This is a genomic window from Pseudomonas sp. PS01301 (genome assembly GCF_029960215.1).
Classification (GTDB): Bacteria; Pseudomonadota; Gammaproteobacteria; order Pseudomonadales; family Pseudomonadaceae; genus Aquipseudomonas; species Aquipseudomonas coleopterorum.
The window spans coordinates 1-57,671 of the sequence record NZ_JASCPM010000030.1 but is presented as its reverse complement, the minus strand read 5'-3'; the positions used below and the strand labels follow the sequence as shown (position 1 = coordinate 57,671).

General features: G+C 61.4%; 48 protein-coding genes and 2 tRNA genes (1 of these 50 running past the window's edge). 18 read left to right on the top strand and 32 right to left on the bottom strand.

Annotated features, from left to right (window positions below):
* The 3 genes in view from ilvC to QMX89_RS15870 are tightly spaced (at most 47 nt apart) and all read right to left on the bottom strand, a layout consistent with a single transcriptional unit that may run on beyond the window.
* Window positions 1-771 carry the 5' portion of a ketol-acid reductoisomerase gene (gene ilvC / locus QMX89_RS15880; RefSeq protein ID WP_049858694.1) on the bottom strand. The gene continues 246 nt to the left of window position 1, outside the view, so only the first 771 of its 1,017 coding nucleotides appear in the window; it begins with the start codon at window positions 769-771; its stop codon lies off the left edge, out of view.
* Window positions 772-818: 47 nt separating this feature from the next.
* The gene (gene ilvN / locus QMX89_RS15875) at window positions 819-1,310 is read right to left on the bottom strand and encodes an acetolactate synthase small subunit (protein ID WP_049858693.1); all 492 of its coding nucleotides are present in this window, start codon (window positions 1,308-1,310) and stop codon (window positions 819-821) included.
* 2 nt (window positions 1,311-1,312) lie between these two features.
* A complete protein-coding gene (locus QMX89_RS15870; RefSeq protein WP_049858707.1) occupies window positions 1,313-3,037 on the bottom strand; it encodes an acetolactate synthase 3 large subunit in 1,725 nt (574 codons plus the stop codon).
* A gap of 395 nt (window positions 3,038-3,432) precedes the next feature.
* On the opposite strand from QMX89_RS15870, the gene QMX89_RS15865 reads away from it, so the two are divergent.
* Complete coding sequence (locus QMX89_RS15865) at window positions 3,433-3,867, top strand: DUF4124 domain-containing protein (RefSeq protein ID WP_049858692.1); 435 nt, start codon at window positions 3,433-3,435, stop codon at window positions 3,865-3,867.
* A gap of 4 nt (window positions 3,868-3,871) precedes the next feature.
* Here the strand turns inward: QMX89_RS15865 and QMX89_RS15860 are convergent, their stop codons facing one another.
* The 3 genes from QMX89_RS15860 to mrcB are packed head-to-tail and all read right to left on the bottom strand — an operon-like array spanning window position 3,872 to window position 7,320.
* Entirely contained in the window at window positions 3,872-4,201 is a 330-nt protein-coding gene (locus QMX89_RS15860) for a YqcC family protein (RefSeq protein ID WP_049858691.1), read from the bottom strand.
* Window positions 4,201-4,980, bottom strand: a complete 780-nt coding sequence (locus QMX89_RS15855; protein ID WP_049858690.1) for a tetratricopeptide repeat protein — start codon at window positions 4,978-4,980, stop codon at window positions 4,201-4,203. The genes QMX89_RS15860 and QMX89_RS15855 overlap by 1 nt, the downstream gene beginning before the upstream one ends.
* A 15-nt stretch (window positions 4,981-4,995) precedes the next feature.
* Entirely contained in the window at window positions 4,996-7,320 is a 2,325-nt protein-coding gene (gene mrcB / locus QMX89_RS15850) for a penicillin-binding protein 1B (protein WP_049858689.1), read from the bottom strand.
* Window positions 7,321-7,439: 119 nt separating this feature from the next.
* Here mrcB and QMX89_RS15845 point away from each other — a divergent pair, with 119 nt between their 5' ends.
* Window positions 7,440-8,984 (top strand): bifunctional aminoglycoside phosphotransferase/ATP-binding protein, encoded by a 1,545-nt coding sequence (locus tag QMX89_RS15845; protein ID WP_282348911.1) that lies wholly within the window; start codon window positions 7,440-7,442, stop codon window positions 8,982-8,984.
* 125 nt (window positions 8,985-9,109) lie between these two features.
* Entirely contained in the window at window positions 9,110-9,382 is a 273-nt protein-coding gene (locus QMX89_RS15840; RefSeq protein WP_049858687.1) for a TfoX/Sxy family protein, read from the top strand.
* 220 nt (window positions 9,383-9,602) lie between these two features.
* Here QMX89_RS15840 and sfsA read toward each other — a convergent pair whose 3' ends face one another.
* Together sfsA and QMX89_RS15830 are read right to left on the bottom strand one after the other, a co-directional pair.
* Complete coding sequence (gene sfsA, locus QMX89_RS15835) at window positions 9,603-10,310, bottom strand: DNA/RNA nuclease SfsA (RefSeq protein WP_282348909.1); 708 nt, start codon at window positions 10,308-10,310, stop codon at window positions 9,603-9,605.
* Complete coding sequence (locus tag QMX89_RS15830; RefSeq protein ID WP_282348908.1) at window positions 10,307-11,482, bottom strand: pyridoxal phosphate-dependent aminotransferase; 1,176 nt, start codon at window positions 11,480-11,482, stop codon at window positions 10,307-10,309. The genes sfsA and QMX89_RS15830 overlap by 4 nt, the downstream gene beginning before the upstream one ends.
* A 244-nt stretch (window positions 11,483-11,726) precedes the next feature.
* On the opposite strand from QMX89_RS15830, the gene dksA reads away from it, so the two are divergent.
* The 13 genes from dksA to QMX89_RS15765 all read left to right on the top strand — a co-directional run bounded on the left by dksA (window position 11,727) and on the right by QMX89_RS15765 (window position 28,622).
* Window positions 11,727-12,170: an RNA polymerase-binding protein DksA gene (gene dksA / locus QMX89_RS15825; RefSeq protein WP_049858684.1), complete on the top strand. Its 444-nt coding sequence runs from the start codon at window positions 11,727-11,729 to the stop codon at window positions 12,168-12,170.
* 64 nt (window positions 12,171-12,234) lie between these two features.
* The gene (gene gluQRS, locus QMX89_RS15820) at window positions 12,235-13,125 is read left to right on the top strand and encodes a tRNA glutamyl-Q(34) synthetase GluQRS (protein ID WP_282348906.1); all 891 of its coding nucleotides are present in this window, start codon (window positions 12,235-12,237) and stop codon (window positions 13,123-13,125) included.
* Window positions 13,126-13,220: 95 nt separating this feature from the next.
* A complete protein-coding gene (locus QMX89_RS15815) occupies window positions 13,221-13,397 on the top strand; it encodes a hypothetical protein (protein ID WP_003250005.1) in 177 nt (58 codons plus the stop codon).
* Window positions 13,381-16,335 carry a sensor histidine kinase gene (locus QMX89_RS15810; RefSeq protein ID WP_162240103.1) on the top strand — a complete coding sequence of 985 codons (2,955 nt, stop codon included), beginning with the start codon at window positions 13,381-13,383 and terminating at the stop codon, window positions 16,333-16,335. The genes QMX89_RS15815 and QMX89_RS15810 overlap by 17 nt, the downstream gene beginning before the upstream one ends.
* A gap of 22 nt (window positions 16,336-16,357) precedes the next feature.
* Entirely contained in the window at window positions 16,358-17,791 is a 1,434-nt protein-coding gene (locus QMX89_RS15805; RefSeq protein WP_134723054.1) for a sigma-54 dependent transcriptional regulator, read from the top strand.
* Window positions 17,792-18,497: 706 nt separating this feature from the next.
* On the top strand, window positions 18,498-19,880 hold the full coding sequence (locus tag QMX89_RS15800; protein ID WP_049858681.1) for a polynucleotide adenylyltransferase PcnB: 1,383 nt from the start codon (window positions 18,498-18,500) through the stop codon (window positions 19,878-19,880).
* A 2-nt stretch (window positions 19,881-19,882) separates the two neighbouring features.
* Complete coding sequence (folK, locus tag QMX89_RS15795) at window positions 19,883-20,359, top strand: 2-amino-4-hydroxy-6-hydroxymethyldihydropteridine diphosphokinase (RefSeq protein WP_282348904.1); 477 nt, start codon at window positions 19,883-19,885, stop codon at window positions 20,357-20,359.
* Between the two features lie 272 nt (window positions 20,360-20,631).
* Window positions 20,632-21,432, top strand: coding sequence for a 3-methyl-2-oxobutanoate hydroxymethyltransferase (gene panB, locus QMX89_RS15790; protein WP_282348903.1), 801 nt, complete (start codon window positions 20,632-20,634; stop codon window positions 21,430-21,432).
* Complete coding sequence (gene panC / locus QMX89_RS15785; protein ID WP_282348902.1) at window positions 21,429-22,298, top strand: pantoate--beta-alanine ligase; 870 nt, start codon at window positions 21,429-21,431, stop codon at window positions 22,296-22,298. Before panB ends, panC begins: the two co-directional genes overlap by 4 nt.
* Before the next feature lie 219 nt (window positions 22,299-22,517).
* Window positions 22,518-24,182 carry a glucose-6-phosphate isomerase gene (gene pgi, locus QMX89_RS15780; RefSeq protein ID WP_049858677.1) on the top strand — a complete coding sequence of 555 codons (1,665 nt, stop codon included), beginning with the start codon at window positions 22,518-22,520 and terminating at the stop codon, window positions 24,180-24,182.
* Between the two features lie 110 nt (window positions 24,183-24,292).
* Window positions 24,293-25,309, top strand: a complete 1,017-nt coding sequence (locus QMX89_RS15775; RefSeq protein WP_282348901.1) for a class I SAM-dependent methyltransferase — start codon at window positions 24,293-24,295, stop codon at window positions 25,307-25,309.
* Window positions 25,310-25,422: 113 nt separating this feature from the next.
* The gene (locus QMX89_RS15770) at window positions 25,423-28,320 is read left to right on the top strand and encodes a DUF748 domain-containing protein (protein WP_282348900.1); all 2,898 of its coding nucleotides are present in this window, start codon (window positions 25,423-25,425) and stop codon (window positions 28,318-28,320) included.
* On the top strand, window positions 28,317-28,622 hold the full coding sequence (locus tag QMX89_RS15765) for a DUF2845 domain-containing protein (protein ID WP_244156799.1): 306 nt from the start codon (window positions 28,317-28,319) through the stop codon (window positions 28,620-28,622). The genes QMX89_RS15770 and QMX89_RS15765 overlap by 4 nt, the downstream gene beginning before the upstream one ends.
* Before the next feature lie 99 nt (window positions 28,623-28,721).
* On the opposite strand, the gene QMX89_RS15760 is transcribed toward QMX89_RS15765, so the two are convergent.
* The 16 genes from QMX89_RS15760 to rlmE form a co-directional block, all read right to left on the bottom strand.
* Window positions 28,722-29,072 (bottom strand): BON domain-containing protein, encoded by a 351-nt coding sequence (locus QMX89_RS15760; protein WP_043190755.1) that lies wholly within the window; start codon window positions 29,070-29,072, stop codon window positions 28,722-28,724.
* A 321-nt stretch (window positions 29,073-29,393) separates the two neighbouring features.
* The gene (pnp, locus tag QMX89_RS15755) at window positions 29,394-31,499 is read right to left on the bottom strand and encodes a polyribonucleotide nucleotidyltransferase (RefSeq protein ID WP_049858673.1); all 2,106 of its coding nucleotides are present in this window, start codon (window positions 31,497-31,499) and stop codon (window positions 29,394-29,396) included.
* A gap of 251 nt (window positions 31,500-31,750) precedes the next feature.
* Window positions 31,751-32,020 (bottom strand): 30S ribosomal protein S15, encoded by a 270-nt coding sequence (gene rpsO, locus QMX89_RS15750; protein ID WP_043190760.1) that lies wholly within the window; start codon window positions 32,018-32,020, stop codon window positions 31,751-31,753.
* A 143-nt stretch (window positions 32,021-32,163) separates the two neighbouring features.
* Window positions 32,164-33,081 (bottom strand): tRNA pseudouridine(55) synthase TruB, encoded by a 918-nt coding sequence (truB, locus tag QMX89_RS15745; RefSeq protein WP_049858672.1) that lies wholly within the window; start codon window positions 33,079-33,081, stop codon window positions 32,164-32,166.
* A gap of 5 nt (window positions 33,082-33,086) precedes the next feature.
* Window positions 33,087-33,488: a 30S ribosome-binding factor RbfA gene (rbfA, locus tag QMX89_RS15740; protein WP_049858671.1), complete on the bottom strand. Its 402-nt coding sequence runs from the start codon at window positions 33,486-33,488 to the stop codon at window positions 33,087-33,089.
* 111 nt (window positions 33,489-33,599) lie between these two features.
* Window positions 33,600-36,113, bottom strand: coding sequence for a translation initiation factor IF-2 (gene infB, locus QMX89_RS15735; protein WP_056845242.1), 2,514 nt, complete (start codon window positions 36,111-36,113; stop codon window positions 33,600-33,602).
* A 26-nt stretch (window positions 36,114-36,139) separates the two neighbouring features.
* Window positions 36,140-37,621, bottom strand: a complete 1,482-nt coding sequence (nusA, locus tag QMX89_RS15730) for a transcription termination factor NusA (protein ID WP_282348897.1) — start codon at window positions 37,619-37,621, stop codon at window positions 36,140-36,142.
* 59 nt (window positions 37,622-37,680) lie between these two features.
* The gene (gene rimP / locus QMX89_RS15725) at window positions 37,681-38,139 is read right to left on the bottom strand and encodes a ribosome maturation factor RimP (RefSeq protein ID WP_049858705.1); all 459 of its coding nucleotides are present in this window, start codon (window positions 38,137-38,139) and stop codon (window positions 37,681-37,683) included.
* Window positions 38,140-38,270: 131 nt separating this feature from the next.
* Window positions 38,271-38,347, bottom strand: a tRNA-Met gene (locus QMX89_RS15720).
* Between the two features lie 100 nt (window positions 38,348-38,447).
* Window positions 38,448-38,533: transfer RNA gene (locus QMX89_RS15715), tRNA-Leu, on the bottom strand.
* A 54-nt stretch (window positions 38,534-38,587) separates the two neighbouring features.
* Complete coding sequence (gene secG / locus QMX89_RS15710; RefSeq protein WP_082223522.1) at window positions 38,588-38,974, bottom strand: preprotein translocase subunit SecG; 387 nt, start codon at window positions 38,972-38,974, stop codon at window positions 38,588-38,590.
* A gap of 4 nt (window positions 38,975-38,978) precedes the next feature.
* On the bottom strand, window positions 38,979-39,734 hold the full coding sequence (gene tpiA / locus QMX89_RS15705) for a triose-phosphate isomerase (RefSeq protein WP_122743199.1): 756 nt from the start codon (window positions 39,732-39,734) through the stop codon (window positions 38,979-38,981).
* Between the two features lie 66 nt (window positions 39,735-39,800).
* Window positions 39,801-41,141, bottom strand: a complete 1,341-nt coding sequence (glmM, locus tag QMX89_RS15700) for a phosphoglucosamine mutase (RefSeq protein ID WP_049858668.1) — start codon at window positions 41,139-41,141, stop codon at window positions 39,801-39,803.
* Between the two features lie 16 nt (window positions 41,142-41,157).
* Window positions 41,158-42,009, bottom strand: a complete 852-nt coding sequence (gene folP / locus QMX89_RS15695; protein WP_282348895.1) for a dihydropteroate synthase — start codon at window positions 42,007-42,009, stop codon at window positions 41,158-41,160.
* 35 nt (window positions 42,010-42,044) lie between these two features.
* The gene (gene ftsH, locus QMX89_RS15690) at window positions 42,045-43,955 is read right to left on the bottom strand and encodes an ATP-dependent zinc metalloprotease FtsH (RefSeq protein WP_049858666.1); all 1,911 of its coding nucleotides are present in this window, start codon (window positions 43,953-43,955) and stop codon (window positions 42,045-42,047) included.
* A 197-nt stretch (window positions 43,956-44,152) separates the two neighbouring features.
* Window positions 44,153-44,797: a 23S rRNA (uridine(2552)-2'-O)-methyltransferase RlmE gene (gene rlmE / locus QMX89_RS15685; protein WP_049858665.1), complete on the bottom strand. Its 645-nt coding sequence runs from the start codon at window positions 44,795-44,797 to the stop codon at window positions 44,153-44,155.
* Between the two features lie 100 nt (window positions 44,798-44,897).
* Here rlmE and QMX89_RS15680 point away from each other — a divergent pair, with 100 nt between their 5' ends.
* The gene (locus QMX89_RS15680) at window positions 44,898-45,206 is read left to right on the top strand and encodes a YhbY family RNA-binding protein (RefSeq protein ID WP_049858703.1); all 309 of its coding nucleotides are present in this window, start codon (window positions 44,898-44,900) and stop codon (window positions 45,204-45,206) included.
* A 15-nt stretch (window positions 45,207-45,221) separates the two neighbouring features.
* Here QMX89_RS15680 and QMX89_RS15675 read toward each other — a convergent pair whose 3' ends face one another.
* The 8 genes from QMX89_RS15675 to grpE all read right to left on the bottom strand — a co-directional run bounded on the left by QMX89_RS15675 (window position 45,222) and on the right by grpE (window position 55,689).
* Window positions 45,222-45,572, bottom strand: a complete 351-nt coding sequence (locus QMX89_RS15675) for an MFS transporter (RefSeq protein WP_282348916.1) — start codon at window positions 45,570-45,572, stop codon at window positions 45,222-45,224.
* A 73-nt stretch (window positions 45,573-45,645) separates the two neighbouring features.
* Entirely contained in the window at window positions 45,646-46,122 is a 477-nt protein-coding gene (gene greA, locus QMX89_RS15670) for a transcription elongation factor GreA (protein ID WP_043190787.1), read from the bottom strand.
* Entirely contained in the window at window positions 46,119-49,340 is a 3,222-nt protein-coding gene (gene carB / locus QMX89_RS15665; protein WP_049858663.1) for a carbamoyl-phosphate synthase large subunit, read from the bottom strand. Before carB ends, greA begins: the two co-directional genes overlap by 4 nt.
* Window positions 49,341-49,466: 126 nt before the next feature.
* The gene (carA, locus tag QMX89_RS15660; protein ID WP_122743197.1) at window positions 49,467-50,603 is read right to left on the bottom strand and encodes a glutamine-hydrolyzing carbamoyl-phosphate synthase small subunit; all 1,137 of its coding nucleotides are present in this window, start codon (window positions 50,601-50,603) and stop codon (window positions 49,467-49,469) included.
* A gap of 348 nt (window positions 50,604-50,951) precedes the next feature.
* Window positions 50,952-51,755, bottom strand: a complete 804-nt coding sequence (gene dapB, locus QMX89_RS15655; protein ID WP_056845240.1) for a 4-hydroxy-tetrahydrodipicolinate reductase — start codon at window positions 51,753-51,755, stop codon at window positions 50,952-50,954.
* Window positions 51,756-51,772: 17 nt separating this feature from the next.
* Window positions 51,773-52,900: a molecular chaperone DnaJ gene (gene dnaJ, locus QMX89_RS15650; RefSeq protein WP_049858660.1), complete on the bottom strand. Its 1,128-nt coding sequence runs from the start codon at window positions 52,898-52,900 to the stop codon at window positions 51,773-51,775.
* A gap of 186 nt (window positions 52,901-53,086) precedes the next feature.
* A complete protein-coding gene (gene dnaK, locus QMX89_RS15645; RefSeq protein ID WP_269082545.1) occupies window positions 53,087-55,060 on the bottom strand; it encodes a molecular chaperone DnaK in 1,974 nt (657 codons plus the stop codon).
* A 62-nt stretch (window positions 55,061-55,122) separates the two neighbouring features.
* Window positions 55,123-55,689 carry a nucleotide exchange factor GrpE gene (grpE, locus tag QMX89_RS15640; RefSeq protein WP_056845239.1) on the bottom strand — a complete coding sequence of 189 codons (567 nt, stop codon included), beginning with the start codon at window positions 55,687-55,689 and terminating at the stop codon, window positions 55,123-55,125.
* A gap of 228 nt (window positions 55,690-55,917) precedes the next feature.
* Here grpE and recN point away from each other — a divergent pair, with 228 nt between their 5' ends.
* Window positions 55,918-57,591 carry a DNA repair protein RecN gene (gene recN, locus QMX89_RS15635; RefSeq protein ID WP_056845238.1) on the top strand — a complete coding sequence of 558 codons (1,674 nt, stop codon included), beginning with the start codon at window positions 55,918-55,920 and terminating at the stop codon, window positions 57,589-57,591.
* The last annotated feature ends 80 nt before the right edge of the window (window positions 57,592-57,671 follow it).

Sequence of the window (57,671 nt, the reverse complement as noted above, 5' to 3'; positions counted from 1 at the left end):
GCCGTATTCGGCGTTGTTGGAGATCGAGTAGTTCATGTTGGCGATACCGCCTTCGTACATGAGGTCGACGATCAACTTGAGTTCGTGCAGGCACTCGAAGTAGGCCATTTCCGGTGCATAGCCGGCTTCAACCAGGGTTTCGAAGCCGGCCTTGACCAGTTCCACGGTACCGCCGCACAGAACGGCCTGCTCACCGAACAGGTCGGTTTCGGTCTCGTCCTTGAAGGTGGTTTCGATGATGCCGGTACGGCCACCACCCACGCCCGAAGCGTAGGACAGCGCGACGTTCTTGGCGTTGCCCGACGCATCCTGGTAGATGGCGATCAGGTCAGGGATACCGCCGCCCTTGACGAACTCGGTACGAACGGTGTGACCCGGCGCCTTGGGTGCAATCATGATCACGTCCAGGTCGGCGCGTGGCACGACCTGGTTGTAGTGAATGGCGAAACCGTGGGAGAACGCCAGGGTAGCGCCCTGCTTGATGTTGGGCTCGACTTCGGTCTTGTAAAGCTGGGACTGGAACTCGTCCGGGGTCAGGATCATGACCAGGTCGGCACCGGCAACGGCGGTAGCGACATCGGCGACTTTCAAGCCGTGGGCCTCAGCCTTGGCGACAGTAGCCGAGCCCTTGCGCAGGCCCACAGTGACGTCGACGCCCGAGTCCTTCAGGTTGCATGCCTGGGCGTGGCCCTGGGAGCCGTAACCGATGATGGCTACTTTCTTGCCCTGGATGATCGAGAGGTCGCAATCTTTGTCGTAGTAAACTTTCATTGAATATCACCTGTTATCTAGGCCGTTTCGGCCAGTCGCCAATTGAGTTAGATGCTCAGCACTTTGTCGCCACGAGCGATACCGGTCACGCCACTGCGCACGGTTTCGAGGATCGAGGCGGTGCCGATAGACTGCAGGAAGCTATCCAGCTTGTCGCTGGTGCCCGTCAGCTGAACGGTGTAGACGCTACTGCTGACATCAACGATCTGCCCACGGAAGATGTCCGTGGTGCGTTTGATCTCGGCGCGTTGGGCGCCAGTGGCCTTGACCTTGACCAGCATCAGTTCGCGTTCGATGTGAGCGCTTTCCGACAGGTCTACCAGCTTGACCACCTCGATCAACTTGTTGAGGTTCTTCGTAATCTGTTCGATCACTTCATCATGCCCTACCGTGGTCAACGTCAGACGCGACAGGGTCGGGTCTTCGGTGGGCGCCACGGTCAGGCTTTCGATGTTGTAGTTGCGCTGCGAGAACAGCCCTACCACGCGCGACAGGGCGCCGGGTTCGTTCTCGAGCAAAAGTGAAATGATGTGCCGCATAATCAGGTCCGCTCCGTCTTGCTGAGCCACATGTCGCGCATCGAGCCGTCCTTGATCTGCATCGGATAGACGTGCTCGCCGACGTCGACCTGGATGTCGAGGAAGACCAGGCGGTCGGTCATGGCGAAGGCTTCTTCCATTTTCGGCTTGAGGTCCTTGAGATCGGTGATGCGCATGCCGACGTGACCGTACGCCTCGACGAGCTTGACGAAGTCGGGCAGCGATTCGACGTAGGAATGCGAGTGACGACCGCCGTAGCTCATGTCCTGCCACTGGCGCACCATGCCAAGTACCCCATTGTTGAGCAGGATGATCTTGACCGGCAGGCCGTACTGCAGACAGGTGGACAGCTCCTGAATGTTCATCTGGATACTGCCCTCCCCGGTCACGCAGGCAACGTGGGCCTCGGGAAAGCTCATCTTGACGCCCATGGCCGCCGGGAAGCCGAAGCCCATGGTGCCCAGGCCACCGGAGTTGATCCAGCGATTGGGCTTGTTGAACAGGTAGTACTGCGCGGCGAACATCTGGTGCTGGCCCACATCCGAGGTGACGTACGCGTCGCCCTGGGTGACTTCGCACAGCGTCTCGATGACCTTCTGCGGCTTGATCTTGGAGCCATCGCCCTTGTCGTAGGGGAACAGGCCGTTATCGCCACGCCATTCTTCGACCTGCTTCCACCAACTGGCAACGGTGTCCTTGTTCGGGGTTTCGCCGATGTCCTTCAAGGTTGCGAGCATTTCGGTCAGGACGCTGTCCACAGGACCCACGATCGGCACGTCTGCCTTGATGGTCTTGGAGATCGAGGCCGGGTCGATATCGATGTGGATGATCTTGGCGTTCGGGCAGAACTTGGCCGCGCCGTTGATCACACGGTCGTCGAAGCGGGCGCCCACGGCCAGGATCACATCGGCATGGTGCATGGCCAGGTTGGCGGTGTAGCTGCCGTGCATGCCGAGCATGCCGACGAACTGACGATCCATGCCCGGATAGGCGCCCAGGCCCATCAGGGTGTTGGTCACCGGCAGGTCGAGGATCTGCGCCAACTCGGTCAGGGCGGCGGAAGCGCCACCGAGAATGACACCACCTCCGGCGTACATGACCGGACGCTTGGCGGCCAGGAGCATTTCCACGGCCTTGCGAATCTGACCGGAGTGACCGCGAACCGCCGGGCTGTAGGAGCGCAGCTTGGCTTTCTTGGGATAGACGTATTCGAATTTTTCGGCCGGGTTGGTCATGTCCTTGGGGATGTCGACCACCACAGGGCCGGGACGACCGGACTGCGCCAGGTAGAAGGCCTTCTTCAGGACTTCGGGGATCTCCGAGGCGTGCTTGATCATGAAGCTGTGCTTCACGATGGGACGGGAGATACCGATCATGTCGGTTTCCTGGAACGCGTCGGTGCCGACCAGGGTGCTGGCCACCTGACCCGAGAGGATCACCATCGGAATGGAGTCCATGTAGGCCGTGGCGATACCGGTAATGGCGTTGGTGGCACCCGGGCCGGACGTCACCAGTACCACGCCGGCCTTGCCGGTCGCGCGGGCATAGCCATCGGCCATGTGAGTTGCGGCCTGCTCGTGCCGGACCAGCACGTGCTCGACTGCGGGTTCCTTGAACAGGGCGTCATAGACATGCAGGAGGGCACCACCGGGGTACCCGTAGATGTGCTTAACGCCTTCGTCGCGCAGGAAGCGGACGACCATTTCAGCGCCAGATAAAAGCTCCACGTTGTTCACCTCTAAAACGCCAGAATACCGCTCCATGGGAACGGGTCTTAATAGGTTTACTGCCAGCAGAGCATGAGCGACGGTGGTCGCCGACGTACGTCAGCACTGACTGAGCAAGTATTGGGAGCACCCAAGTGTCACGGGCTTTCCCACCCAGCGCGAGGTAACGCGTTGCGGGTATTACGGGTCGGCGCTGGTGTGCGCCTGTGCTCTGCTGTGTGGGTCTGCTTCTGGCAGTCCCTGTACAGCGGACTTTGGATTGTTGTGATTCGTCTGCTGCAAGTCAAGTGATGCGTGCATTTTATTGCGCACCTGCACCCAAACGGCGCAATAAACCCTGCCTGGCTGATGAGCTATGGTAGTTTCATGCGTAACCAACCCTCAGAGAAGGCGCCATGCGTTCAACCGTTGCCGCAAGTTTGCTGCTGTTTGCCCTGTCCCCATGGGTGATGGCAGGACAAATCTACAAATGGGTCGATAGCCAGGGCGTGACGCATTTTGATGCACGACCGCCCAACGGCGTTGAGGCGACCGCCGTGGAAGGCGTGAAGCCGGTAACCCCGCCCGAGCCGATCTCCAACGAAGCCGTGATGAAAGCCAGTGGCGAGGCCGAGCAACGCCGGATCGACCGCAAGGTAAAGTCGCAGGTGGCCGACGAGACGTCGCGACGCAACGAGTTCTGTACCGGCGTCAGGACCAACCTGGCGCAGCTCAAGAACAATCCGCGGGTGCTTCAGCAGGTCAATGGCGAGGTCAAGCGCCTGACCGAGCAGGAGCGTCAGGCGAAGATCGAGGAAGTGCGCAAGGTGATCGACGAGCAGTGCACGTAAGCGTCTAGCGTACCTGCCCGATCAGCTCGTCGAAGCGCGCCAGACTGGCGCGCAGGCCGCGGCTCTGGTCGGGACGATCGGCGTAGACCATTTCGGCCATCGCCAGAATGCCCGAGGCGTTGGGCAGGGGAAGATCCTGCTCGATGATGATCTTCATGCGGGGCAGGAAGATCCACTGCAGCCATTGATCGAAGTCCAGGGTATCGACGCTGAACGGCTCGACGCTGGCCAGCGCTTCGGCACTGGGTGGCACATCCTGCCACCAACCCTGCTGACGCAATTCGCGTTCGATCAACAGCAGATGCTCGGCGATCGCAAGGAAACGATCATCCATCACGAAGCACTCTTGGCTTTCTGGCGAGCCAGGTTGGCGCCCGCCGCATCGCCCTGCTTGTCGCGCGACTGGGCGATGATGTTCCACAGGCTCGCCTGAAGATCGGGACGACCATTAGCGTAGGTCAGCGCTCGGCGGGCCAGTTGCTCGGCCTGGGCAGCGTCACCCTGGGCCAGCCGCACTTGCGCCAGCTTGTACAGCACCTGCGGCTCGCGCGGTGCGATGCGTTGAGCGCGCTCCAAGCTGGAGGAAGCGCCGTTCAGATCGCCGCCACCCTGCTGTTGCTGAGCGGTCGTCAACAGTGCCAGGACCGGGCCGTCCAGTTGTTCGTCGGCGGACAGGCCGCTACCGCTGCTGGCCCGCGGAATTCCGCTCGGAGCGCTGGCCGGCATGTTGTAGGTCGTGCTTGGCGCCGCCGGCGTATAGGCCGGCGCCTGGCTCACGGGCGCCGAGCTGCTGGGGCCGGGCACTATCGGGCCGGGCGTGATCGGCCCGGTGCTGATCGGCGCGCTGTTGCCTGGCGCTGGGAAGCTCTGGATCGGCTGCGAGCCCGCCCCTTGCGGCACCATGACGACCACGCCGGAATCTTCGGTGATCGCCTGGGCCTGTGCCTTTGGACGAACCACGGTGGTCTGGCGGAAACCGCCAGTGCGCGATACCCGCTCGCCATTGGTGACCGCGGAGCCGGAATCAACCACTGGAATGGAGCCACGTTCCACGCTGGCGCAACCGTTGAGCAAAGCCAATGCCGTCAAGGCAGGAAACCACCACTTGTTCACTTCATTCCCCTTCGCTTAGTTCAACCAGCCTTTGACCCAGTCCATCACCGAATCGTCGGTGGCCGGATTGGCGCCGCCGCATGCGGTGCCTGGAGTCGGTTCGCTGCCGCGAATATACGGCATCTGCACGGCGTTGGGGCAGCTTGCGTCAGAGCCCTGTCCGGTCTTGGCGTCGACCCAGGCTTGCACGATGTTTTCCGGCACCGGTGTATCCAGCGGCAGCGGATCGGCTTTCTTCATGAAACTGGTCCAGACCTGCAGCGCACCGGTGGCGCCGGTGAACGGCGTCTTGCCGTTGTCGTCGCGGCCCAACCAGACCACGGCCAACACGTCCTGGCTGAAGCCGGCGAACCAGCTGTCGCGCGAGTCGTTACTGGTGCCGGTCTTGCCGGCCAGATTCAGATTGCTCGGCAGCACGTTGTAGACCGAACGTCCGGTGCCTTCGCGCATCACCCGCTGCATGGCGTTCTGAATCAGGTAGATGGAAGCCGGGTCGAAGCGCTGCTGGATCTGGAACGGGTAGCGCTTGAGCGGTTCGCCTTCGGCCGTGAGTACGCTGCGGATGCCCCGCATCGGCGTATTGAAACCGCCATTGGCCAAGGTCTGGTACATGGTTGCCACCTGCATCGGCGCCAGGCCGCCCGCCCCCAGCAACATCGACGGGTAGGCGGGCCAATCGACTTGCACACCCAACTTGCCGAGGGTCTTGAGCACGTTGGGCACGCCCAGATCCAGGCCCAGGCGGGCCGTCGACAGGTTGTAGGAATGGGCGAGGCCCTGATACAGGAACACCGTGCCATTGGAATTGCGTTCGTAGTTCTGCGGCTTCCAGATCTGACCGTCTGCGCCCTTGACCGAAAACGGTACGTCCTGCACCCAACTGGTCAGGGTGTATTTGCTAGGCTGCTCAAGCGCGGTCAGGTACACCGCCGGCTTGATCAGCGAGCCGATGGGACGCACTGCATCGAGCGCGCGGTTGAAACCGGCGAAACCCGGTACGCGGCTGCCGACCAAAGCCTGCACTTCGCCGCTTTCGGGGTTGGTCACGACCATGGCCGCCTCGACTTCATCGGCGCCTTTGCGCCCGGCCAGGCGTTTGAAGGTGTCGGTAACCGACGATTCGGCCTTCATCTGCAGGATCGGGTCGAAACTGGTGAAGATCCGCAGGCCTTCTTCGGTCAAGTCTTCGTCGCGATAATCGTCGCGCAACTGGCGCTTGACCAGGTCGAGGAAGCCGGGGAACGAGCTGTCGGCCAGGCTGCCGCGCTTGGTCACGCCCAAGGGCATCTTCTTGGCGGCGTCGACCGCCTCCTGAGTCGCCACGCCCTGCTGCGCCAGCAGGTCGAGCACCAGGTTGCGGCGTTCCAGGGCCCGCTCGGGATTGCGGCGCGGGTTATAGGAGGACGGGCCCTTGACCATACCCACCAGCAATGCCACCTGGTGCAGCTTGAGCTCGGACAACGGCTGACTGAAGAAGAACTGGCTGGCCAGACCGAAACCATGCACGGCGCGCTGGCCGTCCTGGCCGACGAAAACCTCGTTGAGATAGGCCTCGAGGATTTCACCCTTGTCGTAGTGCAGTTCCAGCAGCACCGCCATCATCGCTTCGGTCAGCTTGCGGGTCAGGCTGCGCTCGTTGGTCAGGTAGAAGTTCTTCACCAACTGCTGGGTCAGGGTACTGCCACCCTGGCGCATGGCGCCGGAGGAGGTATTGACCCAGATGGCGCGGGCGATGGACTTGGGCGAGACGCCAAAGTGATGGTAGAAGTCGCGATCCTCGACGGTCACCAGGGTGTCGAGCAGATAAGGTGGCACTTGATCGAGCTTGATCAGAATGCGGTCCTCGAGGTTTTTCGGGTACAGGCCACCGATCAGCAACGGTTCGAGACGCACTACTGCGACCTTCTTGCCACCGCTGCCGCTGAGTTCCGAGACGTAATCGCCGGAGAACTTCACACGCACGGCCTGGGGCTGTTCCAGCCCTTCGTAGAACTGGAAGCCACGGGTGTTCAGGTCGACCGTATTGCCGTTGACCGAGTCGGTGCCCGGACCATCGACGGTGGTTTGCCGACGGTAGCCGAGCGCATCGAGCTCGGTCAGGAAATCATTCTTGGCCAGCTTCTGGCCGACGAACAATTCCAGCGGGCGGGCGTACACCTTGGCCGGGATGGTCCAGCGCTTGCCGGAGAATTTCTCCTGGACAACGGCGTCCAGGTAGACGGCGAAGCCGGCGAGGATCACCAGGCCTACCAGGCCCAGCTTGAGGCCCCAGCCGAGCCAGGTGCGCAGGCCGCCAGATGGGGGTTTTTTAGGGGTACGGGAAGATCGGGTTCGAGTCATGGCGGCGGATTATACGCACTTTGATTTGTCGCGGGCAGGGACCGTTGGCGGTTTGCATCACCGCAGACACTGGCCATAATGACGGCCTTGAAATCATCCCAGCCTATGAAGGATCGCCTGTGAGCCAGACCCTGATCGCCGCCCTGCAAAACCCGGCCCTGTACCCGCATCCGGTGGAAGGGTTCCAGGTCATCGAGACGCACATTTCCTGGGTGATACTGACCGGCCCCTACGCCTACAAGATCAAGAAACCGATGAACTTCGGGTTTCTGGACTTCTCCGCACTGGCCGATCGCGCCCACTTCTGCGCCGAGGAGCTGCGCCTCAATCAGCGCCTGACCTCCGATCTGTACCTGCAGGTGCTGCCGATCACCGGCAGCGCGGAAGCGCCTGTGCTGGGCGGCGAAGGTGAGCCGATCGAATACGCACTACAGATGCGCCAGTTCGAGGGTGGCAATCTGTTGAGCACGCTGCAGGCCAACGGTGAACTGACCCAGGCGCATGTGGATTCGCTGGCACGGCAGATTGCCGACTTCCATCGTGCGGCCCCCGTGGTCGCCGATACGCACGAAGCCGGCACGCCGAAGGCGGCGATGGCTCCGGTCGAACAGAACTTCGAACAGATTCGCCCGTTCCTCACCGACAAGGATGACCTGGCCCAGCTGGATGCCTTGCAGGCCTGGGCACAAAGCAGTTATGTGCGCCTGGAACCGCTACTGGCGCTGCGCAAGCAAGAAGGGTTCATCCGCGAGTGCCATGGTGACATCCACTTGGGCAACGCTACCGTCATCGATGGCGAAGTGGTGATCTTCGACTGCATCGAGTTCAACGAGCCGTTCCGTTTCACCGACGTCTATGCCGACATCGCCTTTCTGGCCATGGACCTGGAAGACCGCGGTCTGAAGAGCCTGGCGCGGCGTTTCATCAGTCATTACCTGGAACTGACCGGTGATTACCAAGGCCTCGAACTGCTGAACTTCTACAAGGCCTACCGCGCGCTGGTGCGGGCCAAGGTGGCGCTGTTCAGCCTGTCGCCGGACGCCACCGGCGTACAGCGTGCAACGACGCTGCGCCAGTACCGCAACTACGCCAACCTGGCGGAAAGCTACAGCGCCATCCCCTCGCGCTTCCTGGCCATAACCAGCGGCGTATCGGCAGTGGGCAAGAGTCACGTTGCTCTGCGCCTGGTCGAGGCGCTGGGTGCGATCCGCCTGCGCTCGGACGTGGAGCGCAAGCGCTTGTTCGGCACCCAGACCGCCGAGACGGGCCTGTATGACGCCAGCACCAGCGAAGCGACCTACCTTCATCTGCACAAGCTGGCAGAACACGTACTGCGCGCCGGCCTGCCAGTGGTGATAGACGCGACGTACCTCAAAGCCGAGCAACGCGCGGCAGCGGCGCAAATCGCCGAGTCCACCGGGGTGCCTTTCCTGATCCTGGATTGCAACGCGCCGGCAGCGGTGATTTCCAGCTGGCTGCAGCAGCGTCAGGCCCATTCCGACGACCCCTCCGATGCCACCCAGGCGGTGATCGACGCTCAGCAGGCGAGCCGCGAACCCTTGAGCGAGGCCGAGCTGCTGCAGACCCGTCGCGTGGAAACCCATGAAAGCGGCAGTCTGGATAAATTGGTGGAGCAGATCCGTCAACGCCTGCCAGGGCTGTAACACACCGTAGCGCTCGATCCGAGCAGACCGGCCACGCGGCACGCCGGTCTGCCGCCGCTACACTGGTTGCTGCTGCCTGCCCCATCGTTCCCCCTCTCATGCCTTGGCCGACGCCAGGAGGTTTGATGACCGATGAACTTCTGGCCCTGAAGAATCTGGGCAAGACCTCCGCTCAATGGCTTCATGCTGTCGGTATCCACAATGCTACCGATCTTCGCCGGGCAGGTGCCGTACAGGCGTACTGCGCGGTGAGGCATCGCGGCTTTCGTGCTTCGAAGGTGCTTCTCTACGCGATCGAAGGAGCATTGCGGGATGTGCACTGGAGCGAATTGTCATGCGAACGCAAGCAGAGCCTGAACCGTCAGGTCGCGGCCCTGCTGCCTCCGGGCAGGTTCTAGACCCATTTTGCACAGCCAACGCAAATAAATGCGCAGAGCACTTGACTCTTAAATGAGAATCGTTATGATTATCACATCCAGTCGCGAGACTGGTGATCTCTGGAAGGCCCTTGGTTCGGACTTTCAGATGTCTCCTCATCAGGCTAATCACGGTTATTGACCCGGCACTTTGCCGGGTCTTTTTTTGCCTGGAGATCCGTGGCGCCCTGCCCCGCGAGGGTTACAGGATCACCGGCAGGCAACGGTCGATGACGATCTCGTACGAATCCAAGTGCACGCCATAGGCCAACATCTCGACACCGGCATCCACCGCCTGGCGCAACGCCAGCGCGTAGCCTGCGTCGATCTCCGACGCCGGTCTTACGGCGTCCACGCCATCGATGTTGACGCAATACAGCTGCACAGCGCGCACGCCGCTGCGGGCCAGCGCGGCCAATTCACGCAGGTGCTTGGCGCCTCGCTGGGTCACGGCATCGGGGAACGCTGCGATGCGGCTGTCGGCAAAGCCCAGGGTTACGCTCTTCACTTCGACCCACGCGCAGCCATCCGGGTAATCCAGACGGAAGTCGATACGGCTGCGCTCCTGGCCATAGGGCACCTCGCGCTTGAATGCAGAGAATCCGGCCAGCTCCGCTATCCGGCCGGCGATCAACGCTTCCTCTACCAGCGCATTGGCCCGCGCAGTATTGATGCAGGCCAATCGGCCCTGCGGCGTTTCACTGATCTCCCAGGTACCCGGCAACTTGCGTTTGGGGTCGCTCGAACGCGTGAACCAGACGCGACCGCCGGGCATCATGCAGTTGAGCATCGAGCCGGTATTGGGGCAGTGAATGGTCAGCCGCTCGCCGTCTTCAAGCTCGATGTCGGCGAGAAACCGCTTGTAGCGCTGGATCAGACGCCCTTGCTCCAAGGCTGGCGAGAAGATCATCTTGCCTGCCAGCTTTGCAGGCCACGAGCGATCCGCGTCACGGCCTGTTCCAGACGCGGAAGGCTCTGGGTGTAGGCGAAGCGGACATGGTGGCCCGCTTTGTGACGACCGAAGTCCAGCCCCGGCGTGAAGGCCACGTGCTCGGTTTCCAGGAAATATTGGCAGAATGCGAAGGCATCGTCGCTGAATGCACTGATATCGGCGTACAGGTAGAAGGCGCCTTCAGGCTCGACGGCAATGGCGAAGCCCAAGTCGCGCAGCGCAGGCAACAGATAATCGCGGCGCTGGCCGAATGCTTCGCGGCGCTGTTCGAAGATCTCCAGCGTGGCCGGCTCGAAGCAGACCAGTGCCGCATGCTGCGCCATGCTCGGGGCGCTGATGTACAGGTTCTGCGCCAGTTTTTCCAGTTCGGGGATAGCCTGCGGGGGTGCAACCAGCCAGCCGAGGCGCCAACCGGTCATCCCGAAATACTTGGAAAAACTATTTAGGACGAAGGCATCGTCATCCACTTCCAGCACACTGGCGGCGGTCGTGCCATAGGTCAAACCGTGATAGATCTCGTCGACCACAAGATGGCCCTGGCGATCCTTCACGGCCTGGCTCAAGGCACGCAATTCGTCGCGATCCAGTAACGTGCCGGTGGGGTTGGCCGGGGACGCCACCAAGGCTCCGACGCTGTGCTCGTCCCAGTGCTGCGCCACCAGTTGGGCGTTGAGTTGATAGCGCTGTGCAGGACCCACCGGGACCAGTTGGGCAGCGCCTTCGACCAGGCGCAGGAAGTGCCGATTGCACGGGTAGCCGGGGTCGGCCAGAAGCCAGTGCTTGCCGGGATCGACCAGCAGGCTGGCCGCCAGCAGCAAGGCGCCCGAGCCGCCTGGGGTGATCATGATGCGCTGGGGGTCGATGTCCAGGTCGTAGCGCTGTCGATAGAACCCGGAGATGGCTTCGCGCAGCGCCGGCAGCCCCCGTGCAGCGGTGTAGCGGGTATGCCCGGCGGCCAATGCGGCCTGTCCGGCAGCAACGATGGGGGCGGCCGTGGTGAAGTCCGGCTCGCCGATTTCCAGGTGGATCACATCGTGCCCCTGGCTCTGCAGTTCATTGGCCCGGGCCAGTAGCGCCATCACGTGAAACGGTTCGATGGCGCGACTGCGTGCGCTGTAGAGCGGAGCCATGGGGATTCCTTGTGGCAGCGAAAAAAGCCGATTCTACCGAACCTTTGCATCGAACGTTTCACCGAACGCGCGATCGAAACCCACCACATCGTGCCTGCGACGCAGGCGTTCCAGGCACGACAACCGGGAGTAGCGCGTGCTGGTTCGATCTGGTAAGTTCGCCGGCTTGCAGTCGCAGGGCCGGCGGGTGCCGGAGAAGGATCATCCTGCGCAATGGATTAGTAGAGCGAGAGGCGGTTGATTCATGCCCACCAATGAAAAGCAACAAAACACTGGCAACTTGTCCGGTTTCGCTCCCTACGTTCCGACGAAGGGCGAGGAGTACATGGGCAAGCCGATGCGTGCTCACTTCACCAAGATCCTGAACAAGTGGAAACAGGACTTGATGCAGGAAGTGGATCGCACCGTCGACCACATGAAGGACGAAGCCGCCAACTTTCCTGACCCGGCCGATCGGGCCAGTCAGGAAGAGGAATTCAGCCTCGAATTGCGCGCTCGCGATCGTGAACGCAAGTTGATCAAGAAGATCGACAAGACGCTGCAGTTGATCGAGGACGAAGAGTACGGCTGGTGCGAATCCTGCGGCATCGAGATCGGCATTCGCCGCCTTGAGGCACGTCCGACCGCCGATCTGTGCATCGACTGCAAGACCTTGGCGGAAATCAAGGAAAAACAGGTCGGCAAATGACCTGTCGACAAAGGGGCGCCACGGCGCCCCTTTGTATCTGTATTGCCCGTAGAATCCTGCACCCATGACAACCCCTCCTTATATAGGTCGCTTCGCCCCGACTCCGAGCGGCTACCTGCATTTCGGCTCCCTGGTGGCCGCCCTGGCGTCCTGGCTGGACGCACGCGCTGCGGGCGGTCGCTGGCTGGTGCGCATGGAGGACCTCGATCCGCCGCGGGAAGTCGCCGGTGCCCCGGCAGCCATCCTCCAGACGCTGGACAGCTACGGGTTGCACTGGGATGGCGAGGTGGTCTATCAGAGCCTGCGTCATGACGCCTACCAGCAGGTGATCGATCGCTTGCTCGCACAGGGGCTGGCCTATGCCTGTACCTGCTCGCGCAAACAGCTGGAACCCTATCAAGGCATCTATCCCGACACCTGTCGCAATGCCGGGCACTCGACCGAGGATGCAGCCATCCGCGTGCGCGTTCCGGAACTGCTGTATCGCTTCGAGGACCGAGTGCAGGGTGCGTATTCGCAGCATTTGGGCCACGAGTCGGGGGACTTCGTCATCCGTCGTCGCGACGGTCTGTATGCCTATCAACTGGCGGTGGTGCTGGATGATGCCTGGCAGGGGGTGACGGATATCGTTCGCGGTGCCGACCTGCTGGATTCGACACCGCGCCATCTGTATCTGCAGGAGTTGCTGGGGTTACCACAACCGCGGTACCTGCATGTCCCTTTGATCATTCAGCCCGATGGCAACAAGCTGGGCAAAAGTTACCGATCTCCTCCCCTGGATCCGGATCAGGCAGCTCCCCTGCTGGTGCGTGCCCTGCGCGCGCTGGGCCAGGCACCTGAGGCCGATCTGGCCGACGGCAGCGTTCAGGATGTGCTGGGCTGGGGCGTGGCGCATTGGAACAGTGATGCGATTCCCCGTGTGCGCACGGTGGCAGAGGCGCAGCTGGGCGAGTGATCGGCAGCCGGGTCATACCCGCCCCTTCGCAGCGACACGCCGATCCGCTACCATCGCCGCACCGTTTTTGCACACGACCCTACCCTGAGGCCAGCATGTATATCTATCGATTGGTCCTGCTTCTGGTGGTGGGGATCTACCTGTTCTCCCCCGCCATCATGGACTGGTGGATCGAGCCCACCGGTGCGTGGTATCGACCCTACCTGCTATGGCTGATTCTGATCGTGGTGACCTTTATCCTGCAGAGCCAGCGTGATGCCGATGAGCTTTAGCCTTACCCAGATGTTGCTGGTCAGCGCGGCCTACCTGCTGGTGCTGTTCGCGGTAGCCTGGGTCAGCGAACGCGGCATGATCGCGCGGGCGATCATTCGCCATCCGTTGACCTACACCCTGTCACTGGGCGTCTACGCCAGCGCCTGGGCATTCTATGGCACGGTTGGCCTGGCCTATCAGTATGGCTATGGTTTTCTGGCCTGCTACCTGGGAGTGTCCGGCGCCTTTCTGCTGGCGCCGGTGCTGCTGTATCCGATACTCAAGGTCACGCGCACCTATCAGCTGTCATCGCTGGCCGACCTGTTCGCCTTTCGCTTCCGCAGCACCTGGGCCGGCGCGCTGACTACCGTGTTCATGCTGGTCGGCGTACTGCCGTTGCTGGCGCTGCAGATTCAAGCGGTTGCCGATTCCATCGGCATCATGACCGGCGAGCTGGTGCAGAATCGAGTGGCGTTGAGCTTCTGCGTGCTCATCACTTTGTTCACGATCTTTTTCGGCTCGCGTCATATCGCGACCCGCGAGAAGCACGAGGGACTGGTGTTTGCCATTGCCTTCGAATCGGTGATCAAGCTGATCGCGGTGGGCGGTATCGGCCTATACGCCCTGTACGGTGTATTCGACGGCCCGCACGATTTGGAGCAATGGTTGCTGCAGAACCAGACCGCGCTGGCTTCGCTGCATGCGCCCCTGCAAGAGGGGCCCTGGCGCACGCTGCTGCTGGTGTTCTTCGCGTCGGCGATCGTCATGCCGCACATGTACCACATGGTCTTCACCGAGAACCTCAACCCCCGTGCGCTGGTCAGCGCCAGTTGGGGGCTGCCGCTGTTCCTGCTGCTGATGAGTCTGGCGGTGCCGCTGATCCTCTGGGCGGGCCTGCGCCTGGGCGTTACCACCAATCCGGAATTCTTCACGCTAGGGGTTGGCATCGCCGCCAATAGCCAGGCGCTGGCGCTGCTGGCGTATGTCGGCGGGCTCTCTGCGTCCTGTGGGCTGATCATCGTCACCACCCTGGCGCTGTCGGGCATGATGCTCAACCACCTGGTGCTACCGCTGTACCAGCCGCCGGCCGAAGGCAATATCTATCGCTGGCTGAAGTGGACGCGTCGAGCCTTGATCGTCGCCATCATCATGGCCGGCTATGCCTTCTACCTGCTGCTGGGCGCCAAGCAGGACCTGGCTCACCTGGGTATCGTCGCCTTCGTGGCCACGCTGCAGTTCCTGCCGGGTGTGCTGTCGGTGCTGTACTGGCCCACGGCCAATCGCCGTGGGTTCATCGCCGGTCTGTTGGCGGGCATGGCGGTCTGGATGGTGACCATGCTCTTGCCGCTGATCGGCAACCTGCAAGGCTTCTACATTCCGCGCTTGAACATGATCTACGTGCTCGACGACACCAGCTGGCACATGGCAGCCATTGCTTCGCTGGCGGCCAACGTCTTGCTGTTCACGCTGATCTCGCTGTTCACCGCTGCCAGCACCGAAGAGGTCAGTGCCGCCGAAGCCTGTGCGGTGGACAACGTACGCCGCCCGCAGCGCCGCGAGCTGCACGCCGCCTCGCCCCAGGAGTTCGCCACGCAGCTGGCCAAACCGCTGGGCGCCAAGGCTGCCCAGCGGGAGGTGGAACAAGCCCTGCGTGATCTCTACCTGCCCTTCGACGAGCGACGGCCCTACGCCTTGCGCCGTCTGCGTGACCGGATCGAGGCCAACCTGTCCGGCCTCATGGGCCCCAGCGTGGCCCAGGACATGGTCGAGACGTTTTTGCCCTACAAGTCGGGCAGCGAAAACTATGTGACCGAAGACATCCACTTCATCGAAAGCCGCCTGGAAGACTACCACTCGCGCCTGACCGGCCTGGCCGCCGAGCTGGATGCGCTGCGTCGCTACCACCGCCAGACCCTGCAGGAGTTGCCCATGGGCGTCTGCTCGCTGGCCAAGGATCAGGAGATCCTGATGTGGAACAAGGCCATGGAGGACCTGACCGGGGTGCCTGCCCAGCACGTGGTCGGCTCGCGCCTGGTGACCATCAGCCAGCCATGGCGCAGCCTGCTGATCGACTTCATCAACGTGCCCGACGAACATTTGCACAAGCAACGCTTGGCTCTGGATGGGCAGACCCGTTGGCTGAACCTGCACAAGGCCGCCATCGATGAGCCACTGGCACCGGGCAACAGTGGCCTGGTGGTGCTGGTCGAGGACCTGACCGAAACGCAGATGCTCGAAGACAAGCTGGTGCATTCCGAACGCCTGGCCAGCATCGGCAGGCTGGCGGCCGGGGTGGCCCACGAGATCGGCAACCCGATCACCGGCATCGCCTGCCTGGCGCAGAACCTGCGCGAAGAGCGCGAGGAAGACGCCGAGATCACCGAACTGAGCAGCCAGATTCTCGAACAGACCAAGCGCGTGTCGCGCATCGTCCAGTCGCTGATGAGTTTTGCCCATGCCGGTGGACACCAGCACAGCGATGAGCCGGTCAACCTGGCCCAGGTGGCGCAGGATGCCATTGGCCTGCTGGCCCTGAACCGCCGCAACTTCGAGATCCAGTTCTACAACCTGTGCGACCCCGAGCACTGGGCCGTGGGCGATCCACAACGCCTGGCACAGGTGCTGATCAATCTGTTGTCCAATGCGCGGGACGCCTCGGTGGCCGGCGGCGCGGTACGCGTCAAGACCGAGGCGAGCGAACAGACCGTCGACCTCATCGTCGAAGACGAGGGCAGCGGCATTCCCAAGAACATCATGGACCGGTTATTCGAACCGTTCTTCACCACCAAGGATCCGGGCGAAGGGACCGGACTGGGGCTCGCTCTGGTCTATTCCATCGTTGAAGAGCATTATGGACAGATCACCATCGACAGCCCGGCCGATATCCAGAGCCAGCGCGGTACCCGGATTCGGGTGACATTGCCGCGTCATGTCGAAGCGACGTCCGCTGTGAACTGAGACCGTCGAGAGAATAGAATCAATGCCGCATATTTTGATCGTCGAAGACGAAACCATCATTCGATCTGCCCTGCGTCGCCTGCTCGAACGCAACCAGTATCAGGTCAGTGAGGCCGGCTCCGTGCAGGAAGCACAGGAGCGGTTCAGCATTCCATCGTTCGACCTGATCATCAGCGACCTGCGCCTGCCCGGTGCGCCAGGCACCGAGCTGATCAAGCTGGGCGAAGGCACTCCGGTACTCATCATGACCAGCTACGCCAGCCTGCGCTCGGCGGTTGACTCGATGAAGATGGGCGCGGTCGACTACATCGCCAAGCCCTTCGATCACGATGAAATGCTCCAGGCTGCCGCACGCATCCTGCGCGATCGGCAAAGCGCACCGGCGGCGGCCGTCGAACGGCCGGCAAACAAGCCAGGCGCCGACAAACCAGCCGCGCAGAACGCCAATGGCGATATCGGCATCATCGGCTCCTGCCCGCCCATGCAGGATCTCTACAGCAAGATCCGCAAGGTGGCTCCGACCGATTCGAACGTGTTGATCCAGGGCGAATCGGGCACTGGCAAGGAACTGGTCGCCCGAGCCCTGCACAACCTGTCCAAACGTGCGAAGGCGCCGATGATCTCGGTCAACTGTGCCGCGATCCCGGAAACCTTGATCGAGTCCGAACTGTTCGGCCATGAGAAAGGTGCCTTCACCGGCGCCAGCGCCGGGCGTGCCGGGCTGGTCGAAGCCGCCGATGGCGGAACGCTGTTTCTCGACGAGATCGGCGAGCTGCCCCTAGAGGCTCAGGCACGTCTGCTCAGGGTCTTGCAGGAAGGCGAGATTCGCCGCGTGGGCTCGGTACAGTCGCAGAAAGTCGACGTTCGCCTGATTGCCGCGACTCACCGTGACCTGAAAAGCCTGGCCAAGCTGGGCCAGTTCCGTGAGGACCTCTATTACCGCCTGCACGTGATCGCGCTGAAGCTGCCGCCATTGCGCGAGCGCGGTGCCGATGTCGGCGAGATCGCCAAGGCGTTCCTGATTCGCCAGAGCGCCCGGATCGGACGTACCGACCTGCGTTTCGCCGCCGATGCCGAGCAGGCGATTCGGCAGTATTCCTGGCCGGGCAACGTACGCGAACTGGAAAACGCCGTCGAGCGCTCGGTGATCCTCAGCGAGAGCACCGAGATATCGGCCGAGCTGCTGGGCATCGACATCGAACTCGCCGATCTGCAGGACACCGATGACTTCGTCGGCCTGCCTTCCCAACCGAACGGGGCCAACAACACCGCTCACGACCCCACCGAAGATCTTTCTCTGGAAGATTATTTCCAGCACTTCGTGCTGGAGCATCAAGACCACATGACCGAGACCGAATTGGCGCGCAAATTGGGCGTCAGCCGCAAGTGTCTGTGGGAGCGTCGACAGCGCCTGGGCATCCCGCGGCGCAAGTCGAGTGTGGCCAGTGAAAGCTGATACGTTTCAGCTCTAGCCCGCGGGTTTCGCGGCTTGACGGGTAGCCGTGACAAACTGTTACCCTAGGCCTGCGACGTAACAAAACACGGTTCCATCGGTAACGAATCCCGGGTCGATTCTGACCCTCGACCACCGGCCTTTTACCCGCAAAGCCCCGTTCTACAGGGACTCGCAAAAGTTGGCATGGGACCTGCTATATCTCTGGTACAAGAACAACAACAAGCAAGCAAACCCATAACAAGAACAAGACGAATCGACTCACGCATAACAAGAACAACACGGCGGAGGCGCAGCTAACTGATTCTTTTGGAGAGGCGTTGTTTTTGGGGAAACCCGCAGCCAGGCAGAGAACTACAACAACTGCTTTGAAGCAGAAGCCAGAACTGGTTGGATCACCGCGATCATCACAGCACAGCGACCAAAGCAATCCGTTTGCTCTTGCTCCCGAATAGGGAGCCACCCCCGAACCCAGGTTCGGTGGACAGGGCACTCAACAAAAACAAGAAGCCCGACAAAAAATAAAAACAGAGCACGCAACTACTTCTTGGGGAGCTTCGGCTCCCCTTGTAGTTTCCGGCTTTTGTCCTGCCGCTTGCGCCGACCGGCGCTGCCTCCTACACCATCCCTCGACTAAATGCTAGAATCCCCGCCCATCATGCGGTCGTTCTTCGTATATGGCCGAAAATCCCTTCAAACAGTGCATCCCATGCTGAAGAAGCTGTTCAAGTCTTTGAATACTCCCGCGCGTCACCCGCAGCACCGGCGCACCACGCCCGAAGTGCTCAATGCTGGTCAACACTCGCTGCAACGCAGCCAGTTCAGCCGCCACGCCGTGGGCATCGTCGAGCGCCTGCAGAGCGCGGGTTATCAGGCCTATCTGGTAGGCGGTTGCGTACGTGACCTCATGCTGGGCATCGTGCCCAAGGATTTCGACGTCGCCACCAGCGCCACGCCCGAACAGGTCCGTGCCGAGTTCCGCAACGCGCGCGTGATCGGCCGGCGCTTCAAGCTCGTACATATCCATTTCGGCCGCGAGATCATCGAAGTCGCAACCTTCCGTGCCAATCATCCGGAAGAAGATGACGAACAGGATGTCCATCGCTCCTCAAGCAGCGAAAGCGGGCGCATCCTGCGCGACAACGTCTACGGCACCCTGGAAGACGACGCCCAGCGCCGCGACCTGACCATCAATGCCTTGTACTACGATCCGGTCAGCGAACGGATCCTGGACTACGCCAATGGCGTGCACGATGTGCGCAACCGCCTGATTCGCCTGATCGGCGATCCGACCCAGCGCTATCAGGAAGATCCGGTGCGGATGCTGCGCGCCGTGCGCTTCGCCGCCAAGCTGGACTTCGGCATCGAGAAGCACACCGCTGCGCCGATTCGCGAACTGGCGCCGATGCTGCGCGAGATACCCTCGGCACGCCTGTTCGAGGAAGTACTCAAGCTATTCCTGTCCGGCTACGCGGCTGACACCTTCGAGATGCTGGTCGATCTGCAACTGTTCGACTCGTTGTTCCCGGCCACCACCCAGGCTCTGGAAGACACGCCGACCTACACGCACACGCTGATCAGCGAGGCGTTGCGCAATACCGACCTGCGCATCAAGCAAGGCAAGCCGGTCACCCCTGCCTTCCTGTTCGCCGCCCTGCTCTGGCCGGCGCTGCCAGCGCGCGTACTGCGCCTGCAAAGCCGCGGCATGCCACCGATCCCGGCGATGCAGGAGGCAGCGCACGAGCTGATTGCCGAACAGTGCCAACGCGTCGCCATTCCCAAACGTTTCACCATTCCGATCCGCGAGATCTGGGACATGCAGGAACGTCTGCCGCGGCGCAGTGGCAAGCGCGCCGACCTGTTGCTCGACAATCCACGTTTCCGCGCCGGCTACGACTTCCTGTTGCTGCGCGAAAAGGCCGGCGAAGAAACCGACGGCCTGGGCGAATGGTGGACCGACTATCAGGACTGCAACGACAGTGAACGCCGCGACATGATCGCCGACCTGGGTGGCAAGGACGAGTCTGGCGCGCCACGCAAGCGTCGTCGTACCGGCGCCAAACGCAGCAAGCGTGGCGAGGCCGACGAATAAGCATGGTGCGGATACACATCGGGCTGGGCAGCAATCTGGACAGCCCGCAACGGCAACTGCGAGATGCCCTGCACGCCATGGCTGGGCTGCCGGATACCCGACTGGTCGAAACTTCATCGTTCTATACCAGCGATTCACTGCTGCCAGGCCAGCCTCGCTACACCAATGCCGTGGCGGCGCTGGACACCGAGCTGGCCCCACTGGCATTGCTCGACGCACTGCAGGCGATCGAGAGCGATCAAGGCCGTGAGCGTGGCGAGCGCTGGGGGCCGCGTACTCTGGACCTGGACATCATCACCTATGCCGATCGGGTGATCGACGAGCCTCGCCTCAAGGTGCCGCACTACCATCTGCACGCACGCGCGTTCGTGCTGTATCCGTTGGCCGAGCTGGTGGACGAGGCATTCGTATTGGCCGATGGCCGCAGCCTGCGCGCGCTTCTGGCTGCCTGCCCGTTCGTGGGGCTGGACAAGCTGTAGCGCCGGTGAGGTCTCTTCCCGGGCAGAGGGCTCGCCGCCCGCCCCGCTCCCACAAAGAACGTGTTGGATTGGGCTTCCGGACCTGTGGGAGTGGGCTCTGCCCGCGAAGAGGCCTTCAACCCAATTGACTTCCCCGGTCGTGCTCACGACTATAGGCGGCCCGTTGCACCCTGAGGTGCCAAACGGCGCGAAACCAACGTTTATGCGTGGGTTTCCAAACATCACGACAGATGATGTTGTGTCGACACAGCGCCAGTCCGAGGATTTTTTTCATGCCCGAAATCACCCTGACCACCCTGCAGAGCCTCAAGCTCAAGGGTGAAAAGATCACCATGCTGACCTGCTACGACGCAACGTTCGCCCACGCCGCCTGTGCGGCGGGTGTCGAAGTGTTGCTGGTGGGCGATTCGCTGGGCATGGTTTTGCAGGGGCATGACAGCACATTGCCCGTGACCGTTGCCGACATGGCCTACCATGTGGGCAGCGTTAAACGTGGCAACCAAGGCGCGTTCATCGTGGCCGACCTGCCTTTCATGGCCTATGCCACCAGCGAGCAAACGCTGGCCAACAGCGCTTTGCTGATGCAGGCCGGGGCACACATGGTCAAGCTCGAAGGGGCTGCCTGGCTCGCCGAGCCGGTCCGCCTTCTCGCCGAGCGGGGTGTTCCCGCGTGTGTCCACCTGGGCCTGACCCCACAATCGGTCAACCTGCTCGGCGGCTACAAGGTGCAGGGACGCCAGGATATCCAGGCACGCCAGATGCGTGCCGATGCCATCGCCCTGGAACAGGCCGGCGCGGCCATGCTGCTGCTCGAGTGCGTGCCCGTCGAACTGGCAGCCGACATTGCCCAGGCGGTGAAGATTCCGGTCATCGGCATCGGCGCCGGCAGCGCCGTCGATGGCCAGGTGCTGGTGCTGCACGACATGCTCGGGTTGTCGTTGAGCGGCCGCGTGCCACGCTTCGTGAAAAACTTCATGACCGGGCAGAGCGATATTCAAGGCGCCCTGCGCGCCTATGTGAACGCCGTCAAGGCGGTTGATTTCCCTGCACCTGAACATGGATTCGCCTCATGAACACCGTCAAGACCGTCCGTGAACTGCGCGCCGCCGTGGCCCGCGCCCGTGGCGAAGGCAAGCGTATCGGCCTGGTGCCGACCATGGGCAACCTGCACAGCGGCCATGCGGCGCTGGTCGCCAAGGCCACCCAGCGTGTCGATTTCGTGGTGGCCAGTATCTTCGTCAACCCGTTGCAGTTCGGACCCAGCGAAGATCTGGACAAATACCCGCGTACCCTGGCTGCCGATCAGGAGCGGCTGGTGCAGGCAGGCTGCAGTCTGCTGTTCGCACCTTCGGCTGCCGAGATGTACCCCGACGGCATGGCCGGGCAGACCCGTGTGAGCGTTCCTCAACTGTCCGAAGGTCTGTGCGGTACCAGCCGTCCCGGCCACTTCGAAGGCGTGACGACGGTGGTCAGCAAGCTGTTCAACATGGTCCAGCCGGATCTGGCCGTCTTTGGTCAGAAGGACTATCAGCAACTGGCGGTCATTCGGGCGCTGGTGCGCGATCTCAACATGCCGATCCAGATCATCGGTGAGCCGACCGTGCGTGCCGAAGACGGCCTGGCGCTGTCGTCGCGCAACGGTTATCTGAGCAAAGAACAACGTGCCCAGGCACCGCTGCTGTACCAGGTGCTCAGTCAGGTGGCGGCACAGATCAGCCAGGGTCGTCGCGACTATCCGCTGCTGCTGGACCAGGCCAGGCAAGTCATTGCACAAGCGGGCTTCGTGCCCGAGTATCTGGAAGTACGTCACGCACTGACCCTGCGGCCAGCCACGGCCGATGACCGCGATCTGGTCATTCTGGTCGCGGCCAACCTGGGTACCACGCGACTGATCGACAACCTGCACCTGGACCTCGATCACGATCCTCAGCACGGCTGAACCGCGACCGCTCGAAAGTCGTTCACGCACCGGCCACTAGGCGCAGACAGAATGCGCGCGGCGGTTTAAGGTGGTGCAGCGTCCGAACCGTGCATTGGCAGCCGATCAGTGGCCCGCAATGACCCTGGCCGCCTGTTGGATCTTTTGATGCAACAGGCACGCAACCGGCCGAGCGTTCCAATGTCCAAAGGCAGTTCAAGAAAAAGGAAATTTGCAGCGATGGCGTACTACCGAACCCCGCACGATGTGACTACCCTGCCCGCTTGGCAGGCGCTAACCCAGCACCGCGCTGCCATGAAAGACTTCAGCATGCGCGATGCCTTCAACGCCGACCCTCAGCGTTTCGAGCATTTCTCCCTGAGCGCCTGCGGCCTGTTCCTCGACTATTCGAAAAACCTGATCGACACGCAGACCCGCGACCTGTTGGTCGAGTTGGCCAACGAAGTGGATCTGCAAGGCGCCATCAAAGCGATGTTCGCCGGCGAGCTGCTCAATGCTTCCGAAGGTCGCCCGGCTCTGCACACCGCGCTGCGCCGTCCGGTTGGCGACAAGCTCAACGTCAATGGCGTCAACGTGATGCCGGACGTGCACAAGGTTCTCAACCAGATCACCGAGCTGGTCACGCGCATCCATGACGGCCTGTGGCGCGGCTATACCGAGAAGCCGATCACCGACGTGGTGAACATCGGTATCGGTGGCTCCTTCCTCGGCCCTGAGCTGGTCTCCGAAGCCCTCCTGCCGTACGCGCAAAAAGGCGTGCGCTGTCACTACCTGGCCAACATCGACGGCAGCGAATTCCACGAGCTGTCGGCCAAGCTGCGTGCCGAGACGACCCTGTTCATCGTTTCCTCCAAGTCGTTCAGCACCCTGGAAACCTTGAAGAACGCCCAGGCCGCGCGGGGCTGGTACCTGGCACAGGGTGGTTCGGAAGCCGAGCTGTACCGTCACTTCATCGCCGTGTCGAGCAACAATGCCGCCGCTGTGGAGTTCGGTATCCGCGAGGAAAACATCTTCCCGATGTGGGACTGGGTGGGTGGGCGCTATTCGCTGTGGTCGGCCATCGGCTTGCCGATCGCCATGTCGATCGGCATGGCCAACTTCAAGGAGCTGCTGTCGGGCGCCTACACCATGGACCAGCATTTCCAGTCGGCGCCGTTCGAACAGAACATGCCGGTGCTGCTGGCCCTGCTGGGCGTGTGGTACGGCAACTTCTGGGATGCCAAGAGCCACGCGATCCTGCCGTACGACCACTACCTGCGCAACATCACCAAGCACCTGCAGCAATTGGACATGGAATCCAACGGCAAGAGCGTACGCCAGGACGGCACGCCGGTGAATATCGATACCGGCCCGGTCATCTGGGGCGGCGTCGGCTGCAACGGTCAGCATGCGTATCACCAGCTGCTGCATCAAGGCACTCACATGATCCCGGCCGACTTCATCGTCCCGGTGGTCAGCTTCAACCCGGTTGCCGACCACCATCAGTGGCTGTTCGCCAACTGCCTGTCGCAGAGCCAGGCGCTGATGCTGGGCAAGAGCCGCAGCGAGTCGGAAGCCGAACTGCGCGAACGCGGCATGGCCGAGGAAGACGTGCAGAAGCTGGCGCCGCACAAGGTCATTCCCGGCAACCGTCCGAGCAACACCCTGGTGGTCGAGCGCATCAGCCCACGTCGCCTGGGCGCGCTGGTTGCAATGTATGAGCACAAGGTGTTCGTGCAGAGCGTGCTGTGGGGCATCAACGCCTTCGATCAGTGGGGCGTGGAACTGGGCAAGGAATTGGGCAAGGGTGTCTACCAGCGTCTGATCGGTGAAAACGAAACGACTGCCGAGGATGCTTCGACCCAAGGCTTGATCAACTACTTCCGCGGCCGTCACCGCGGCTGACCCTCACACGGTCGCGACGCTGCTGGACAGCGCCGCGACCGTGCGATCCCTCGCAGCACCGGGCAATTGAGGTAGAATTGCCACCCTCCTTTTTTCGTCAGGCGCCGTGCATGCCCGCTTTGATCCAGGCGCTGCGCGCCGCCCTCGACGCTCGTTCGTCATTGCTCGACTCATTGCATGAACAGGGTACCGATTGCTATCGACTGTTCCACGGCAGCCAGGAAGGGGCCAGTGGCCTGACCGTCGACCGCTATGGCCCACAGTTGCTGGTGCAAAGCTTCCACCAGACGCTGGAGCGCGAAGACCTGTTGGCCGTGCACGGTGCGGTCGAGCAGCATCTGCAGACACCGCTACTGCTGGTGTACAACGACAGGTCACGGGGCAATTCGCGGATTGATCGGGAAGACACGGTGTATCGCGCCGAAGACGCCGCGCTGGTGGACCTGGTTGGACGTGAATGGGGCCTGAACTATCGCGTGCGTGGCCGTCATCCTGGCCAGGACCCGTTGCTGTTTCTAGACCTGCGCGATGCGCGCGGCTGGGTCAAGCAGCACAGTGCCGGCAAAAGCGTGTTGAACCTGTTCGCCTATACCTGCGGCGTTGGCTTGAGTGCAGCGGCAGGCGGTGCCCGTGAGGTGTGCAACCTGGACTTTGCCGAAGGTAACCTGGCGGTCGGTGCCGAGAACGGGGCGCTGAACCCCGAGCTTGCGCCCATGCAGTTCATCCAGTCGGACTATTTCCCGGCCATACGCCAGTTGGCCGGCCTGCCGATCACCGCGCGCCGAGGCCAGAAGCTGCCAGCCTACCCGCGCTTGCCGCAGCGTCAGTACGACCTGGTCTTTCTCGATCCACCGGCCTGGGCAAAAAGTGCATTCGGTACGGTCGATCTGCTGCGCGATTATCAGAGCCTGCTCAAACCGGCCATTCTCGCCACCGCCGAGAACGGTGTGCTGGTCTGCTGCAACAACCTGGCAAAGGTCAATCTGGACGACTGGCGCGGTCAGGTGCTGCGCTGCGCCGAAAAAGCCGGTCGGCCTGTACGCGAGTGTTCGGTACTGGCGCCAGCGGCCGATTTCCCCTCAAGCGACGGCCAGCCACCCTTGAAGACGCTGATCCTGAATTTCTAATTTTCCTACATCAACTGGTGAAAATTCCATGACTTACGCGGGCTGAGTCATAGGAACCACATTGACGTGCCATACTCCAAGCACCTCCGATCACGTCAGATGGCCCCATTTCCATGTCCAAAGGATTGAAACGCACCGCTGCCACCCTAGTGGCGCTGGTTGCGCTGTACGCGATGCTCGGTTTTCTGATCCTGCCCGGCGTAGCGCTGCGGGTAGCCAATCAGCAGCTAGCGGCCTACTCCACCGTGCCTGCACAGTTGCAGCGGCTGGAGTTCAATCCGTTCAGTCTCGAGCTGACCCTGTGGGGGCTGAAGATCGGCGAGCCTGGCGCCGAACAGATCGGTTTCGAGCGGCTGTACGCCAACCTGCAAGTGGACAGCCTATGGACCGGCGCCTTGCATCTGGTCGCAGTGGAACTGGACAGACCGCAGACTCAAGTACTGTTCGACAAAAGCGGCAAACTGAACCTGAGCGCTCTGTTCAAGCTTCCGGCCAGCGATACCGCTGCCGAGCAGGACGCGCCTTCCGAGCCCTTCGCCTTGCGCATCGGCAGCATCAAGCTGGTCGATGGGCGTTTGCATTTCAAGGATCTGCGCCCCAGCCAACCCATCGAATTTCTATACGACTCGATGAATCTGGAGCTGCAGAACCTCAGCACGCTGCCAGACGATCATGCCGACATGACCCTGGTTGCCAACAGCCCTCAGGGCGGTCGTATCGACTGGCGTGGCCGGATCGGCCTGAGCCCGGTGTCGTCCCAGGGATCGCTGAAGGTGACCGATGCGCAGATGAGCGTCTGGTGGCCGTACGTGCGCGACAGCGTGCCGTTGGTGCTGGAAAAGGGCGTGTTCACCCTGAGTGCCGATTACAACCTCAATCTGGCCAAGCAGACCGAGCTGAAACTGGACAAGGTGGCCCTTAGCGTCGCGCCCTTCGCGATCGCAGCTCCCGATGGACGTCCCCTGGCTCGACTCGAGCGCCTGGACGTCAGCGACACATCGGTCGACCTGGTCAAGCAACAGGTCAGTGTCGGTCGGATACGCAGTCACAAGCTGGAAACCTGGGCCGCCCGCGAGGCGGATGGGCAGCTCGACTGGCAGAAGCTGTTCGCAAGCTCGGCACCGCAGCAGCCAGCACCCAAAGAACCGACGAATTCGCCGGCCAAGCCCTGGCAGGTGCTGCTCAAGGATGTCCAGCTGCGTGACTACCAGGTGCATCTGGCCGACCGTGTGCCTACCGATGAGGTCGCCGTAAACGTGGGTCCACTCAACCTGGACCTGCATGACTTCGACAGCCTCAACGGCGCGCCCTTCACCCTCAAGCTCGATACCGGCCTGGGCAAGCAAGGTCGTGTACAGGCCAGCGGCGAGGTCAGTCTGGCGCCGGTTGCTGCCCGCATGAAGGTCAGCACTCAGGACATCGACCTGCGTATCGCGCAGGCCTACATCAGTCCGCTGATTCGTCTGGAACTGCGCAGCGGCATGCTCGACAGCGATCTCTATGTGCAACTGACCGGCACCGAACCCCTAGCCATGACCGTATCCGGTCGCGCCGAAGTCGATCAATTGCACACGCTCGATACGCTCAAGGAGCGCGACTTCGTCAAATGGCAGCACCTGACCCTGACCGGTCTGGAGTATCGCCACGGCGATCGCCTGGACATCGAGCGGGTCCAGCTGCAGCAGCCGTATGCGCGCTTCATGATCAACGAGGACCGCACCACCAATATCGACGACCTGCTGATTCCGCAACCGGCGCAGCCCGCCGAGCCGGCTCGGGCTGGCAAACCGGCCAACTCGGAAAAGCCACTGGGCATCCGCATCGGCGCCGTGGACATCGACAACGGCTCAGCCAACTTCGCCGACTTCAGCCTGACGCCGAACTTCGCCACGGCCGTCCAGCAACTCAACGGGCGCATCGGCACCATCGACAACCGCCAGGCCAAGCCTGCGCGCATCGACATCCAGGGCAAGGTCGATCGCTATGCGCCGGTGACCATTTCCGGTGCGCTGAACCCTTTCGATCCGATGGCCAGCCTGGACATCACCACCAGCTTCAAGCGCGTGGAACTGACCACGCTGACGCCCTACTCGGGCAAGTTCGCCGGTTATCGCATTCGCAAGGGCCGTCTGAATCTGGATCTGCACTACCTGATCACCAAAGGCCAGCTCAAGGCAGAAAACAAGCTGCTGGTGGAACAACTGCAGTTGGGTGACAAGGTCGACAGCCCCGACGCAGTGGATCTGCCGTTGCGGCTGGCGATTGCGCTGCTCAAGGATTCCGAGGGCAAGATTGCCATCGAGCTGCCGGTGAGTGGCGACCTCAACAGCCCCCAGTTCAGCGTCATGCCGATCGTCTGGCAGACCCTGCGCAATCTCATGGTCCGCGCCGCTCAGGCACCGTTCAAGTTCATTGGCGGGCTGGTCAGTGGTGGTGGGTCGCAGGATCTGAGCACCGTGTCGTTCCGCCCAGGCTCCGACGAGCTCAGTGCCGAGGCGCAAGCGGCGCTGATGAAGCTGGCGACCGCCTTGAAGGAACGTCCGACCTTGCGTCTGGAAATCGAGGGCACCAGCGCCCAGGCCAGCGACGGCCCGCTGATTGCTCAACAGCGGCTGGAGCGCGAATACCAGAGCACCTACTATAAGATGGCCCAGCGCCGCGGCGACAAGGTCCCGGCCACGGCTGCCGAGATGCAGGTGCCCGAAGACGACAAACCGCCGATGCTCGAAGCCATCTACCGCACGCGACTCAAAGGCCAGCCGCCGGCGGAATGGCAACAGCTAGACAGCAAAGCACGCGCCGACAAGTTGCGTGAAGCAGTGCTCAAGTCGTGGGCGTCGAACAACGCGTTGCTGCGCCAGCTGGGTCAGGCGCGCGCGGGCAGCATCAAGGACTTCCTGGTCGACAAGGGCCAACTGGCTGACGAGCGCGTGTACTTCATCGATGCGGCCCTGGGTCAGGCTGAAAAAGACGGACGCATCATCACCCCACTGCATCTGGATGCCGAATGAACAAGTTGATTTGGATGAGCTGCGCGCCCTTGTTACTGGCGCTGTGCGACACGGCGGGCGCCGCCTCGACGATGCGCTGCGGCAGTACTCTGGTGTCGCTGAATGATCGTACGGTTCAGGTCGAGCAGAAGTGTGGTGCTCCCGCGAGCAAGGCACAGACTGGCTATGAGCGCTCGGGCCCGATCAATCGGCGCGTTGAACTGCCCATCGAAGAATGGGTGTATGGACCGTCCAACGGCATGAGTCAGTACTTGAAGTTCGTCGGTAGCCGTCTGGTGGAGATCGAGAGCAGCCGTAACTGATTCGGCACTGATTGGTATCCAATTCGCGGGCATAAAAAAGCCCCGGCGCAGCACGCCGGGGCTTTGAGTGGCCACATCCCTGTGGCCTTCGCATGAAACTTACTCGGCTTTCAGGCCATCGGCGGAAACAGCTTTCACGCCTTTGATTGCCTTGGTGATACGCACGGCAGTAGCCTTCTGTGCTTCAGTCACAGCGACGGTCGACGACAGGGAAACCACGCCTTTGTTGGTTTCTACCTTGATGTCGGTGCCTGGAATGCCTTTCTCGGTGACCAGATCGGATTTGACCTTGGTGGTGATCCAAGTGTCGGAAGTTGCTTCTTTGGCGTGAGTAACTTCACCAGCAGCAACCACCATAGGAGCCTGGGTGGACTGTTGAGCGAAAGCAGCGTTGGCCATGGTCAGGGTCAGCGCGGTAGCAGTAGCGGCAGCAATAGCGAACTTCTTCATACGATTCACTCCTGTTTTTTGAAAAGGTCTGCGACCATTTAATGTCTTGGTGGCAGGTGACAGGGATATTGCAGGCGTCATGCCAACCTGCTTCTCGCTATAAAAGACTTAAAAATCAATAACTTATAATTCTCCGAAAACCGTACTATCGTGCAGTTTGCACGCTCGTACAGTTTTTTGCGTGCAAGTTGCAAGTCCGCAAAAGTTCCCTGCTCACTTCAATCTTTCACCTGCAGAGCTTTCAGCTTTTTAACCGCTACTCAGTGAACTCCAAGGCGAAAAAAAAGAGCCCCGAAGGGCTCTTTCTTCACACCCGCGGGTTTAGACGCCCGAGGCCTTGGCAGCAGCAACGTCCTTGATGGACAGCTTGATACGGCCGCGGTTGTCGACGTCCAGCACCAGTACTTCGACTTCCTGACCTTCCTTGAGGATGTCGGTCACTTTCTCTACGCGTGCATCGCTGAGCATGGAGATGTGAACCAGACCGTCCTTGCCCGGCAGGATGTTGACGAATGCACCGAAGTCGACGATGCGCTCGACCTTGCCGACGTAGATCTTGCCGATCTCGGCTTCTGCGGTGATGCCCAGAACGCGCTGACGAGCAGCTTCAGCGGCTTCCTTGGACTCGCCGAAGATCTTGATCGAGCCATCGTCTTCGATGTCGATCGAAGCCTTGGTTTCCTCGCAGATGGCACGGATGGTTGCGCCACCCTTGCCGATCACGTCGCGGATCTTGTCGGTGTCGATCTTCATGGCGATCATGGTCGGAGCGTTTTCCGACAGCTCGGTACGCGAGGTACCGATGATCTGGTTCATCTGACCGAGGATGTTCAGGCGCGCTTCCAGAGCCTGGCCCAGGGCGATTTCCATGATCTCTTCGGTGATGCCGTTGATCTTGATGTCCATCTGCAGCGCAGTGACGCCCTTGGCCGTACCGGCGACCTTGAAGTCCATGTCGCCCAGGTGGTCTTCGTCACCCAGGATGTCGGTCAGGATGGCGAACTTCTCGCCTTCCTTGACCAGACCCATGGCGATACCGGCCACCGGCGCCTTCATCGGCACACCGGCGTCCATCAGGGCCAGGGAAGCACCGCAGACCGACGCCATGGAGCTTGAACCGTTGGACTCGGTGATCTCCGATACCACGCGGATGGTGTACGGGAACACGTCGGCGGCGGGCAGCATGGCCTGTACCGAACGACGGGCCAGACGGCCGTGACCGATTTCGCGACGGCCTGCACCGCCCATGCGACCACACTCGCCCACCGAGAACGGAGGGAAGTTGTAGTGCAGCATGAAGGGGTCTTTCTTCTCGCCTTCCAGGGTGTCCAGCAACTGCGCGTCGCGGGCGGTGCCCAGGGTCGCGACGACCAGCGCCTGGGTTTCACCACGGGTGAACAGGGCCGAACCGTGGGTCTTGGGCAGTACACCGACTTCAATGTTCAGCGGACGCACGGTCTTGGTGTCGCGACCGTCGATGCGTGGCTTGCCGTTGACGATGTTTTCGCGAACGGTGCGGTACTCGATCTCGCCGAAGATTTCCTTCACTTCGGCTGCGGTCGGCTGACCTTCTTCGCCGGAGAACTTGGCAATTACCTGCTCACGCAGCTCGCCCAGCTTGGCGTAGCGATCGGCCTTGACGGTGATGGTGTAGGCCTGGGAAACGGCGTCGCCGAATTCGCCACGGATCGCGCCGAGCAGCTCGGTGTTCCAGGCTTTCGGCGTCCAGCTCCAGGTAGGCTTGGCGGCTTCGGCAGCCAGCTCGCCAACGGCCTTGATGACCGACTGGAACTCGTCGTGGGCGAACAGCACAGCGCCCAGCATCTGGTCTTCGGTCAGCTCTTTGGCTTCCGATTCAACCATCAGCACGGCGTCTTTGGTACCGGCCACGACCATGTCCAGGCTCGACGCCTGCTGCTGCTCGTAGGTCGGGTTCAGCAGGTAGCCAGTGCTCTCGTGGAAAGCCACGCGCGCAGCGCCGATCGGACCATCGAACGGAATGCCGGAAATAGCCAGAGCTGCGGAGGTACCGATCATCGCAGCGATGTCCGGATCGGTTTTCTTGCTGGTGGAAACGACGGTGCAGACGACCTGCACTTCGTTCATGAAGCCTTCTGGGAACAGGGGGCGGATCGGGCGATCGATCAAACGCGAAGTCAGGGTTTCTTTTTCGGAAGGACGGCCTTCACGCTTGAAGAAACCACCGGGGATCTTGCCGGCAGCGTAGGTCTTTTCCTGGTAGTGCACGGACAGCGGGAAAAAGCCTTTGCCTGGATCGGCTTGCTTGGCACCTACCACGGTGACCAGCACAGTCACGTCGTTATCGACGGTGACCAGTACGGCGCCGGAGGCTTGACGGGCAATGCGGCCCGTTTCGAGGGTTACGGTCGATTGACCGAATTGAAACGTCTTGATTACCGGGTTCACGGTTTCCTACCTTCTGTTGGCTCTTGGGGGAACTGGTTTCTTGCGAAATTCTTGGGCAGAGCGGGGAATCGGCCCCGTTGACCGTCCAGATACAACTTGAGGCTGGGAGCCTGCCCGCCCCTGCGAGAAACCCGCTGGGGTACGACAGACAACCAACCTCAGGATTGCGCGTGGCGCCCTCGCAGGCCCGAGCTTGTGCCCAGGCCTGCGAACATGGCGAACCACGCTTGTCACCGCGTGTCGAGCCGCTATTAGCGACGCAGACCCAGACGACCGATCAGGGCGCTGTAACGGGTGACGTCCTTGCCCTTCAGGTAGTCCAGCAGCTTGCGGCGCTGGTTGACCATGCGGATCAGACCACGACGCGAGTGGTGGTCTTTGCCGTTGGCCTTGAAGTGACCCTGCAGCTTGTTGATGTTGTGCGTCAGCAGTGCAACCTGCACTTCTGGCGAACCGGTATCACCAACGGCTTGCTGGTAGTCGGCAACGATTTGAGCTTTGTCTTCAACGCTAAGAGCCATGAGGCATCTCCACTATCAAGGGCACTGCATGCAGTGCCCAACAGGCCAGGGCAGAACCCTGTATTCATGAGAAGAGGTGCGACCGTGCCTGTTGACAGCCGTCCTCGACCAGCCGTCACGAACACCGTGACGACCGGGATCGGTCATTCCGACCGAATCAAGCGACGCGGCGCAATGCGCCCGTCTTCGCTCACTTCACCGATACCGATGAAGCGACCATTGTGATCCTGTACCCGCACCATGCCGAACTTGGGGGCTTCCGGGGCCCTTACCGGCTGGCCATGAAGCCAGTAGAACGCACTGTGCTCCGAGAATTGAAGCAGTGGCCAATCCTGCAGGCCGCTGTCCGATGGCAGCAGAAACTTGTCCACCGCCTCGTTTCCGCCCTCGGCATGCACCGCTTCAAGCTCTTCGAGCGTCACGGTTTGCGCCAGGCTGAACGGGCCCGCCTGGGTCCGACGCAGCTCGGCGACGTACGCACCACACCCCAACGCCTCGCCGATGTCCTCGACCAGGGTCCGAATGTAGGTGCCTTTGCTGCAGTCCACGGCGAACCGCGCGGTGGTCTGCTCGCAGCCAAGCAATTCGAGCCGCGCAATAGTAACAGAACGCGGCTCGCGCTCCACTACTTCACCGGCACGCGCCAGTTTGTAGAGCGGCTGGCCGTCACGCTTGAGCGCCGAGTACATCGGCGGTACCTGGCTGATCTGCCCGCGGAATCGAGGCAACACGGCTTCGATGTCGGACTGACCGACGGTCACCTCGCGGGTCTGCAGAACCTCGCCCTCGGCATCGGCCGTGGTCGTGGTCTTGCCCAACTGGGCCAATGTCTCATAGCCCTTGTCGGAGTCGAGCAGGTACTGGGAGAATTTGGTCGCCTCGCCAAAGCACAGCGGCAGCACGCCGGTAGCCAAGGGGTCGAGACTGCCGGTATGACCGGCCTTCTCGGCATTGAGCAGCCAGCGCACTTTCTGCAAAGCGGCGTTGGAAGTGAACCCCAGTGGCTTGTCCAGCAGGATGATGCCACTGACGTTGCGACGGATACGCTTGACCTGAGCCACCGGGATTACTCCTTGGACTCTTCGGCCGAATCGTCTGCGTGATGCTGGCTGTCTTCGGCCACGGCACGCTCGATCAACGCCGAGAGATGAGCGCCACGGCTCACGCTTTCGTCGTAGTGGAAATGCAGTTGCGGCACGCTGCGCAGCTTCATTTCCTTGGCCAACTGCATGCGCAGGAAGCCGGCGGCCGAGTTCAGCACCTTGATGCTCTGGGCGATATCGGCAGCGCTGTCCTGACCCATGACGGTGATGAACACCTTGGCATGGCCGACATCGCGGCTGACTTCCACCGCCGTGATGGTGACCAGGCCGACGCGTGGATCCTTGACTTCGCGACGGATCAGTTGCGCCAGCTCGCGCTGCATCTGATCGCCGATGCGCTGGGTACGGCTGTATTCTTTTGCCATGTTTCATTACCTGTAACTAGAGCGGCAAACGCCCGATCAGGCTGGGCCGGATCGGGCGTTGCGTTTAGAACCTGCCCGGCGATGGCCGGACCGGTTCCTGGAGGTCGCGGCTTAGAGGGTACGAGCCACTTGGACTTTCTCGAAGACTTCGATCTTGTCACCGACCTTGACGTCGTTGTAGCTCTTGACGCCGATACCGCATTCCATGCCGGCACGCACTTCGGACGCATCGTCCTTGAAGCGACGCAGCGATTCCAGCTCGCCTTCGAAGATCACGATGTCTTCGCGCAGTACACGGATCGGACGGTTGCGGAAGACCACACCCTCGATGACCATGCAGCCGGCGATCGCACCGAACTTCGGCGAACGGAACACGTCACGCACTTCGGCGATACCCAGGATGTTCTCGCGAACATCGCTGCCGAGCATACCGGTCAGGGCTTTCTTGACATCTTCGATGATGTCGTAGATCACGTTGTAGTAACGCATATCCAGACCTTCCTGCTCGACGATCTTGCGCGCGCCAGCATCGGCCCGCACGTTGAAGCCGAACAGTACCGCTGTCGAAGCCAGGGCCAGGTTGGCATCGGATTCGGTGATACCACCGACGCCGCCACCGACCACACGCACCTGCACTTCGTCGTTGCCCAGGCCGTTCAAGGCGCCCTGCAACGCTTCCAGCGATCCACGGACGTCGGATTTGAGGACGATGTTGAGCGTCTTCTTCTCTTCCTGGCCCATGTTCTCGAAGATGTTTTCCAGCTTGCCGGCGTGAGCACGGGCCAGCTTGACTTCGCGGAACTTGCCTTGACGGAACAGAGCCACTTCACGGGCTTTCTTCTCGTCGGCAACCACGCTCATCTCGTCGCCAGCATCCGGGGTACCGTCAAGGCCCAGGATCTCGACCGGGATGGCCGGACCGGCTTCCTTGATCGGCTTGCCGTTCTCGTCGAGCATGGCCCGTACACGGCCGTAGTTCGAACCGACCAGCACCATGTCGCCCTGACGCAGCGTACCGTCCTGAACCAGCACGGTGGCTACCGGACCGCGGCCCTTGTCCAGGCGCGATTCGACGACCACACCACGGCCAGGAGCCGAAGGCGTTGCGGTCAATTCCAGTACTTCAGCCTGCAGCAACACAGCTTCGAGCAATTCGTCGACGCCCGTACCTTGCTTGGCCGAAACCGGTACGAACGGGGTGTCGCCGCCCCACTCTTCGGAAGTCACACCGTGAACCGACAGCTCGCTGCGGATACGGTCCAGGTCGGCACCCGGCTTGTCGATCTTGTTCACCGCGACCACCAGTGGCACGCCAGCGGCTTTCGCATGCTGAACGGCTTCGATGGTTTGCGGCATCACGCCGTCGTCCGCCGCGACCACCAGGATCACGATGTCCGTCGCCTTGGCACCACGGGCACGCATCGCGGTAAACGCGGCGTGGCCCGGGGTGTCGAGGAAGGTGACCATGCCGCGCTCGGTTTCAACGTGGTAGGCACCGATGTGCTGGGTAATGCCGCCGGCTTCACCAGCAGCGACCTTGGCACGACGGATGTAGTCGAGCAGCGAGGTCTTGCCGTGGTCAACGTGGCCCATGACGGTCACGACCGGAGCACGAGCGAAGGCTTCACCTTCGAACTTCAGCGATTCGGCCAGGGAATCTTCCAGGGCGGTGTCGCTGACCAGGGTCACCTTGTGGCCCAGCTCCTCGGCAACCAGCTGAGCAGTTTCCTGATCCAGCACCTGGTTGATGGTGGCCGGAGTGCCCAGCTTGAACATGAACTTGATGATCTCGGCAGCCTTGACCGACATCTGTGCAGCGAGATCGCCGACAGAGATGGTCTCGCCGATTTTCACGTCACGCACCAGAGGACCGGTAGGGCTCTGGAAGCCGTGGGCGTTGCGCTTCTTCAGCTTGCCCTTGCCACGACCGCCACGACGGAAGCCATCGCTTTCTTCGTCGGTGGTACGAGGCGCGGCGCGCGGAGTCGGAGCCTTCTCCTTGACGGTGGCACGGTGAGGCTGGTTCTTGCGCTCGCCATCACTATTGCCACTGCCGCTGCGACGGTCGTCGTTGCGCGGCTTGTCGGGACGACGAGGCTCTTCCTTCTTGCGCTCGGGCGCCGGTGCCGGAGCAACGGCAGCCACATCGACGCTCGGCGCCGATGGAGCTGGCGCCGGTGCGGCAGGGGCGTCCGCCTGAACGGTGCTGCCAGGCTGCTTGCGTGCTTCTTCTTCGGCACGCGAACGGGCTTCCTGCTCAGCCTTCTGACGGGCAGCATTTTCCGCTGCGCGACGCTCTTCGAGCTCACGCTTCTGCTCGGCCTGGATTTCTTCCGGGCTGCGCTGAACGAATACTTTCTTCTTGCGTACTTCTACGCTGATGCTCTTGCTACCGGCCACACGCAGGGTGCTTTGGGTCTTGCGCTGCAAGGTAATCTTGCGCGGTTCTTCCGCTTTCGCCTTGTGGCTGCTTTTCAAATGAGCCAGCAGAGCCTGCTTCTCATTGTCGGTCACAACTTGTCCGGCGTCGGTGTGCGGCAGACCTGCCTCACGCATCTGCTGAAGCAGGCGCTCTACCGGTGCGGCGACCTCTTGGGCCAATTCTTTCACCGTGACTTGCGTCATGCACTTCTCTCCTCAGGCCGCGCCAATTACTCGAACCAATGGGCTCGGGCGGCCATGATCAACTTGCCGGCACGATCTTGGTCAATGCCGTCGATGTCGAGCAGGTCGTCAATCGACTGCTCGGCCAGGTCTTCGCGGGTAACTACGCCGCGCACCGCCAGTTCCATCGCCAAATCCTTGTCCATACCCTCAAGCGAGAGCAGGTCTTCGGCCGGATGGGCGTCTGCCAGCTTTTCCTCTGTAGCGATGGCTTTGGTCAACAAGCGATCCTTGGCCCGAGCGCGAAGCTCGTTGACGATATCTTCGTCAAAGCCGTCGATGTTGAGCATCTCTTCCAACGGTACGTAGGCAATCTCTTCCAGGCTTGTGAAACCTTCGTCAACCAGTACCTGGGCCAGTTCTTCATCGACTTCCAGCTCATCGATGAAGTTGCGCAGGATGTCACCGGTTTCCGCTTGCTGCTTGGCCTGGATGTCCGATTCGGTCATCACGTTCAGTGTCCAGCCGGTCAACTGGCTGGCCAGACGCACGTTCTGACCGCCACGACCGATGGCCTGAGCCAGGTTGTCGGCGCCCACGGCGATGTCCATGGCATGGGCGTCTTCGTCGACGATGATGGCCGCGACTTCCGCCGGGGACATGGCATTGATGACGAACTGTGCCGGGTTATCGTCCCAGAGGACGATGTCGACGCGCTCGCCGCCCAACTCGCCGGACACAGCCTGCACACGCGATCCGCGCATGCCGATACAGGCACCCTGCGGGTCGATGCGCTTGTCCTTGGAGCGAACGGCGATCTTGGCGCGCGAACCCGGATCACGGGATGCGGCCATGACTTCAATGAGGCCTTCAGCGATTTCCGGCACTTCGATGCGGAACAGCTCGATGAGCATTTCCGGCACGGTGCGCGAAAGAATCAGTTGAGGACCACGGTTTTCGGTACGGATTTCCTTGAGCAGTGCACGCAAGCGCACACCGACACGGAAGGTTTCCCGCGAAATGATATCTTCCCGAGCCAACAGGGCCTCGGCGTTGTTGCCCAGGTCGACGATGACATTGTCACGGGTCACTTTCTTGACCGTACCCGAGATGATCTCGCCCAGACGCTCGCGGTAAGCGTCGACCACCTGGGCGCGCTCGGCTTCGCGAACCTTCTGCACGATGACCTGCTTGGCGGTCTGTGCAGCGATACGACCGAACTCGATGGAGTCGATCTTCTCTTCGATGACATCACCCACCTTGGCTTCGGGATGGGTCAATACAACCTTGCTCGGCCAGGTTTCGATGGCCGGATCGTCCAGATCGGCTTCCTCGACGACCGTCCAGCGACGGAAGGTTTCATAGGAACCGGTGTGGCGATTGATTTCCACGCGAAGATCCACTTCGTCTTCGAAGCGTTTCTTGGTCGCGGTCGCCAGAGCAATCTCCAGCGCTTCGAATATTACGCCTGCCGGTACACCCTTTTCATTGGATACCGACTCAACAACCAGCAGTACTTCTTTGCTCATCGTACGCCTCGCCTTTCGCAAGCCATTGGATCCGCGGGACCCGCAGTATCTGGCACGTCTCAGTCAAAACTGGGAATGATATTGGCCTTGTCGATCGAATCGATCGGCAGCAGGAATTCGTGTTCGTCTACTCGAATCACGACATCCTGATCCTCCACACCGTGGAGAAGGCCCTGAAAGTTGCGTCGTCCTTCGAAAGGCGCGCGCAGCTTTATCTTTACTTGTGCTCCGGCGTACGCTGCAAACTGTTCGATGGTGAACAGCGGGCGTTCCATGCCTGGAGAAGAAACTTCAAGGGTGTATTCGACCGTGATGGGATCTTCGACATCCAGCACACCACTGAGCTGGCGGCTGACGATGGCGCAGTCGTCCACCAGCACGCCGCCCTCTTTATCGATATAGACACGCAAAAGTGAATGGCGGCCTTGAGCCGAAAACTCAATACCCCAGCATTCATAGCCTAGGGCCACGACCACCGGGGCCAACAAGGCCTGCAACTGTTCTAGCTTGCTCGACACCTGAACCCCCTCGTGCATGCTGTGCAAATAAAAAATGGGCGAAGCGCCCATCCCGGATACGCCGTTGAATACCGGCGCTAAGAACTGTCCAGCTAACAAAAAGCCCCTTTGAAAAGGGGCCTTGCTAAAACTGGTTGCGGGAGCTGGATTTGAACCAACGACCTTCGGGTTATGAGCCCGACGAGCTACCAGACTGCTCCATCCCGCGACAAAGCTGGGGCGAAAGTATACGACCGAACCCGTTTTGGGTCAATCCAAGCTTCCACCGACAAGAAAGCCCGCAACAGCGGGCTCTCCTGATTACTAATTGGTACCGAGAAGGGGACTCGAACCCCTACACCCTATGGGCACAACCACCTCAAGGTTGCGTGTCTACCAATTCCACCACCTCGGCAATACAACGTTTGAAACCCTTACCGCTTTTGTAACCCTGATGCCCTTTCGAGAATCATTTTTGCTCTTGAGCCTGAGGAACGTCAGCAGCAGGAGCCGCATCGGTCTTTTGCTCTTGAAGCACCGGAACATCATCTGTAGCCGGCTTCTGCCGTGGTGCTTCGATAACCGCTGGATCTGGCAAACCTACTTGAGTCAGCTGTTGAGCTTTCTCTTTAGCAAAGTAACCTAACCCCAAGCTGGTTATGAAGAAACAGGCGGCAAGTATAGCAGTAAACTTACTAAGAAAGGTAGAGGAACCTTGGCTTCCGAAGACAGTATTTGATGCACCTGCCCCGAACGACGCGCCAGCGTCCGCACCTTTACCCTGTTGCAGCAAAACCAGAGCGACGACGCTCAGGGCACCCAACAGATGAAGAACGACTACGACTGTTTCCAGCATTTTCTCAGTTTCCCGCGGCGCGACAGATCGCACCGAAATCATCTGCATTCAGGGAAGCACCACCAATCAGGCCCCCATCGATATCCGGCATGCCGAACAGTTCGGCCGCATTGGCCGCTTTGACGCTACCGCCGTACAACAGCCGCACAGCTTGTGCGACCTTGGCATCTTCTGCCGTCAACTGGGCGCGGATGGCAGCGTGCACATCCTGAGCCTGTTGCGGCGTGGCCGTCAGCCCGGTGCCAATGGCCCAGACCGGTTCGTAGGCGATCACCGCACGGATGAACGCTTCGATACCCAGGGCTGTAACCACACTGCCCAGCTGACGACCTACAATATCCAATGTCTGACCGGCTTCGCGCTCTTCCAGGGTTTCCCCTATGCAAAGCACTGGCGTCAGGCCGGCCGCTTGCGCGGCGCGGAATTTCTCGATCAGCTGCTGCTCACCTTCGCCGATGACCTGGCGACGCTCGGAATGGCCGATCAGTACCAGTGAACACCCGGCATCGACCAACTGGCTCGAAGCCGTTTCACCGGTCAGCGCACCCTGCTCGGCCTGAACCGCGCAGTTTTGAGCACCGACGGCGACCTTGCTCCCCTGCAGACCCTCGACCACACGGTCGATGAACAGCAGAGGTGGGAACACCGCAACCTCGACAGAGTCGGGCAAGGACTGATCAGACAGACCCTTGATCAGCTCAGCGACGCTGGCGCGGGTACCATGCATTTTCCAGTTACCAGCTACCATGGGGCGACGCATGCTGTACCTCGTCGATCAAAGTGGGCGCAGATGTTACCCAACGCAACGTTCACTGGCAAGCCGTATTCAGGCGCAAACTTCACTCACCAGTCTGGCAAGCTCATCGGCATAGCCACGCACGACCTTTTCGTCGTCGCCTTCGACCATTACCCGCACCAACGGCTCGGTACCGGACTTGCGCAACAGCACCCGCCCACGGCCACCCATGGCCTGGGTGACGCGCTCGCACGCCTCCTTGACCGACGGATGCTCGACCGGATTGACGTCGCCACCGGCGAAGCGCACGTTGACCAATACCTGAGGGCACTTGCGCAGCCCTTGGCGGGCATGGGCAAGGGTTTCATCACGACGCTTGAGGGCCAGCAGCACCTGCAACGCAGCAATGATCGCGTCACCCGTGGTGGTGTGATGGCAACAGACGATGTGTCCGGAATTCTCGCCGCCCAGCTGCCAGTCGCGCTCCTTGAGCTCGGCCATGACGTAGCGGTCGCCGACGCTGGCGCGCACGAACGGGATGGAGAGATCCTTGAAGGCCAACTCCAGCCCCAGGTTGCTCATCAGCGTCCCCACCACACCGCCGTGCAGCTTGCCGCGCTCCTGAAGGTCGCGGGCGATGATGAACAGCAGGTCGTCGCCATCGACGATAGCGCCGGTATGGTCGACCATCAGGACGCGGTCGCCGTCACCGTCGAACGCGATGCCCAGGTCCGCGTGCCCGATCAGTACGGCAGCCTGCAGCGCTTCCATGTGAGTGGAGCCACAGTTGTCGTTGATGTTCAGGCCGTCGGGCGCTGCGGACAGCACCGTGACCTGTGCACCCAGCTCGCGAAAGACGTTGGGGGCAACTTTGTAAGTGGCGCCATGCGCACAATCGATCACCAGTTTGAGACCGGCGAAATCGGTGGTGGTAGGCACACTGCTCTTGCAGAATTCGATGTAGCGACCAGCCGCGTCGTTGATGCGTGAAACCTTGCCCAGCTTGCTGGACTCGGCCACGGTCATGGGTGCATCCATGAGCTCTTCGATCATCGATTCGACTTCGTCAGGCAGTTTGGTGCCCTGACCGGAGAAGAACTTGATGCCGTTATCATCGTGCGGATTGTGCGAGGCGCTGATGACGATACCGGCCTCGGCGTGGAACGTGCGCGTCAGGTAGGCAATGGCAGGCGTTGGCATCGGGCCAAGCAGCAGCACGTCGGCGCCAGCCGCTGACAAGCCGGCCTCCAGCGCGGACTCGAACATGTAGCCGGAGATGCGCGTGTCCTTGCCGACCAGTACGCGGCAGGCGCCCATCTTGCGGAAAGCCATGCCCGCCGCCCAGCCCAGCTTGAGCATGAAGTCAGGGGTGATCGGGTACTCGCCGACACGGCCACGAATGCCGTCGGTGCCAAAATATTTCCTGCTCATAAGTACTCCGTAATTCTTATTCGGCCGCTTCAACGGCGGCGATCATCCGAACGACATCGATCGTTTCGGCCACATCGTGGACGCGCAGGATCTTTGCCCCCTTGGTCATCGCCAGGGCAGCCAGGGCCAAGCTGCCGTTGAGGCGCTCGGTCACGGGCTTGTTCAGGGCCAGGCCAACCATGCTCTTGCGCGAAACGCCCACCAGCAAGGGCCGCCCGAGCGCATGCAGTGCCTGCATATGCTTGAACAGGCTCAGGTTGTGCGCATGCGATTTGGCGAAGCCGAAGCCTGGGTCGAGGAGTATACGCTCAGCCGGGATGCCTGCCGAAGCGCAGGCTTGCATTCGTTCGAGCAAAAAGCTCGACACCTCGCCCAACAGGTCGTCGTAATGGGGATGATCCTGCATGGTGCCAGGCTCGCCCTGCATGTGCATCAGGCAAACCGGCAGGCCGGTGGCCGCCGCAGCGTCCAGCGCGCCGTCACGGCGTAGCGCACGCACATCGTTGATCAGGCCAGCGCCAAGCCGTGCACTTTCGCGCATGACGGCCGGAGTGGACGTGTCAACGGAGATGATCACATCGAGTTCGCGGCTGATCGCTTCTACCAATGGCGCGACACGCTCCAGCTCTTCGACCACGGAGACCGGGCGAGCACCCGGACGTGTCGACTCGCCACCGATGTCGATGAGAGTCGCACCTGCCTTGAACATTGCCTGCGCATGACGCAGGGCAAGATCGCGCTGGTTGAACCGGCCGCCATCGGAGAAAGAGTCGGGAGTGATATTGAGGATACCCATGACGTGCGTCTGGGTCAGATCTAGAACTCGGTTGCCGCAAGGCAACCGAGTGGGGTATTGCGAAGGGGTCATGTCAAACCTTAGGTATCAAGCGCGTGACGTCTGTTTCAGACTTCGGCCGCTGGACCACCGATGGGTGTCTCAGGACGCGGATCCGGTGCGATGGTGGTGCCCGAAGGACCCGAACCACCACCGGACCAGTCGCGAGGCTCACGTGGCGTACGGCCGGCCATGATGTCGTCGATCTGATCGGCATCGATCGTTTCGTACTTCATCAGTGCATCTGCCATCGCGTCCAGCTTGTCGCGGTTGTCGGTGAGGATCTGCTTGGCCGTGCCGTAGCACTGGTCGATGATGCTACGCACTTCGGAGTCGATCACTTTCGCGGTTTCACCCGATACCGCTGCTGCGCCACCACCGCCGCCACGACCCAGGTAGCCCTGGTCTTCGTCTTCGGCGTAGAGCAATGGGCCGAGCTTCTCGGACAGGCCCCACTTGGTCACCATGTTTCGGGCGATCTGGCTGGCACGCATGATGTCGTTGGAGGCACCGGTGGTGACGCCATCGAAGCCCAAGGTCATCTCTTCGGCGATACGGCCGCCATACAGCGAGCAGATCTGGCTAATCAGCGCACGCTTGGAGAGGCTGTAGCGATCCTCTTCAGGCAGGAACATGGTTACACCCAGGGCACGACCACGGGGAATGATCGAGACCTTGTAGACCGGATCGTGCTCCGGCACGACGCGACCAACGATGGCGTGGCCCGCTTCGTGATAGGCAGTGTTCTGCTTTTCCTTCTCGGACATGACCATGGTCTTGCGCTCGGCGCCCATCATGATCTTGTCCTTGGCGAGTTCGAACTCTTTCATCTCGACAAGGCGCTTGCCATTACGGGCAGCGAAAAGCGAAGCCTCGTTGACCAGGTTGGCCAGGTCGGCACCGGAGAAGCCTGGCGTGCCGCGAGCGATGACAGCAGGGTTCACGTCGTCGCCCAATGGCGCCTTCTTCATGTGGACCTTGAGAATCTGCTCGCGACCGCGGATGTCCGGCAGCCCTACCACGACCTGACGGTCGAAGCGGCCTGGACGCAGCAGCGCAGGGTCGAGCACGTCAGGACGGTTGGTCGCGGCAATGACGATGATGCCGTCATTCATTTCGAAACCGTCCATCTCGACCAGCAACTGGTTGAGCGTCTGCTCGCGTTCGTCGTGACCGCCACCCATGCCAGCGCCACGATGACGACCCACGGCATCGATTTCGTCGATGAAGATGATGCAGGGCGCATGCTTCTTGGCCTGCTCGAACATGTCACGCACACGGCTGGCACCGACGCCGACGAACATCTCGACGAAGTCCGAACCGGAAATGGTGAAGAACGGAACCTTGGCTTCACCGGCGATGGCCTTGGCCAGCAACGTCTTACCGGTACCGGGCGGGCCGACCATCAGCACGCCACGAGGGATACGACCGCCCAGGCGCTGGAACTTGCCTGGGTCGCGCAGGAACTCGACCAGCTCGCCAACTTCTTCCTTGGCTTCGTCGCAACCGGCGACGTCAGCCAGAGTGGTCTTGACCTGATCTTCGGACAGCAGGCGCGCCTTGCTCTTGCCGAAACTCATCGGGCCGCCCTTACCGCCCGCCCCGCCCTGCATCTGGCGCATGAAGAACATGAACACCGCGATGATCACCAGGATCGGGAAGCTGGCCACCAGGAGCTGGGTCCAGATGCTTTGCTGTTCAGGCTGCTTGCCTTCGACCACGACCTTGTTGTCCACCAGATCGCCGATCAGGCCGTTGTCCTGGATGGCGGGCCGGATGGTCTTGAAGGCATCGCCATCGGTGCGCTTGCCGGTGATGACATAGCCATCGACCGCAACGCGTTCGACCTTGCCGTCCTTCACCTGCTGGATGAAGTCGGAATAGTTGAGGGTCTGCGGCTCGTTGGGGCTGGAGAAGTTGTTCATGACCGTCACCAGGACGGCGGCGATGATCAACCACAGGATCAGATTCTTTGCCATATCGTTCAATTCGCTACCCTCTGAAGCCTGCTACCCGCAACCCGCGCAGGCGTGCTTCGCATGATGTTCACCGGCCAAACTTACTACATTGCCTGCGGCTCCGCAGGCGGCGTCTGTAACCTTTTGTGAAACTTTGACTGCGTAATCTTCGTTTATGCTCAGCATGCCGCGCCATTTAATAAAAGCTATCGACAGCCTCAGACCTCTTGGTCCGGCTTTTCCACACCCTTGAAACCGCGGGCCAGCAGGTACTGCTCGCGGGAGCGGTCACGGGACGAGGAAGGCTTGCGCATCTGTACCTTCTCGAACATCTGCCGAACGGTCTTGTGATACACGTCGAAGCCTTCACCCTGGAAGACCTTGATCAGGAAATCACCGCCCGGACGCAGGACCCGGCTGGCCAGGTCGAGCGCCAGCTCGCAGAGAAACATCGCACGAGGCATGTCGACTGCGGCCAGTCCACTCATATTGGGGGCCATATCGGAAATCACAAGGTCGACTTCCGAATTGCCGACGGCTGCCAGGATCTGCGCCAACACCGCGTCTTCGGTGAAATCGCCCTGAATGAAGGTGACATCGGGGATGCTGTCCATTTCCAGGATGTCGGACGCAATTAGGCGACCCTGGCCACCAATCAGACGACTGGTCACCTGGGACCAGCCGCCGGGTGCTGCGCCCAGGTCGATGACGCTCATGCCGGGACGGATCAGGCGGTCGCGTTCCTGTATTTCCAGCAGCTTGTAGCTTGCACGCGAACGATACCCGTCTTTCTGCGCCATCTTGACGTAGGGATCGTTGAAGTGTTCTTTCAGCCAATTGAGGCTTGTCTTGGAACGGGCCACGGGGCACCTCGAATAACGGGTCGTGATTAACTGGGCGGAGCCGAGGGCGCTCGGGTAAACTGGCCGCCGCTTTTTACAAGATCAGATGAAGGGTCAGATTATGCCGCTCACTCAGGAGCAGAAGAAACAGTACAAATCGATTGGTCACCATCTCAAGCCGGTTTTGATGGTTGCCGACAACGGTTTGACTGAAGGTGTTTTAGCAGAATTCGAACGCGCCTTGAGCGATCACGAGCTGATCAAGATCAAACTCAACATCCTCGACCGCGAACAACGCCTGCAAGCCGTTGCCGAACTGTGCAAGGTCGGCCGTGCCGATCTGGTCCAGGTCATCGGCAAGATGGCACTGGTTTACCGCAAGAACCCGCAAGTGAACAAGCAGCTGTCGAACGTGCATCGATTCCGCTGATGCTCATGCCGATCCTCAAGGTCGCGCCCTGCGCGCCCTCGAGGGCACCGGCTGCACTACCAGCACCAGGCCGGTAACGCCCGCCACCAGATAGCACAACAACTGCCAGCGCACTGCATCGGCCAGCATCCAGGCCACGGCGAAGTACGCCGCGCACGCCACCAATACCGCCCACAACAGCTGCCCGCGCGCGTCGCGCACAAGGCACGCCGCACCCTGCAATCGTGCCAGCAACAGCAGTTGCAGCACCGCGCAGGAACCGGCGAACCCCATCAGCATGGAGCCTGTCTGGCTACCGATGTCTTCCACCAGCAGCGGCGCGAGGCCTACCTTTACCAGCGCTGGCAGGACACCGAAATGCAGCATCCACAGGCCACCGACCCAAAGCGTCTGGGTCAGTTGCCAGATGACGGCGCTTACCTGCCGAGACTGCGGCCGATCAAATGTGGGCGACTTCGACAATCTCGTACTCGATCACGCCACCGGGCGTCTTCACGGTAACCACATCGCCCTCTTCCTTGGCGATCAGGGCACGTGCGATGGGCGAGCCATGGGACAGCTTGCCGCCCTTGATGTCGGCCTCGTCTTCACCCACGATCTTGTACTTCACGCGCTCGTCGGTCTCGACATTGGCGATTTCCACGGTCGTGCCGAAGATCACCTTGCCGGTTTTCGGAATCGTGGTGACGTCGATCACCACAGCATTCTGCAAACGGCCTTCGATGTCGCGGATGCGTGCCTCGACCATGCCCTGCTCCTCGCGGGCGGCGTGGTATTCGGCGTTTTCCTTGAGGTCGCCCAGTTCGCGCGCCTCACCGATGGCCTGACTCAAGCGCGGACGCTCGGTCTTGCTGAGAAACTCGTGTTCTTGCTCCAGGGCGCGATGGCCCTGGACGGTCATTGGATACTTGATCATGCGTTGAGTCCTGCGTGGAGATCCTGCAAACGGCGCACGGTCTTTTCCGGACCGAACTTCAGCGCTTCACAGATCGCTTCGCCAGCGGCAATGGTCGTGGTGCAGTAGATCTTGTGCTGCAAGGCGTTGCGACGGATCGAGTAAGAATCGGCGATCGATTGACGACCTTCGGTGGTGTTGATGATCAAGGTGACTTCGTCGTTCTTGATCATGTCGACCACGTGCGGACGGCCTTCGGTCACCTTGTTCACGCGACGTACTTTCAACCCGGCTTCTTCGATGACGCGCGCGGTGCCTGCGGTGGCGACCACTTCGAAGCCCAGGGCGATCAGGTCGCGAGCGACGCCTGCCACCAGCGGCTTGTCGTCGTCGCGAACACTGATGAACGCGGTGCCGCCGGTTGGCAATACTTCGCTGGCGCCCATCTGGGCCTTGGCGAAGGCTTCGCCGAAGGTGTCGCCGACGCCCATCACTTCACCGGTGGATTTCATTTCCGGGCCGAGGATCGGGTCGACGCCTGGGAACTTGGCGAACGGGAACACCGCTTCCTTGACGCTGTAGAAGTTGGGAATGATTTCCTGAGTGAAGCCGATTTCCTTGAGCGTCTTGCCGGCCATGACACGCGCCGCGATCATCGCCAGCGAGGTGCCGATGCACTTGGACACGAACGGCACGGTACGCGAGGCACGCGGGTTGACTTCGATCACGTAGATCTTGTCGCCCTGCAGGGCCAACTGCACGTTCATCAGGCCGATAACGCCCAGTTCCAAGGCCATCTTCTTGACCTGCTCGCGCACCTCGTCCTGCACGTGAGCCGGCAGCGAGTACGGTGGCAGCGAGCACGCCGAGTCACCGGAGTGAACGCCGGCCTGCTCGATGTGCTGCATGATCGCGCCGATGACCACATCGGTCCCGTCGCACACCGCGTCCACGTCCATCTCGATGGCGCAGTTGAGGAAGTGGTCGAGCAGCACCGGGCTGTCGTTGGAAACCTGCACGGCTTCACGCAGGTAGCGCTTGAGTTCGTCCAGCTCGTAGACGATTTCCATAGCACGGCCGCCCAGCACGTAGGAAGGACGCACGACCAGCGGATAACCGATGGTGCCGGCAGCACGAATGGCTTCTTCTTCGCTGCGCACAGTGGCGTTCGGCGGCTGCAGCAGGTTCAGGCGCTGGACCATCTGCTGGAAGCGCTCGCGGTCTTCGGCGCGGTCGATGGCGTCAGGGCTGGTGCCGATGATCGGCACGCCGGCTTCTTCCAGCGCGCGGGCCAGTTTCAGCGGGGTCTGGCCACCGTACTGGACGATGACACCCTTGGGCTTCTCGACGCGTACCACTTCCAGCACGTCTTCGAGCGTCAACGGCTCGAAGTACAGACGGTCGGAGGTGTCGTAGTCGGTGGAGACGGTTTCCGGGTTGCAGTTGACCATGATGGTCTCGTACCCGTCGGCGCGCAGGGCCAGGGCCGCGTGAACGCAGCAGTAGTCGAACTCGATGCCCTGGCCGATACGGTTCGGACCACCGCCCAGGATCATGATCTTGTCACGGTCCGACGGGTTGGCTTCGCACTCTTCCTCGTACGTGGAGTACAGGTAGGCGGTGTCGGTGGCGAACTCGGCGGCGCAGGTGTCGACGCGCTTGTAGACCGGGAAGATTTCCAGCTTGTGGCGGTGGCGACGCAGGTTCTTGTCGGTGATGCCCAGCAGCTTGGCCAGGCGCTGATCGGAGAAGCCCTTGCGCTTGAGGCGGAACATCAAGGCCTTGTCGATATCGGCCAGACCCAGGGTCTTGACCTTCTCTTCTTCCTTGATCAGGTCTTCCATCTGCACCAGGAACCAGCGGTCGATCATGGTCAGGTCGAAGATGGCGTCCACGCTCATGCCGGCGCGCATGGCGTCGGCGACGTACCAGATGCGCTCGGCGCCCGGCACGGTCAGTTCGCGCTTGAGGATGCCGCTGGCTTCAGGGCTGCTCAGGTCGACTTTCGGGTCCAGGCCGCAGACGCCCACTTCCAGGCCGCGCAAGGCTTTCTGCAGGGATTCCTGGAAGGTCCGGCCGATGGCCATGACTTCACCCACGGATTTCATCTGGGTGGTCAGGCGTGCGTCGGCCTTGGGGAATTTCTCGAAGGCGAAGCGTGGCAGCTTGGTGACGACGTAGTCGATCGACGGCTCGAAGGACGCCGGGGTCTTGCCGCCAGTGATGTCGTTCTGCAGTTCGTCGAGGGTGTAACCAACGGCGAGCTTGGCCGCGACCTTGGCGATCGGGAAACCGGTGGCCTTGGAAGCCAGCGCCGAGGAACGCGACACGCGCGGGTTCATCTCGATGACGACCATGCGGCCGGTGTTCGGGCAGATACCGAACTGCACGTTCGAACCGCCGGTTTCCACGCCGATCTCGCGCAGGACCGCCAGGGAGGCGTTGCGCAGGATCTGGTATTCCTTGTCGGTCAGGGTCTGCGCCGGTGCGACGGTGATCGAGTCACCGGTGTGCACGCCCATCGGGTCGAAGTTCTCGATCGAGCAGACGATGATGCAGTTGTCCTTTTTGTCGCGGACCACTTCCATCTCGTACTCTTTCCAGCCGATCAGCGATTCGTCGATCAGCAGTTCCTTGGTCGGCGACAGGTCCAGACCGCGGGCGCAGATTTCCTCGAATTCTTCACGGTTGTAGGCGATGCCGCCGCCGGTGCCGCCCATGGTGAACGAAGGACGAATGATGCATGGGAAGCCGAGCTTCTCGAGGACTGCGTTGGCTTCTTCCATGCTGTGGGCGATGCCCGAGCGCGGGCAGGCCAGGCCGATGGATTTCATGGCCTTGTCGAAGCGCGAACGGTCTTCGGCCTTGTCGATGGTGTCGGCGTTGGCACCGATCATTTCCACGCCGAACTTGGCCAGCACGCCTTCGCGCTCCAGGTCCAGGGCACAGTTCAGGGCAGTCTGGCCACCCATGGTCGGCAGCACGGCGTCCGGACGTTCCTTCTCGATGATCTTGGCCACGGTCTGCCATTTGATCGGTTCGATGTAGGTGGCGTCGGCCATGTCCGGGTCGGTCATGATGGTGGCCGGGTTGGAGTTGACCAGGATGACGCGGTAACCCTCTTCGCGCAGGGCCTTGCAGGCCTGGGCGCCGGAGTAGTCGAATTCGCAGGCCTGGCCGATGACGATCGGGCCGGCACCAAGAATCAGGATGCTTTTCAAGTCTGTACGTTTTGGCATGGTTCTCACTCAATTGCGCAGTTCAGCCGGCTGCCCGCCTGGACTTTATTGGGCGGCGCCCTGGCGGCCTGTCCGTCTTCGACGGGGCCAGCCGGGGCGCGCGTTACACACGGGTCCGAAAGGAAATCAGCGGCGTTTGGCCATCGATTCGATGAAGCGGTCGAACAGTGGCGAGACGTCGTTGGGGCCAGGGCTGGCTTCAGGGTGACCCTGGAAGCTGAAGGCGGCCTTGTCGGTCAGCTCGATGCCCTGCAGGGTGCCATCGAACAGCGATTTGTGGATCGCACGCACATTGCTCGGCAGCGTCGCCTCGTCTACCGCGAAACCATGGTTCTGGCTGGTGATCATCACCACGCCGCTGTCGACGTCCTGCACCGGGTGGTTGGCGCCGTGGTGGCCGTGACCCATCTTGACGGTCTTGGCGCCGGCGGCCAGGGCCAGCAGCTGGTGACCCAGGCAGATGCCGAAGACCGGAATCTCGGTCTGCAGCACTTCCTTGATCGCCTGGATAGCGTAGTCGCAGGGCTCCGGATCGCCAGGGCCGTTGGACAGGAACACGCCATCGGGGTTGAGCGCAAGCACGTCGGCGGCCGGGGTTTGCGCAGGTACTACGGTCAGGTGGCAGCCGCGCTCGACGAGCATGCGCAGGATGTTGACCTTGACGCCGTAGTCATAGGCAACCACGTGATACGGCAATTCACTGTTGGGCACGTCGGGGTGGCTGTCGGACTTGAGGTCCCAGACACTGGAACGCCACTGGTAGGTGTCCTTGGTGCTGACTTCCTTGGCCAGGTCCATGCCCTTGAGGCCAGGGAAGGCGCGAGCGGCGGCGATGGCGGCCTCTTCGCTGATGTCGTCACCGGCCATGATGCAGCCGTTCTGCGCGCCCTTCTCACGCAGGATGCGGGTCAGGCGGCGAGTATCGATGCCGGCGATGGCGACGACATTGTTGGCTTTCAGGTATTCGTCCAGGGACAGCGTGTTGCGCCAGTTGCTGGCAACCAGTGGCAGGTCGCGGATCACCAGGCCTGCGGACCAGACGCGATCGGACTCGGCGTCCTCGGGCGTGGTGCCGGTGTTGCCGATGTGGGGGTAGGTCAGGGTAACGATTTGCTGGGCATAGGAAGGATCGGTAAGGATTTCCTGATAGCCGGTCATGGCGGTGTTGAACACCACCTCACCAACGGTTTGCCCGTCGGCTCCAATGGCTTCGCCGCGAAAGATGCTGCCATCGGCAAGGGCGAGTATGGCTGGCTTAGTCAAGAAGACCTCCCGTAAATAAAGCCTGAAAGGGCGATCGCAGGTTGTAAAAAAGCGGAATGCCGTATGGATACGTCACCCCGCTTCTTTTCATCGAATTATCTGCGCGCTTTTAGTGGACACACTAAAGCTGTAGCTTACAGAAAAGAGGGGTTTTGGTCTACCGCGAATGCGGTGACGTGTTGGGAAAATGCGACTTGCGCAACGCGGGAGACAGTGGAGATGCTTGAGGCCCCTGTAGGAGCGGTCATTGGCCGCGAACCAGACACCGCAGTGTTTCAGCAAGACTGCGGCGCCTGGTTCGCGGCCGATGACCGCTCCTACGGGAGGAGCAAGCCGGGCACATTTGGATCAATGCAGGTCGAGCACATCCTGCATGTCGTAGAAGCCTGGGGCACGGCCGTCGAGCCAGAGGGCGGCGCGTACCGCACCCTTGGCGAACGTCATGCGGCTGGAGGCCTTGTGGGTGATCTCGACGCGCTCGCCGTCAGCGGCGAACAGCACGGTGTGGTCACCCACCACGTCACCGGCACGCACGGTGGCGAAACCGATGGTCTGACGCTCGCGCGCACCGGTCTGGCCTTCACGGCCGTAGACCGCCACTTGCTTGAGGTCGCGACCCAAGGCATTGGCAACCACTTCACCCATGCGCACGGCCGTGCCCGACGGGGCGTCGACCTTGTGCCGATGATGGGCTTCCATGATCTCGATGTCGACATCGTCACCCAACACCCGTGCAGCGGTGTCGAGCAGCTTCAGGCACAGGTTGACGCCGACGCTGAAGTTGGCGGCGAAGACGATCGGAATGTCCTTGCCCGCCTCGGCCAGCAACGCCTTCTCCTCGGGACTGAAACCCGTCGTGCCGATGACCATGGCCTTGCCCGCCTTACGGCAGAACGCCAGGTTTTTCAGGGTCACGGTTGGGTGAGTGAAGTCGATCAATACATCGAATTCTTCCGCCACCTTCGCCACGTCACCCGACAACGGCACGCCGATACGACCCAGCGCCGCCAGCTCACCGGCATCGGCGCCGACCAGCGTGCTGTCCGGCCGATCAATCGCAGCAGTCAGACCGGCGCCGGGCGCCAGCTGGACCGCTTCGATCAGCGTCTTGCCCATGCGCCCGGCGGCGCCCATCACAGCTATACGTCGCATGCTCGAATCCTTATGCCTTACAGGTCGCCGAAGAAACGCTTCACACCCTCGAACCAACCATTGGCCTTGGGCGAATGGGATTCGTCGCCTTCCAGCGAAGTGCGGAATTCTTCCAACAACTCACGCTGACGGCGGTTGAGGTTGACGGGGGTTTCCACCGCCACTCGGCACATCAGGTCGCCAGCACCACCGCCACGCACGGGCGCAACGCCCTTGCCACGCAGACGGAACTGCTTGCCGGTCTGGGTGCCTTCCGGAATCTTCAGCTTGACCCGACCGTCGAGGGTCGGCACTTCCAGCTCGCCGCCCAGGGCCGCATCGGTGAAGCTGATCGGCACTTCGCAGTACAGGTGCTTGCCGTCGCGCTGGAAGATCGCGTGCTCGCGCACGTTGATGACCACGTACAGATCGCCGGTCGGACCGCCCTGCATGCCCGCCTCGCCTTCGCCGGAGAGGCGAATGCGGTCGCCGGTGTCGACGCCCGAAGGCACCTTGACCGAGAGGGTCTTGTACTCTTCGACACGGCCTTCGCCGTGGCACGAATCGCACGGGTCGGAGATGATCTTGCCCTGGCCATGGCAGCGCGGGCAGGTCTGCTGCACAGAGAAGAAGCCCTGCTGCATGCGCACCTGGCCGATACCGCCACAGGTTGGGCAGGTGATCGGCGCCGAGCCCTTCTTCGCGCCACTGCCGTCGCAGGGCTTGCAGTTGACCAGCGTCGGCACACGGATACTGACCGTGGTGCCGCGTACGGCTTCTTCCAGGTTCAGCTCGAGCGTGTAGCGCAGGTCGCTGCCACGCTGGGCGCCACCGCGGCCATTGCCGCCACGGCCGCCACCGAAGAAATCGCTGAACACATCGCCGAAGATGTCGGAGAAATTTTGCCCGCCGAAGCCCTGACCACCGCCACCCATGCTCGGGTCGACGCCGGCATGACCGTACTGGTCGTATGCCGCGCGCTTGCTGGCGTCGGACAGTACTTCGTAGGCCTCGTTGGCCTCCTTGAAGGCTTCTTCGGATTCCTTGCTGTCGGGGTTGCGATCCGGGTGATGCTTCATCGCGAGGCGGCGATAGGCCTTCTTCAGATCCGCTTCGCTGGAGCCTCGCTCCACCCCCAGAACCTCGTAATAGTCACGCTTTGCCATAAGTCTTTTTACTCTTTTGGGAGCCAGCACGCAGGGGCGCCGCTGACCGCGCCGCCAACATCCGATCGCTGTCGCATGTTGTTAAAATTCGTGTATTCCAGACACGCCAACGCGGGAGCAAGCCCCCGCGCGGCGACATCCTACCAGTCACCGTGCGAGCACAGTCAACCGGCCGACCAACAAGAATTACTTGTTGTCTTTGACTTCTTCGAATTCGGCATCGACGACGTCGTCGTGCTTGCCGGCTTCTTCTGCTGGTTGAGCAGCGGCGCCTTCAGGCTTCTCGGCCTGTTCGGCGTACATCTTCTGTGCCACTGGAGCGGAGACCTTGGACAGTTCTTCGACCTTGGCATCGATCGCTGCCTTGTCGTCGCCCTTGACCGCAGTTTCCAGCGCCACGACGGCCGCTTCGATGGCAGTCTTCTCGTCGGCGGTGACCTTGTCACCTGCGTCAGCGACCATCTTGCGAGTCGAGTGCACCAGTGCATCACCCTGGTTGCGGGCAGCGGCCAGCTCTTCGAACTTGCGGTCTTCCTCGGCGTTGACTTCAGCGTCACGAACCATCTGCTGAATTTCGTCTTCGGACAGACCGGAGTTGGCCTTGATCACGATCGACTGAGTCTTGCCGGTGGCCTTGTCCTTCGCGCCGACGTGCAGGATGCCGTTGGCATCGATGTCGAAGGTCACTTCGATCTGCGGCACGCCACGTGGAGCCGGTGGAATCTCGGCCAGGTCGAACTTGCCCAGCGACTTGTTCTGCGCGGCTTGCTTGCGCTCACCCTGCAGGACATGGATGGTCACGGCGCCCTGGTTGTCGTCGGCAGTCGAGAATACCTGCGATTTCTTGGTAGGAATCGTGGTGTTCTTCTCGATCAGCGCGGTCATCACGCCACCCATGGTTTCGATACCCAGGGTCAGCGGGCTGACGTCGAGCAGCAGCACGTCTTTCACGTCACCGGCCAGAACGGCACCCTGGATGGCAGCACCCATGGCAACGGCTTCGTCAGGGTTGACGTCCTTGCGAGCTTCCTTACCGAAGAAATCGGTCACCAGCTTCTGTACCAGTGGCATACGGGTCTGACCACCGACCAGGATCACGTCGTTGATCGCGCCAACGTCGATACCGGCGTCTTTCATGGCGGTGCGGCAAGGCTCGATGGTGCGTTGAACCAGGTCTTCGACCAGCGATTCCAGCTTGGCGCGGGAGATCTTCACGTTCAAGTGCTTGGGACCGGTCGCGTCTGCAGTGATGTATGGCAGGTTGACGTCGGTCGACTGGCTCGAGGACAGTTCGATCTTGGCTTTTTCCGCAGCTTCCTTCAGGCGCTGCATGGCCAGCGGATCACCCTTGAGGTTCATGCCGCTTTCTTTCTTGAACTCGTCGACGAGGTAGTCGATCAGGCGGATGTCGAAGTCTTCACCACCCAGGAAGGTGTCGCCGTTGGTGGCCAACACTTCGAACTGGTGCTCGCCATCGACTTCGGCGATTTCGATCACGGACACGTCGAAGGTACCGCCACCCAGGTCATACACGATGACGGTGTGGTCGCCCTTGGCCTTGTCCATGCCGTATGCCAGCGCAGCGGCAGTCGGCTCGTTGATGATGCGCTTGACGTCCAGACCGGCAATACGACCGGCGTCTTTGGTGGCCTGACGCTGGCTGTCGTTGAAGTAGGCCGGTACGGTGATGACCGCTTCGGTCACCGCTTCGCCCAGGTAGTCTTCGGCGGTCTTCTTCATCTTTTTCAAGATTTCAGCCGAGATCTGTGGCGGAGCCATTTTGTTGCCGTTGACTTCAACCCAGGCGTCCTTGTTGTCGGCTTCGACAATCTTGTAAGGCACCATCTGGATGTCTTTCTGCACGACGTCTTCGGAGAAACGACGACCGATCAGACGCTTCACCGCGTACAGGGTGTTGTGCGGGTTGGTGACCGCCTGACGCTTGGCCGACTGACCGACGAGAATTTCGCCGTCGTTGGCGTACGCGATGATCGAAGGTGTGGTGCGAGCGCCTTCGGCGTTCTCGATGACCTTGGCCTTGCCGTTTTCCAGAATGGAGACGCAGGAGTTGGTGGTCCCCAGGTCGATACCGATAATCTTGCCCATGTTTCTTCTCCTGGCACTAAGGCCCGAAAATTTTGGATTTGGTTGCCGCGACAGTGGTGGCTGTCTGCGGTAGCACTTAAACGCTTGACACTAAGATGGGGGCCACTTGGCCGATTTCAAGCCTGCTCGTCGATCGAAGGCGAAACCGGTGCGGCGGCCTTGCTGACCACGACCATGGCCGGGCGCAGCAGGCGTCCATTGAGCTGATAGCCCTTCTGGAAAACTTTCAACACACTGTTGGGCTCGACGTCCGCGCTTTCCTGCATGGCCATGGCCTGATGATGCTCGGCGTTGAACGGCTGACCGTGCGGATCGATGGCTTCGAGGTTGTAACGCTTGAGCGTGTCCTGGAACATTTTCAGGGTCAGCTCCATGCCTTCGCGCATCGGACGGATGCTTTCGTCATCGGGGCTGGACAGCTCGATGCCGCGCTCCAGACTGTCGAGCACAGGCAGCAGGTCGCCGGCGAACTTCTCGAGGGCAAACTTGTGCGCCTTTTCCACGTCCTGGTCGGCGCGGCGGCGAACATTCTGCAGGTCGGCGGCTACGCGCAGGGACTGGTCCTGGGCGGCGGCGAGCTGCTCTTCGAGCAATTGCACGCGCGCAGTGAGGTCTTCGGCACCGGCGTCGGCAGCCTGATTAGCGTCTAGATTCTGATCGTCCAGGTTCTGTTCGTCAGCCATTGGTTCTCTCCTCTCGATTACGTCCGCGAGGTCGACTCGCGCTTCTGACCGGTATATGGGGTCGCAAATCCGCGCTTCAAGGGCTGACGACAAGCGGCGACACACGAGCTTTGCGGGTCAGCAATAAAAAATCCCGGGATCAGGCGAAAACGAGCTAAGGACGAATATTGTCAGCCCTGTATAAAACACTGTATAAATAACCAGACATTCATGCCTGGGGGCGGTCTTATGCTGGTGCACCTGTCCGTACACAACTATGCCATCGTCGAACATCTCGACCTCGAACTCGAGCGTGGGATGAGCGTGATCACGGGCGAAACTGGCGCCGGCAAATCGATCATGCTCGACGCGCTGGGCTTGGCCCTGGGCGATCGCGCCGACAGCGGCGTGGTTCGTCCGGGCGCCGACAAGGCCGACATCCTGGCCACGTTCGACCTGGTCGACATCCCCGAGGCCAGCGCCTGGCTGGCCGAGCGCGACCTGGAAACCGACGGCCCCTGCATTCTGCGCCGGGTGATCACCGCCAAGGGCGGTTCGCGCGGCTACATCAACGGCACCCCCTGCCCGCTGGGCGACCTCAAGTCTCTGGGCGAGCTGCTGATCGACATCCACAGCCAGCACGAGCACCAGTCGCTGCTCAAGACCGATACCCATCGCCGCCTGCTCGACGAATATGCCGGTGCCAGCGACCTGGCTCGCCAAGTGCAACTGGCCGCTCAGAAATGGCGGCAGACTCGCCAGGAACTCGAACGCCTGTCGGATTCCGGCGACGAGCAGCGCGCACGCCACCAACTGCTCAGCTATCAGCTGGAAGAGCTGGAGAATCTCGGCCTGGGTGAAAACGAGCTGGAGCAACTGGAGCAGGAACACAAGAACCTGACCAACGCCGAAGCGCTGTTCGGTATCTGCCGCCAGGTGATCGACCACTGCAGTGAAAACGATTCGGGCAACGTGCTCAGCGCGCTGACCGCCAGCCTGAATCGCCTGGGCGGCGTCAGCAATGCACCGAACGCACTGGGCGAAGCCGCCTCGATGCTGGCCACGGCGCAGATCCAGGTGGAAGAAGCGGTTGGCGAACTCAATCGCTTTCTCGATCACTTCGAAGCAGACCCGGCGCGTTTGCAGCACATCGAGGAACGCCTCGACACTATCTATACCCTGGCGCGCAAACACCGCGTACACCCGACCGAAGTGGTGGCGTTACAACACCGCTTGCTCGAAGAGCTGGAAGGCTTGAACGCCAGCGATGAATCGATCGAGCAACTGGGTGAGGAACTGGCAGCCTATGCCCGTCACTACCAGGAAAAAGCGCGTGAGCTGACCGGCTTGCGCACCCACGCAGCGGCGCAACTGGCCTCGGCGGTGGAAGTGGAAATCCAGCGTTTGGGCATGCCTGGCGGGCGCTTCACTATCGAGTTGCGCGCCAACGCCCATGAGGACTTGCATCCCAATGGTCTGGAGCAGGTCGAGCTACTGGTCAGCGCCAACCCGGGCCAGCCCATGAAGCCCCTGGCCAAGGTGGCTTCGGGTGGTGAGCTGTCGCGGATCAGTCTGGCGATCCAGGTGATCACGGCGCAGACCTCGCGGGTCCCGACGCTGGTGTTCGACGAAGTGGACGTGGGCATCGGCGGGCCTACCGCAGAAATCGTCGGCCAGTTGCTGCGTCGCCTGGGCGAACGTGGCCAGGTGTTGACCGTGACCCACCTGCCACAGGTGGCGGCTCAAGGGCATCATCACCTGTTCGTGCACAAGGTGCGTGGCAGCGACGAGACGCGCACGGCGGTGTCGAACCTGGGCAAGGGCGAGCGCGTGGAAGAAGTGGCGCGGATGCTGGGCGGGATCGATTTGACCAAGGAATCGCTGGCGCATGCCAAGAAGATGGTGGTGACGGCCAAGGGGTGATGGTGGCAGGTCCGGCCTCTTCGCGGGCAGAGCCCGCTCCCACATGAGGATGTGACACTATTCATTGTGGGAGCGGGCTC

Coding starts and splice junctions, on each gene's coding strand:
- ilvN (WP_049858693.1), bottom strand. CDS start 1,310: ATGCGGCACATCATTTCACTTTTGCTCGAGAACGAACCCGGCGCCCTG.
- QMX89_RS15865 (WP_049858692.1), top strand. CDS start 3,433: ATGCGTTCAACCGTTGCCGCAAGTTTGCTGCTGTTTGCCCTGTCCCCA.
- QMX89_RS15860 (WP_049858691.1), bottom strand. CDS start 4,201: ATGGATGATCGTTTCCTTGCGATCGCCGAGCATCTGCTGTTGATCGAA.
- mrcB (WP_049858689.1), bottom strand. CDS start 7,320: ATGACTCGAACCCGATCTTCCCGTACCCCTAAAAAACCCCCATCTGGC.
- QMX89_RS15840 (WP_049858687.1), top strand. CDS start 9,110: ATGACCGATGAACTTCTGGCCCTGAAGAATCTGGGCAAGACCTCCGCT.
- sfsA (WP_282348909.1), bottom strand. CDS start 10,310: ATGATCTTCTCGCCAGCCTTGGAGCAAGGGCGTCTGATCCAGCGCTAC.
- QMX89_RS15830 (WP_282348908.1), bottom strand. CDS start 11,482: ATGGCTCCGCTCTACAGCGCACGCAGTCGCGCCATCGAACCGTTTCAC.
- dksA (WP_049858684.1), top strand. CDS start 11,727: ATGCCCACCAATGAAAAGCAACAAAACACTGGCAACTTGTCCGGTTTC.
- gluQRS (WP_282348906.1), top strand. CDS start 12,235: ATGACAACCCCTCCTTATATAGGTCGCTTCGCCCCGACTCCGAGCGGC.
- QMX89_RS15815 (WP_003250005.1), top strand. CDS start 13,221: ATGTATATCTATCGATTGGTCCTGCTTCTGGTGGTGGGGATCTACCTG.
- QMX89_RS15810 (WP_162240103.1), top strand. CDS start 13,381: ATGCCGATGAGCTTTAGCCTTACCCAGATGTTGCTGGTCAGCGCGGCC.
- QMX89_RS15805 (WP_134723054.1), top strand. CDS start 16,358: ATGCCGCATATTTTGATCGTCGAAGACGAAACCATCATTCGATCTGCC.
- QMX89_RS15800 (WP_049858681.1), top strand. CDS start 18,498: ATGCTGAAGAAGCTGTTCAAGTCTTTGAATACTCCCGCGCGTCACCCG.
- folK (WP_282348904.1), top strand. CDS start 19,883: ATGGTGCGGATACACATCGGGCTGGGCAGCAATCTGGACAGCCCGCAA.
- panB (WP_282348903.1), top strand. CDS start 20,632: ATGCCCGAAATCACCCTGACCACCCTGCAGAGCCTCAAGCTCAAGGGT.
- panC (WP_282348902.1), top strand. CDS start 21,429: ATGAACACCGTCAAGACCGTCCGTGAACTGCGCGCCGCCGTGGCCCGC.
- pgi (WP_049858677.1), top strand. CDS start 22,518: ATGGCGTACTACCGAACCCCGCACGATGTGACTACCCTGCCCGCTTGG.
- QMX89_RS15775 (WP_282348901.1), top strand. CDS start 24,293: ATGCCCGCTTTGATCCAGGCGCTGCGCGCCGCCCTCGACGCTCGTTCG.
- QMX89_RS15770 (WP_282348900.1), top strand. CDS start 25,423: ATGTCCAAAGGATTGAAACGCACCGCTGCCACCCTAGTGGCGCTGGTT.
- QMX89_RS15765 (WP_244156799.1), top strand. CDS start 28,317: ATGAACAAGTTGATTTGGATGAGCTGCGCGCCCTTGTTACTGGCGCTG.
- QMX89_RS15760 (WP_043190755.1), bottom strand. CDS start 29,072: ATGAAGAAGTTCGCTATTGCTGCCGCTACTGCTACCGCGCTGACCCTG.
- rpsO (WP_043190760.1), bottom strand. CDS start 32,020: ATGGCTCTTAGCGTTGAAGACAAAGCTCAAATCGTTGCCGACTACCAG.
- rbfA (WP_049858671.1), bottom strand. CDS start 33,488: ATGGCAAAAGAATACAGCCGTACCCAGCGCATCGGCGATCAGATGCAG.
- infB (WP_056845242.1), bottom strand. CDS start 36,113: ATGACGCAAGTCACGGTGAAAGAATTGGCCCAAGAGGTCGCCGCACCG.
- nusA (WP_282348897.1), bottom strand. CDS start 37,621: ATGAGCAAAGAAGTACTGCTGGTTGTTGAGTCGGTATCCAATGAAAAG.
- secG (WP_082223522.1), bottom strand. CDS start 38,974: ATGCTGGAAACAGTCGTAGTCGTTCTTCATCTGTTGGGTGCCCTGAGC.
- tpiA (WP_122743199.1), bottom strand. CDS start 39,734: ATGCGTCGCCCCATGGTAGCTGGTAACTGGAAAATGCATGGTACCCGC.
- glmM (WP_049858668.1), bottom strand. CDS start 41,141: ATGAGCAGGAAATATTTTGGCACCGACGGCATTCGTGGCCGTGTCGGC.
- folP (WP_282348895.1), bottom strand. CDS start 42,009: ATGACCCCTTCGCAATACCCCACTCGGTTGCCTTGCGGCAACCGAGTT.
- ftsH (WP_049858666.1), bottom strand. CDS start 43,955: ATGGCAAAGAATCTGATCCTGTGGTTGATCATCGCCGCCGTCCTGGTG.
- QMX89_RS15680 (WP_049858703.1), top strand. CDS start 44,898: ATGCCGCTCACTCAGGAGCAGAAGAAACAGTACAAATCGATTGGTCAC.
- QMX89_RS15675 (WP_282348916.1), bottom strand. CDS start 45,572: ATGCTGCATTTCGGTGTCCTGCCAGCGCTGGTAAAGGTAGGCCTCGCG.
- greA (WP_043190787.1), bottom strand. CDS start 46,122: ATGATCAAGTATCCAATGACCGTCCAGGGCCATCGCGCCCTGGAGCAA.
- carB (WP_049858663.1), bottom strand. CDS start 49,340: ATGCCAAAACGTACAGACTTGAAAAGCATCCTGATTCTTGGTGCCGGC.
- dapB (WP_056845240.1), bottom strand. CDS start 51,755: ATGCGACGTATAGCTGTGATGGGCGCCGCCGGGCGCATGGGCAAGACG.
- dnaJ (WP_049858660.1), bottom strand. CDS start 52,900: ATGGCAAAGCGTGACTATTACGAGGTTCTGGGGGTGGAGCGAGGCTCC.
- grpE (WP_056845239.1), bottom strand. CDS start 55,689: ATGGCTGACGAACAGAACCTGGACGATCAGAATCTAGACGCTAATCAG.
- recN (WP_056845238.1), top strand. CDS start 55,918: ATGCTGGTGCACCTGTCCGTACACAACTATGCCATCGTCGAACATCTC.